The sequence below is a fragment of the Saccharopolyspora cebuensis genome (genome assembly GCF_039542665.1).
Classification (GTDB): Bacteria; Actinomycetota; Actinomycetes; order Mycobacteriales; family Pseudonocardiaceae; genus Saccharopolyspora; species Saccharopolyspora cebuensis.
On the sequence record NZ_BAABII010000010.1, the window covers coordinates 514,333 to 571,590 of the forward strand.

The window sequence follows — 57,258 nt, forward strand, 5'->3', positions numbered from 1 at the left end:
CTTGCTGCTGAGCTGTGCGAGCAGGTCGATCACCGAGACGGAAGCGGGGCTCCAGCGTGGCGCAGCAGAAGCAGGATCGCGACGAGGTGTTCGTCGAGTACACCAAGAGCATCTGCCCGGTGTGCAAGGTCGTCGTCGACGGCCAGGTCAACATCCGCGACAACAAGGTGTACCTGCGCAAACGCTGCGCCGAACACGGATGGTTCGAGGCCCTGGTCTACGGCGACGCGCAGGCGTACCTCGACTCGGCACGGTTCAACAAGCCGGGCACGGTTCCCCTGGCATTCCAGACCGACGTCAAAGATGGCTGCCCGTCGGACTGCGGGCTGTGCCCGGAGCACAAGCAGCACGCCTGCCTGGGCATCATCGAGGTCAACACGAACTGCAACCTGGACTGCCCGATCTGCTTCGCCGACTCCGGCCACCAGCCCGACGGCTACTCGATCTCCCCGCAGCAGTGCGAGCGGATGCTCGACGTGTTCGTCGAAGCCGAGGGCGAACCCGAGGTCGTGATGTTCTCCGGCGGCGAGCCCACCATCCACAAGCACATCCTCGACTTCATCGACCTCGCCCAGAAACGGCCGATCAAGGCCGTCAACCTCAACACCAACGGCATCCGCCTGGCCACCGACAAGCGCTTCGTGCGGGCACTCGGGGAACGCAACCGCCCCGGCAAGCGGGTCAACATCTACCTGCAGTTTGACGGCTTCGACCAGCGCACCCACCTGGAGATCCGCGGCAAGGACCTCCGGGACCGCAAGCGGAAGGCACTGGACAACTGCGCCGAAGCCGGACTGACCGTCACGCTGGTCGCCGCGCTCGAACGCGGCCTCAACGAGCACGAGGTCGGCGACATCGTCCGCTTCGGCATCGACCACCCCGCCGTGCGCTCGGTGGCGTTCCAGCCGGTCACGCACTCCGGACGGCACGTCGAGTTCGACCCGTTGAACCGGCTGACCAACTCCGATGTGATCGAACTGCTGGCAGGGCAGTGCTCGGAGTGGTTCCGCACCAGCGACTTCTTCCCGGTGCCCTGCTGCTTTCCCACCTGCCGCTCGATCACCTACCTGCTGGTCGACAAGACCGGCGAGCGCACCGATGTCGTGCCCATCCCGCGGTTGATCAACCTCGATGACCACCTGGATTATGTGACCAACCGCGTCACGCCCGACCCCGGGGTCCGCGAAGCGCTGGAGAAGCTCTGGAGCGCGTCGGCCTTCATGGGAACCGAAACCACCGCCACCAAGCTGGCGACCACCGCGGCCGAGCTTGAATGCGAAGCATGCGGAATCGACTTGCCGGAAGCCGCCAAAGATATCGGCGACAAGGCATTCATGATCGTCGTGCAGGACTTCCAGGACCCCTACACGCTCAACGTCAAGCAGCTCATGAAGTGCTGCGTGGAGGAAATCACCCCCGACGGCCGGATCATCCCGTTCTGCGCTTACAACTCCGTCGGCTACCGCGAGCAAGTCCGCGCCCAGATGTCCGGCGTCGGCGTTGCCGACGTCGTCCCGAACGCGACCGAACTGCAGCCCATCGTCACCGACTCGCCCTGCGGTTCGAAGATCGCGACGCACACCGGCAACCGCGTCGTGGGGCAGGACCGCACGAACGTGGGGCAGAAGGCGGTGGAATCGTGAGCACCCCACACAGCCCGGCCGACGCCGCGCAGATCAAGAACTGCTGCGCGGCCGCGTATGCCAACGACGCGGTGGCGCTCCTGCTCGGCGAGTCCTACCACCCAGGAGGGCAAGCCCTCACCGAGCGCTTGGCCGACGCCCTCGACCTTCGGCCCGGGCAACGCGTCGTCGACGTCGCCGCGGGTCCCGGCGCCACAGCTCGGTTCCTGGCGACCCAACGTGGCGTGCACGTCGACGGAATCGAGTTCAACCAGACCACGGTCGACAAGGCGCGGGCGACCATCGAGAACGCCGGGCTCACGCCCGCGGTGCGTTTCCACGCGGGTGACGCGGAGAGAATTCCCCTCCCCGACGCCGAGTTCGACGTCGTGGTCTGCGAATGCGCGTTCTGCACGTTTCCCGACAAACGCACTGCGGCGGTCGAATTCGCGCGCGTGTTGCGACCTGGCGGTCGAGTCGGCATCACCGACATCACCATGCACCCCGAGAGTCTCCCCGCTGAACTCACCGGCCTTGCCGGTTGGGTCGCGTGCATCGCCGACGCCCGCCCCATCGACGACTACATCGCCATCCTCGCCGCCGCCGGACTGCGCACCCTCCGCGCCCAACGCCACGACGAGGCACTGCGGTCGATGATCGACATGATCGAAGCGCGGCTGAAACTCCTCCGCATGACCGCCGCCGACCAGCTCGCCGCCGCCCGGATCAACGTAGACGCCGTACTGGACTACACCCGACTCGCTGGTGAAGCCGCCGCCAACGGCACCCTCGGCTACGCGCTGATCATAGCGGAAAAGCCACGCTGACCTCCGACGGTCCGGTACTCGGACGGATCACCTCAGTGCTAGCTGAGAGCGGCCGTCTCGTTCCCCGGCGCCCTCCAGGAAGCGCGTGACGGGCCCTGCGTGGGTGAGGTGGAGCTCGTGCATGGCCCTGGTGCACGCGATGTAGAGCATGCACCGGTCGATGTCGTTGGTGTAGTTCTCGGCATCCGCGTGGGGGATGATCACGGCGTCGAACTCGAGGCCCTTGGCGATGTGCGCCGAGGTGATGACGATGCCCTCGGCGAAGGCGGTGCTGTCGTAGTCGAGGCAGGTGAGCTCGACCCCGGCCTCGGCCAACGCGCGGTGCAGCGCCTTGGCCTGGGCGACGGTCTTGCAGACGATGCCCAGGGAGCGGTGGCTGCTGTCGTGGTGCTGCTCGATCAGTGCCAGGATCCGCGCTTCCTGGTCCGGTTGGTCGGCGCAGGCGACGACCCGGGGTGGTGGCCCGTGGCGCTCGACCGGGACGAGCTTGTCGTTGCGGGAGATGTGCTGGGCGAAATCGGTGATCTCGACCGTGGAGCGGTAGCTCTTGCGCAGTTCCAGGCAATCGGCTTCCGGGAAGATGTCGTGGATGGTCGGCAGGGACGAGGAGCTGAAGGGGTTCACCGACTGGTTGGAATCGCCGAGGATCGTCATGCCGCAGGAGAAGAGTTCGCGCAGCACGGCGTACTGGATCGGGGTGTAGTCCTGCATCTCGTCGACCACGAGGTGGCGGATGTGGCGGTAGCCGTCCTGCCTGCTCGTCCTGATCATGGTGTAGATCAGCGGGAACACGTCGGCGTGCTCGATCCACTTCCGCCCTCGTGGCTTGAACAGATGACGCCGGGCCGGGTCCCGGTAGAACGCCTTGTACAGGGCGAACGCGTCCTTGTGCGGGAACAGGGCGCGGACCTGCCTGCGGACGCCGGCGGTGTCGGCCGATCCCCACTTGCCGCCCTTGTCCAGGACCCGGTGCTTGAGCGAGCGGACGGCGCGGTGGGCCACGTGATCGAGCCGGGTGAACACCGGGAGCTCCCGCGCCTCGTCGAAGGCGTCGGCGATCCATTCCGCCGACAGGCGGTGGTACTTCTGCTTGATCTCGGCGGGTGCGAAGTCCTCGTCGGCGCGCGAGGTGATCCAGGCGTCGAGCTCGGAGACGAACCCGGGTGTCGCCTTGTAGCGCACCCGCTCGGCCACCGCGTCGTCGGCGTGGTCGATGAGACCAGCGACCTGTTCGCTGAACGTCTCGTGGTCCACGAGCTTCGCGAGGAACGTGCTCGCGATGCGGTCGAAGTCGATCTCGGCGATCTGCTCCTCGCCGAGTTCGGGGAGCACGTTGGCGATGTAGTCGCCGAAGACCTTGTTCGGGGAGAGGATCATGACGTTGTCGGACGAGAGCGTGTCCTTGAAGCGGTAGAGCAGGAAGGCCACTCGGTGCAGCGCGATCGACGTCTTCCCCGAACCCGCCACGCCCTGCAGGATCAGCACCTCGGCCGTCTCGTTGCGGATGACCGCGTTCTGCTCCCGCTGGATGGTCGCCACGATGTTCTTCATCCTGTCGTCGGCGGACCGGCTCAGTTCCCGCCGCAGGACGTCGTCGCCGATGTTCAGCGCGCTCTCGATCACGTACTCCAAGCGCCCGTCCTCGATCTTGTACTGGCGCTTGCCCGTGATCTCGCCTCGGGTGGTCCCCACGGGGGTGTCGAAGAAGGCGGCCCCGGACTCGAAGTCGTAGAACAGGCTCGACACCGGCGCCCGCCAATCGTGGATCAGGACGTCCTGGGTCTCGGGGTCCGAGAAGTTGTGCACTCCGATGTAGAAGGTGCCGGGGCCCGCCTCATCGTCCGCGCGGAAGTCGACGCGGCCGAAGTACGGGGACCCCAGGAGCCGCTCGATGCGCTTGCGGCTCCGGTCGGCGTGCTCGACCGACCGGACCGACATGTCCACCTCCTGGCGGTAGCCGGCCTTCTCGGCGAAGTCCATGTCGCGCCAGTTGATCCACATGTGCTCCTTCTGCTCTTCGATGGTCCTGGCGGAGCTGTCGATGGAACCGGTGAGGCGCTCCAGCTCCGTCGCCAGCCGACGCACCGTGTCCGCCAGGTGCCGGCGCTCCTGTTCCTCGTCCTGCGTCCGCACGTCGGTCAACGCCATCTCCAGTCAGACTTCCGACGACAACTCTACCTTTACGTCAGGATAGGGTAATGGTGCGTGCGTCGGCACCGGCCCTGCACGGCGCTGCCCCGCCGGGGTGGCGGGCGCTACTCGGTTGCGGTCTGGCGGCGCGGGGGCACTGGCGGTGGCCGCCGCACGACCGCCGCCATGAGGATCACGGCCGCGGGCAGCAGGCACAGCAGGAGCAGGACGGGGCGGTAGGAGTCCGACCACGAACGCCCGAGGGCGAGCAGGAGCGGTCCGAGCGCGGAAGCCGCGACGGTGCCGGAATGCACCACTCCGCGCAGGGAGCCCAGGTGGCCGACGCCGAAGCAGCGGGGGAAGGCCACCGCTTCGAGCGTGCGGACCCCGTTGGCGCACACCCCGAGGGCGACCCCGTAGGCCAGCGCGCTCCACCCGGGTTGGACCCAGCCGGCTCCGGCGGTCGCTCCGGCCAGCATGGCCATCATGGCGATGATCAGGGCCCGGTCGCTGAAGTGGTCGGCGAGCCAGCCGAGGACGACGCTGGCGGCCAGTCCCGCGAGGGTCTGCGGGAGGAAGGTGACCGCGGCTTCGGTGGCGCTGAGCCCGCGTTCGCCGAGCACGGCCACCAAGTGGAAGGTCAGCCCCGTGGTGATCAGGCTGCACGTGCCGACCCCTGCGGTGACCATCCAGAACATGCCGGTCCGGATCGCCTCCGCCAGGGTCCAGCTCACGGCGGGTCCACCGGAGGTTGCGGAGGTGCCCTCGTCCGCCACCGCAGGTGCCACGGCGGTTCTGGGCGCGCGTGGCAGGAGCAGCAGGGCGGCCGGCAGGACGAAGGCGGCCACGGCGATGCCTTCCCAGATCCAGACCCGCTGCCAGCCGAAGTCCGCGACCAGGCCTTCCAGCAGCAAGGGCGCCATGGAGATCCCCGCCGTACCCACGGCGGCGGTGAGGCCGGTGGCGAAGCCGCGCCGGCGGTGGCCGTAGACCGCGACGGTCGTGGTCGCCACCAGGTTGAGCGCGCCCTGCCCGGCGACCCGGAGACCGATGAACGCCGCGGTGAGCCCGAACAGCCCGGTGACGGCGCTGGAGGCCAGCAGGAACACCGCGAAGGCGGCGCCGATGGCAGCCATGATGAGCCGGGGGCCGAAACGATCGATCGCGCGTCCCAGCACGGGCAGGACGAACGCCCCCGACAGCGAACCGACGAAGTAGGCGGCGGAGACCTCGGTCCGGGACAACGCCAACGACTCGATCAGCGGGTCGATGAACACCGAGAGGGCTGCCGTCTGGCCGGGTGCGGTCAGCGCCAGGGCCACCGACGCGGCGAGGACGACCCTCGCCGTGTAGCCGCGCGGGTCCGCATCCGGTGGGGCCGCGGTCCTGGTCGTCGACTGCGCGGGCGTGTGGTGCACGCGGGATTCCTCCCTGGTCGCTCGATGTTCCCGGGCCGCGCGGACGGTCGTCGCCGACTGCGACAGGTCGGCGGGTCCCGTGCCGCGCTGATCGCGCCGGGCGCCGTCGAGTGGCCGCGGCGGCCCCGGGGGTGGCACGGGACGGCGCTCACCGCGGGCCTCCCTCGTTCCCGCGCGGGATCACCGAGGACGACGGTGTCCCCGGGTGCCCACCGAAGGTACCTTCACGTGAGAGGAGGGTGGGACGGTCGTCCCGCGCCCGCGGGCGTGCGCTCGTGTCCTGCCCGGGCGGCGCGGCCTGCGCTCACCGTGCGAGGGCGGCGTGGAGCAGGTAGTGGCGACCGCGGGTGGGGCGGACGCCGGGTGTTTCGGTGCTGATCCGGTAGAGCTCGTCGAGGTCGGCGGCGGCCACGGCGGCGTCGTGCGCGGCGAGGTCGGTCCACTCGGCGTAGTTGAGCACCCGGCTGCCGTCGAGGCTGTGGTGGAAGTGCGCCGACACCGCGCCCGGCAAGCCCCCCAACCGCGCCGAGCACTCCAGGAGCGCGTCGGTGATGTGCCGCTGCCGCCCCGGGCCGTCGACGTCGAACGTCGCCGTGATCAGGCACCCCGGCGATCCGCCACCGCTGGCCGTACTGCGGTCCAGCCGGTACCGCACGGCCGACCGCAGGTCGACGCCACCCGCTTCCGGACCGCTCGTCGCCGCGTACGCGCGGTGGGCCGCCTCGTCGGTCCACTGCGCGTACGCCAGGACGGTCTCGCCGTCGCCGCTGCGGAAGCAGCTCACCGCCAGCAGGCCGTCCGGAAGCGGACCGCGTTCCACGTCGGCCAGGGTGGCCTCGGCCAGGGTGCGCTGCCGTGCCGGCGTCCCGGCGTAGACGGAACCGACCACGACCACGCCGGCATCGGACCGATCCACCCGGGGCAGCACATTCGCTCGCACCCCGCGAGCCTGCCCGGTGCCGGAGTCGAAGTGCAACGGCTTTTTTCTCCTGGGCGGGACAGCGGGAAGGCGGGCGCGTTCGCCGCGGATCACCGGGGTGGTGTTGCGTTCCCGGAGCCGACCACGGGGCGGAGTTCGAGTTCCGGATACCTCCGCAGCAGCGATCGCAGCGCCATGTCATCGGCGAACAGCGCCAGGGGAGTGCCGTCAGGCCGGTGGAGGACCTCGCTGGTGCGCGTGTCGACCACGACCCGCTGGCCGGCGTCGGCGAGGATGCGGGCCACCCGGTAGGGCAGTTGTTCCAGCCGTACCGGCGCCCGGAACTCGTTCTCCATCCGGTGCACGGCCACGTCGAACTGCATGGGCCCCACCGCGGCGAGCACGGGGGCGGCTTCCCCGCGCTTGTCGGACCGCAGCACCTGCACGACGCCTTCCTGGGACAGCTGCTCGATCCCCCGGCGGAACTGCTTGGACCGTCCTGGATCGGTGGTGCGCACCACGGCGAAGTGCTCGGGGGCGAAGCTCGGGATGCCGGGGAATTCCACCGCGGGCTTGCCCGAGTACAGGGTGTCGCCGACACCGAGGGCACTGGCGTTGACCAAGCCGACCACGTCGCCGGGATAGGCGCGTTCGAGGGTGTCGCGCTGCTGGCCGAAGACCTGCTGGGCGTACTTGGTCGCGAACGGCTTGCCCGTCGCGGCGTGCGTGGCCACCATGCCGCGTTCGAAGGTCCCGGAGCACACCCGCGCGAAGGCGACGCGATCGCGGTGCGCCGGGTCCATCCCGGTCTGCACCTTGAACACGAACGCCGAGAACGGCGCGTCCAGCGCCCGCTGCTCGCCCCGCACGTCCGGTCGGGGCGCGGGACGCGGGGCCAGCGCCACGAGCTGCTGGAGCAGGTGCCCGATGCCGAAGTTGCGGACCGCTGACCCGAACAGCACCGGCGTGGCGGTCGCGTCGAAGAAGGGCGCGTGCTCGAAGTCGCCCCCGGCGGCCGAGAGCAGCTCGGACTCCTCGACCGCACGACGCCAGTCCGGCCCGAACTCGTCGTGCGCCTGCTGCGCCGCCAACCGGTATTCGGCTGCGACGGTGGCACCACCGGCCGTGCGTTCGTAACCGACGAACTCACCGGTGCTCCGGTCGAGCACGCCCCGGAACCGGCCGGACTCGCCCACCGGCCAGGTCAACGGCATGGGGCGCAGGCCGATGCGCTGCTCGATCTCGTCGCACAGCTCCAGCGCGTCGCGCCCGGGCCGGTCCCACTTGTTGATGAAGGTGAGCACGGGGATGCCGCGGTGGCGGCAGACGTCGAAGAGCTTCAAGGTCTGCTGCTCCAGGCCCTTGGCCGCATCGAGCAGCATGACCGCGGAGTCGACGGCGGACAGGACCCGGTAGGTGTCCTCCGAGAAGTCCGCGTGCCCCGGTGTGTCGAGCAGGTTGATCACGCAGTCGTCGTAGGCGAACTGCAGGGCCGCCGAGGTGATCGAAATCCCTCGTGCGCGCTCCATCTCCAGCCAGTCCGACACCACACCGCGGCGTCCGGCCTTGCCGTGCACCGCTCCCGCCTCGGCGATGACCTTCGCGTGCAGCGCCAACGCTTCGGTCAGCGTCGATTTGCCCGCGTCGGGATGGCTGATCACCGCGAACGTGCGACGCCGCCGGGCTTCCCGCAGGGCCGGTCCGCCGTGCTCCCGGGTCCGCGCCCCGGCGTTGGTCGTACCAGGAACGCCCGGCCGGGCCGCGGGGGAGACCTGTTCCGTCACGCCGCTTCCCTCCCACATGCAGACTCTACCCTCACGTTACAGAAAGGTGCGCCGGTCGGAGCGGGCGCCTGGCGAACCCCGGTCGCGTCGGCGGCCCGCGGAGTCCACCAGACTCAACGCTTACGTTAGTGTAGGTTTGTTCCCGGCTGGCGGAGACGTGGCCGGAGCGGATCACCCAGCGCCGGATGCGGAGCTCGATGCCACGAGCCGATCCGATCGCCCGCAGGTCCCTCCGGTCGGTGGCCGGAGGGTTTCCGACCGCGCCGCAGGTGCGGCCGTTCGAGAGGAGTTGACGGACGCTTGTTGGCGAGTGCCGACCACCCACGCACGAGCCGCGGCCCGGTGGCGCTCCAGCCGCCCGCCCCCGGCTGCACCGAGGAGGCGCCGCCCCGGTCCGAACGCGGGCGCACCCGCGTCGGCACACCGGCCCGGCCACCGCTCCGCCTCGCCGCCCCGGCATCCGAGGGCCTGTCGTGACCGTGCCGCGGCCCTCCGCCAACACCACCGCCCAAGCGCGCGGAACCCTGCTCGGCGCGGCGCTCGGCGACGCGCTCGGCGCACGATTCGAAGGCGAGGACGTCGTGGGCGGACCGAGCCTGGTAGCCCACGACCGGGCCGCGGAACCGCTGCGCTACACCGACGACACCGCCCAGACCATCGTGCTCGCCCGCCACCTGGTCCAGCGGCGGGACCGGGCCCCGGTGGACGAGGACGCGCTGGCCACCGATCTCGCCCGCGCGTGGCAGGCGGAACCCTGGCGCGGCTATGGAGCGGGCAGCCGCCAGGTCCTCGAACTGGTCGCCGCAGGAGTCCCGTGGCCGGAAGCCACCCGGGCCTGCTTCGGGGGACACGGCTCCTACGGCAACGGCGCCGCGATGCGCGTGGCCGCTCTGGCGCTGATCGCGACCAGCCTCACCCACGCGGCCCAGCTCGCCGACCGGACCGCGAAGGTCACCCACGCCCACCAGCACGGACGGGAGGGCGCCGAGCTGCAAGCGTGCGCGGTGTTCCTCGCGCTGCACAGCGATCCCGTGCGGCCCCTCGACCGCGACCACTACCTCGACGAACTCAGCCGGGCACTGCCGAGCACGAGCTGGCACGGCCGGATCGACCAGATCCGCGCGATGCCGCCGACCGCCTCGCCGAGCTACGCGGCCTCGCTCCTGGGCAACGACGCCACGGCGATCCGCTCGGTGCCCATGGCCCTCCACTCCTTCCTCCGATATCCCGACCATCCCGCCGAAGCCATCCGGTACGCGATCAGGGCAGGCGGTGACACCGACACCATCGCCTCGATGGCCGGGGCTCTCGCCGGGGCCCGCACCGGTATCCACGGCCTGCCCGTCACCTGGCTGGAACGCCTGGAGAACGCCGACCGCATCCGCGCCCTCGCCGACCGGCTCGCACCCCGCATCCCGCGCACGCGGTGACCGGTGCGTCGGCATGCCGCCTCGTCCCGCACCGGAAAGGGTCGCCATGCAGGCCGATACCCCGAAACCGCTGTCGGCCCCCACCCTCGGGCTCCGCCCCGAGCAGGACGCGCTGGTGCGGGCGGTCGGGACCCTGTTGCCGGGCACCGCCCAGCACGCGCCCGCGCCCCTGCGCCTCGGCGAAGGCAGCTCCGCCGTCCTCCTGCACGCCTACGACCGCGCGAGCCTCGCCGCCCGGGACGAACTGATCACGATGCTCGAGACCGAGCACGTCACCGTCGAGACGCTCGCGCCCGAACCCGCGCTGGGCACGCTCACCCGGCACGTGCAGCCGAGCGTGGTGATCGCGGCCAGCGGGAACCTGACCACCGCGGCCGAGCGCTGCGGAGCCCTGTGGTCGGCGCCGGTCGTCGTGGCCGACCTCGCCTGCGACCAAGCGGCGCCGCTGGACCTGGTGATGCGGCCCAGGCCGGTGGTGTGCGTGCGGTTCCCCGGCCTGGCCCCCGACATCGTGACCCGCCAGTTGCGCCTCGAAGGCCCGCTGAGCTGGTCGCGCCATCCCGGTACGGCGCAGCACCGGAGCACCGGAGTGGTGGTCGAGCCGACCGGGGCCGGACTGGCGCTGACGCACGACCCGCGATCCCCGGCCCAGGGCCACTACCGGACGCACAACCCGGTGGTCCTCGGGCTGCGGAGGATCACCGCCGGCGAGGTCGACGGACGTCCCCAGCTGTTCCGCCCCGGTGTCGTGCTGCTCCAGCTCGCGGCACGGCCCCTGTACCGGCTCCACGCCGCATCACCACCGAGGCGGCGCGAGCGGTGAGGCCGACCGAGTGGCGTCACCGGGGCGGTGCGCGATCAGGCGGGCAGGCGCGATCGCAGTGCCGCCACACCGTCCTCGGCCGCTGCCACCTCGCCCCGCAGCCGTCGGCACCGATCCTCGACCCGGTCGGCGAATTCCTGCAGCCGGCGTCTCCCGGCCGCGCCCAAGCAGCCTCCGCCGACGCGGTGGCCGGCCGCGGCGTCGAGGAGGTCGAGCAGTTCCCGCATCTCCTCCAGCGGCAGGTTCAGCGGCTTCATCCGCTGCACGGTGCCGAGCCGGTCGATGTCGGGTTCGGTGTAGAGGCGGAAGCCGCCCTGGCTGCGGGCGCTGGGCACGACGAGCCCGACCTCGTCGTAGTAGCGGATCGTGCGCAGGGACAGCCCCGTGCGTTCGGCCACCTCACCGATCTGCATCCGCCTGGCCACAGGCCGGGTCCTTTCGCCGACGACTCGGCTCCCGCGTCACCGAGGCCGCACCGGCAGCACCCGTTCGCTTCCGGCCGCTCTGCCGGGCACGGCGGGCCGCCCGCGCTTTCCCCGTGCTCATCCGGAAGCCAGCGACACCCCTACAACACTACACTGACGTTAATGTAGGGTAATGCTCGTGCAGGTCGACGAACGCGCGCAGCGCCCGGTGTCGCGGATGGAGATCCTCGACGCGATCGACAACGCCTTCGCCCCACCACCCACCACGACGCACCAGATCATCGCGGCCGCCGAGGACGCCCACGCCCGCTCCGAGCTCATCGCACTGCTGCGCCGGCTACCGCACCGCCAGTTCAGCGATGTCCGCGATCTCTGGGAATTCCTGCCCGACGTACCCGTCGACATCTGAAGCACCGCACGCCTTCCGGCGCTCCCGCCGGAATGAGTCCTGCTCCGGTCGGCACCACCGTGCGGCGCTCGCCACCTCCCCCGGGCGGCGCCCACCACGACTGGAACGGGCCTGGGCACGTCCCCGCCGCACGAGAACCGGTCCTCCGCGGAGACGTACCAGGAAAGCGGTCCGGCCGCGGGCGGTGTCCTCCGTACCCCCGCGGCCGGCCCACCCGCACGGGCCGACCGTCAGCCGGCCCGCGTCTCGCGCTTCACCGCCACAGCACGGGCATCGATCTGGCCGCGCATACCGCAGGAGCACGCGGAACCCGCGGCTGCCGCGCACCGGCGACGCCGTCTGCTTCCGGGTTGAACGCCACGACTCCCTCGCCCCGGACAAGCGGACCCGCCGGAACGGTGTCGCGCTCGCCGCGCACTTCGCGCGCGCGTCATGCTGCCGCTGGTGCGGACTGGGCGGCCCACAGGCGTGCGCGGGAGCCTCCGGCTGCGAGCAGACGTGCCTTGGTCGACGATGCGACCGTCCGCCATCACGAGGATGATGTCGGCGTCGCGGATGGTGGACAGCCGGTGCGCGATGACGAAGCTGGTGCGTCCACCGAACTGGTCGCCTCATCGAGGACGAGGAGGGGCGCTTCGACGAGGAAGGCGCGGGTGAAGGTGATCAGTTGCCGCTCACGGGGGCGACACCGCCGACCGGCCGGTGCGCGCCTGGAAGCAGGGCCACCCCGCACTGCGCGCGAAGGTAGTGTCGTACCCCTGGACGCATGAGATGGCCGCGTCTTGTGCGGCAGCGAGACGGAAGAGGATCGGCGTGGGCGAGCGGATGCAGATCGGTGAGGTGGCCGAACGCACGGGGCTGTCCCTGCGCACGATCCGCTACTACGACGAGGTCGGGCTCGTCGTGCCCAGCGCCCGCAGCCAGGGCGGCTTCCGCCTCTACACCGAACCCGACATCGACCGGCTGCAGCTGATCAAGCGCATGAAACCGCTGGGCTTCCAGCTCGAGGAGATGCGGGACCTGCTGGCCATCCTCGACCCCACGCCCGACAGCCCCGCGATCGAGGACCCCGAGGCGCGCCTGGCGGAGTTCAGCGCCACCGCCGAGAACGCCTGCGAAGACCTGCGCGCGAGGCTGCGCATCGCCGAGGAATTCGCCGCCACCCTCCGCAGCCACCTCGCCCCGAAGCGCACGCGGAAGCAGTCCGCGAGTGCGAAGCGGCCTCAACGCTGAGCATCCTGATCGACCGGCGCGATCGAGCTTTCGCCCCACCGCGGCGTGATCCCGCGCTCATCTGACCGGGACCATGCGACGGTGCGCCACGCCCTCGTCTCTCGTAAGGAGAGAGTTGCGGCCAGCGGAGGCGAGCACCCCGCGGCGCGGCCCCGACGCCCCCGACCTCGACCACGAGCCGAGGAGCGCGGGCCGAACGCCCAGTTCAAGAGCAGGGAGGACAGCAGCAGGCGCCGGTCGCCCGTAGCGGACCTTGGTCAGCACCGGGTGCATCATCACCAGCAGCCCGAGGGCGATCGGCAGGGAGGCCCCGGATCTGGACCACGCCCAGGGCCGTGCCGAGCCCGGGATCCAGCGCCCGGCCAGCAGTCCGACCAGCATCGCCACGCCGATCCACACCGGCAGGAACCGGTCGAGCGTGGACAGCCTCGCGACCACCGCCGGCTCGTGGGTCGTTCCGGTCATGCGGGGACGGCTTCCCCGCCGGCGGGGGCGAGGGTCTCCGACACCAACCGCAGGGTCTCGGGGCGCACGCGGTAGTAGATCCAGGTCCCGCGTCGCTCCCCCTCGATCACGCCGGCTTCCCGCAGCACCTTGAGGTGGTGCGAGATCGTCGGGCCGGACAGCTCGAACGCGCCGGTCAGGTCGCACACGCACGCCTCACCGCCCGCGTGCGAGGCGATCAGCGACAGCAGCCGCAGCCGTACCGGCTCGCCGATCGCCTTGAACACCCGCGCCAACTCGCTCGCCCGTTCGGCGGTCAGCGGTTCCCGCATCACGGGGGAGCAGCAGAGCCCATCATCCCGCCCTTGATTCGACATGCATCTATCTTGACATCCATCGAGACAAGGGACAAGCTGGCCACGCAGCCTGGTTAGATTCTCATCGAAACAAGGAGTTCCGATGTCTCGGATGCAACTGGCCCTCCGGGTCGGCGACCTGGAAGGCTCCATCGCGTTCTACTCGAAGCTGTTGGGGGCGGGACCGGCCAAGCTCAGGCCCGGCTACGCCAACTTCGCCATCGCAGAGCCCCCGCTGAAGTTGGTCCTGCTCGAAGGCGAGTCCGGTCAGGACACGGTCATGGATCACCTCGGCATCGAGGTCGAGAGCACCGAACACGTCAACGACGCCACCGAACGCCTGAGCTCGCTCGGGCTGTTCACCGATGTCGAGCAGGACTCGACCTGCTGCTACGCCAAGCAGGACAAGGTCTGGGTGCACGGCCCCGGGCGCGAGCCCTGGGAGGTCTACGTCGTCAAGGCCGACTCCGCCACGTTCAGCTCCGCACCCGTCGAAGCTGAGGCGCCGGAATGCTGCACCGACGAGACCGACCCCGCACGGGTCTGACCCGGGGCGGCGCGGCTGCCGCCCGCACGGCAGAGCCGCGCCGCCCGGCCACCGGGCGCCGCTCGACGGACCGAACACTGGTGTCGAGTTCGTTCACACCTGCTCCATAGCCGCAGCGGTGGACGAAGCGGCCGTGATCGCACCGAAGTCGTCGACACGGTCGGGCACCACGCGGCCGTCCTCCGCTACCTGAGCCTGCGGATCGATTCGTGGTGGCCGAGCACTTCGTGGTGGGTGAATCGCACCGGCTTGTGGCTGAAGTCGAAGAACAGGGGGAGCTGGTCCCGGTAGTGCCGGGTCGTCGAGCCGTCCGGTGCGACGAACCCGCTCTGGCCGGGTGCTGCGACCTCGACGGCGGTGACTCCCGCCGGTTCGAGGGCGATCATGTTGTTCTCGCTGCCGCGGTTGAGGAAGGTGCCACGCTCGATGGCCTCATCCGCACCGGACTGCGGTACTCCGACGAAGTTCCGGGAATCGAACAGGGTGGGTACGACCGGCGGGAGCCAAGCCGCCATGTCCGGTCCGAACGCGGCTTCGAGATCGTCCAAGGCGGCGCTGAGCGCTTCTCGGACGACGGTGAGCGGGTCGCGCCCGTGGAAGAAGTCGAAGTGCTGCGCGATGCCCGATTCCGGACCCAGCAGCGCGTTGTGCACCAACCGGGTTCCGGACCCCACGTTGACCGAAGCCACGTCAGCGGGGGAGTCGAGGTACCCCGAATCGGAAAAGCGCTGGTAGGTGGCGGGCGGGAGGTCGCCGGCGAGGGTCCTCTCGATCATCCGGCCCAGCCAGGCGCGCATGATCGCTGCGCCCGGGTGGTCGTGCCGCCCGTCACCGTCCGAGTCCACATGGGACCCGTTCCACTCCTCGAGCAGTCGCACCGCCCGTGCTTCTCTGGAGCCCTCCGGCATCGGGGCCACGGAATCCCGCAGGTGGTGCCGGAAGTAGCGCGCGTTGACGTCGACGGTCGATGTCTCCCGGATGATGTCCCAGGCTTGCTGCGGCGTCAGCTCGGCGCGGTCGCGCAGGAGGTCGTCGATCTCCCGCACGCGGTCGGCGGACGACCAGAGTTCCGATCCTTCGTAGCCCGGTGCCGGCTTGTTGTTCCAGTTCGCGAGGTAGCCCTGCGCGGGGTTGAAGACCTTCGGGTTCCAGGAGAACGGGTGCAGGCCACGCCACTCCCACTCGCCGGTCCCCGGAACGGGCAGGCGAGGGTCCGCCGCGGGATGGCGCCGCGGGTACTTGCCGGTGTGCACGTAGCCGATGTTCCCGCGGTCGGCGTAGTACCAGTTGATGGTGGTCGCGTTGCGCGCGGCCTGCGCGAGCCACGCGGGCCAGGACCTGGCGCGGGTGGAGTCGATCCAGCCCAGCAGCGAATCCAGTTCGTACCCGGCCCAGGAGCGCTTCTTGCTGTAGGCCACGCCCGCGTCCGGATCGCTGGCGATCACCGGACCGTGCACCGTGGAGCGCACGGTGATCTCCACAGGCTCCTGGCCGCGCACGGCGATGATTTCGGTGCGCTCCGCCATCCGCCGGTACGCACCGTCGAACGAGTACTCCCGCGAGTCGTCCGGGTTGAGCCGCTCGGCGTAGAGGTCGACCGTCGCCCCCAGACCGGCGGTGGATCCCCACGCGATGTCGCCGTTGTGCCCGAACAGGACGGCTGGATAGCCGAACGGGGTGTTGCCCACGAGGTCGAACCCGGCGCCGTGCAAGCCGATCGAATACGTGTAGGCCGGTTGGAAGAACCCGAACTGGGGGCCGTTGACGAGGATCGACCCGCCGGAGGCGGACTTGGCTCCGCCGATCAGCCAGGCGTTGCTGAACCGCGCGGGGCCCTGCTGGCCCGTTCCCGCGGCCGCGAATCCCGCGAGCATCGCTTCCGCCGGGTTCATGCTCGGCCCCGTGGCGGACCGCGGATTCGGCGCCACCGCTACGACCGGTAGTTCCGACTGGCGCGGATCGATGCCGAGGGGGAAGTGGGCGGGACCCGCTTCTTCGGGCTGAGACGGGGGGATCGTGGTCGGGGCCTTCGGGTCGTCGCGCCAGACGATCTGCTCGAAGAGCGCCTTCCCGGTCCGTTCGCCGTGCCGGGCGACGAGGTCACGCAAGGTCGCGAGGTTGTCGAGCTGCTGGGTGCCGTCGGAGTAGCGGTGCGCCATCGTGCCCACGAAGATCATGACGACGTCCATGCCGCTCCAGCCGGAGGGGTCGAAGCCGCTGTCGTGGTACTGCTTGGGCAGGCGCGATTCCCGGTCGGCCAGGACCTCGTCGATGTGCGCGTTGACGCCGTCCGCGTAGCCCTCGAAGATGTCCCGCTCCTGGTGGGGGAGCGCGTCGTACTGGGAGCGGATCGACCCCTGGTCCGCGCTGGAGCGCACCGATCGGTCGTGCTCGATCCAGTCGGGCCCCAGCACCTCGGCGACCCGGCCGGTGAAGGAGCGCCGTGCCATGTCGAGCTGGAACAACCTGTCCTCGGCGATGCTGTAGCCGTACCCGAAGAACAACTCGCGCCGGGTGTCGGCGTAGACGTGCGGGGTGCCCCAGTCGTCCCGGATGACCGTGATGCCGGGCGCCGGGGAACGCTCTTGCCCGGCGCGCGTCTGCCCGAAGGCCGGAGCGTGCGGGGCCGCACCGAGAGCGGCGGCGGCCATCAGCGCGGTACGGCGGCTCACCTTGCGGGGATGGGTCATCGCTCTCCTCGGCTCGGGCGGTGGCGGTCGGGCAGCGGGTTCGGCGTCCGCGGCCGGGTGCGCGTCACCGGGCCACGCCGTCGCAGCGATCGGGGCGACGACCGCCGATTCGTCGGAGGCGCGCGTGCTTTCAGGCTCGTCGTGGCTGCGCCATCCGGGCGCCTACCGCGACCGACTTATTTACTGACCGATCGGTTGGTAAGTGTACGGACAAGTCAAGCACAAGCGGTTTCCGCTGTCAACGGTCACCGCCGACCGCATTCGTGATCCGGGCGCGGCGAATTCTTTCCGCGAATTTCCAGAATTCGGCAGGACGATCTTTGTTGATCCGGAACCAGGTGTGCGGTGCGGGTTTTTCAAGCCGTGTCCCCGGGCGGTCGGGAACTCCACCACGTTCGACCAAAGTCGCAGGTCCGTGCGGCGCGGCCACGCGCGTCGGTGTCCGAACGCAACCAGCGCACCGAGCGCAGCCGGAATTCTGCTCTGGTGGCCCCGTCGACTATGGCCGTCGTCCGCGACGGCGCCGGGCGATGCGTGGTCAGTAAGGCGGAATCCGAAAGTCCGACACCAAGATCCGGCGTGAACGAGGCGCGAGATCTTCTCCCGGGGAGCAGGAACTCAGCAGCTCTGCTGGCGCATGGCGGTGACATCGGGCGTTCGTCCGGTGGCAGCGAGGTCCGCGATCAGAGTGTCCAGCAGACGTTCCTCGTGCACGGGGACAGGAGTTTGGCCGTATACGTTCCGCAGCCCGATCACAGCCGACGCGAGGTCCTCGGCAGGATCGTACTGCTGGCTCAAGCCTCGTTCACGTGCGTAGGTTCGCGTATCGAACCGCCAGGACCGTGCGTGGGGCGCGACCGACAGCACTTGGTCTGCGATCGTGAAGCCGGCGGTGTCGAAGTCCGCCCGTGCATGGATCGTGCAACCCATTTCGGCGAATCCTGCGAGGAGGTCGAGCGCAGCGCCGGAGGCGACCCCGTCAGTGCACACCAGCGGTGGGCACCTCACGCCGAGCGCGTCTGCCGCTGCCTCAGCGAGGGTGGGGTTTTCGCAGAGGAAGATGTCGCAGGCGGGAGCGGTCCAAGCCCCGGTGAGGGCCCGGAGGGTCAGCCAGATCGGCTCCCCGGGTGCTGCGGTGCACAGCCGTGCTGCGGCGGAATCTCCGCTGATCGGAAGGTTCAACGCCAGCACGCGGGAGGAGACACCGTCGCAAAGAACGCCTGCACTCGCCCACGCGGCGCGCCACGCTCGTCCGGCGCGCTGGGGCCGTGGGAGCCCGCTTGTGATGGCGAGAAGGCGGGCTGTTGCGCGTCCCAGGAGTTTGTCCGCGTCGAGGGTGTGGGCATCGTGTGAGAGGTCCGCGGCGAGTTGCCCGAGTCGGATTCCGCCGTTCGCGTGGTGAAGTCGAGAGAGGACGGCCGTGATCTGTTCGACCAGGGTTGTCAGCTCACCGGTTCCAGGCTTCGGCAGACCGCCACCTGCCGACCACTGCTCCACGTCGGACCGTGCCGCTCCCGCAACGATCAGGGCCCGGAGGGCGTCTTCCCGCTCAGCCTCCGCCGCATCCCGCTCCCGGTCCCGGCGGGCCCGGTCCGGTTCGATCTCCTCGCCCCAGAGCGATTCGACCAAGCCCCGCACGGTCAGCTGATGTTCGGCGAGTCTGGCAGCGAGATCCTGGAGCCGGACGGGTTTGCCCGACAGTTCCCATCCGGTGCCCAGGACCAGTGCGACTTGCTTGCGCTGCTCGGCGCTCAGCGCCAGCGCCGCCAGCGTTCCTGCTTCGGTGCGGTGTCCGCGCCGGGCCCGGGTGTGCACGATCTCGAGCACAGCGGCAGGCCCCGGCAAGCGTGCCCACTCCAGGATACCTTGGGGAATTCCGGTCATAGGTCGGCGTCCTGCTCGGCGAACAGGCCTTCGGAGGGCAGCGCCGCGTCTACGGTCGTTCGATCGGCGGCCGAAGCGTCGACGACGGTCCACTCACCGCCGCACCATAGGTAGGGGACCGCATCGACCCCTGGCAAGCCCTTGTGCCGGGCCAAGTCGTACACGGCGACCGCCGGCACCGTCGGGTACTTGCACCACTCGTCGTGCGCGGTCAGCATCACGTCCAGGTCGAAGCCCACTGTCAGGCCCATGAAGGAGGCCTTGATCTCTTCGTCTACACCGGTCATCGCTTCGTCGAGCCAGACGCAGCGAGGTGCCCGCTCTCCCGCGGCGTTGTAGGCGACCACGGCTGCGGCGAACAGCGGTTGGGACAGCAGTACGACCTTCTCCCCGCCGGATTTGGCCCCGTGCCTGGCGGCGTCGAAGGGGACCCACCGGCTGGTCGCGCCGGGGCGGTACTCCAGCGAGATCTTCAGCCAGCCGCGGTAGTCGAGGGCGGTCGAAAGCTGTTCTCGCCAGTCGCCGGATCCGGTGGCGGAGGCGTCCGACCTGGCCTCGTCGATCTTGCGGGCGAGGAACGAGCGCACCGTCTCCTGCCGGGCGCGGGAAAGCTGCTGGTAGCCTTGGGCGAGCGCATCGATCACGGTACCCGCGTCCGGATCGGTGGGGTCGGGATTCCACCTCAGCTGGACGGCGTTGCCGTGCCGGGTCGGGTGGCTGGTCAGCTGGGCGTTGATGTCGGTGAAGGTTCGCGCGGTGTAATCCAGCCGATCCTTGAGATGTTCGATGAAAGTCGAGCCGAGCAGCGTTGTCAGCACCCGTTGCTGCTCGTTGTCGAACGCGCCCTCCTGCTCCCGCACCTGGTCGGCGAGCTGGTCCGCGGCCGCCGCAGGCGCTTGCCAACCGGATGTGCTGTCGGCCAGGAGGACCACGCGCGGCACCCCGCCGTCGCGCTCGGGCTCCACCACGCGCGCGTCCCGGTCCGGTAGCAGGCCCTGGCGCAGCGTCTCGAATTTGCTGTAGCAAAGCCGCCAGAGGCGGTCCTCGTCCTTCGCGTTCGCAAGTTCGCGGCGCGCGGCTCGCGTCGATTCGCGGGCGGATTCAACAGTCCGCCTATCCGGTTCCGTCAATCCGACAGGCTGTGAGAGTCCGGAATCGTAGACCTCCCACCACGCCGCCAACGCCACATCGCGATCCTGCTCGGCTCCCTGGCGCCGACCTTCGTGCTTGGCGAGCGTTTCGTCTGCCCTCGCTGACGTGAGCCGTGCATCCGTGAGTTCCTCTCGCAGGTCCTCCAGCCCGCGATCCGCCTCCTTCAACGAGGTGTCCAGCTCGTGACGACGATCCAGTTTCGCCTGAGCGTCGCTGGTCAGCGCCTTCTCGGCGGTGGCCAGCTGAATCCCGGCTTGATTGCGTTGCTCGCGCAGATCTTCCCGCTCGGCTTCGATGTCGTTGAGCCGCCCCTGCGCTGCGGCGTGCTCGTTGTCCGCCAACTCACCGGCTTTCGTGCGCAGTTCGAGCAACTCGACCTGGTGAGCCAAGTGGTCCACGGCGCGCCGGTAGGTTTGCAACGCCACGTCGTGCTTCGCGAGATCGTGCACGGGAAAGGCGTGCTCTCCGGCATATTCGGAGAAGGCCGCCCACGTGGTATCCCGTACCGCCTCGTTACCGCGGTGCACTTCCTCGGCACTGCTCACTTTCCGCTGGCACTCGTCGACACGGCGTTCCCGTTCCCGCAAGGTGCTGACGGCATCGGTGACGATGCGTTCTCCGGGTGCTCGCACGGCTTCGTCCGAAAGTCGGCTCAGGTCGCGGTCGATTCCCTTAATCCGTTCCTCGAGCTCGTTGATCGACAAGCCCAGCTCCGCCAGCCGTTGGTGCAACTGCTCGATCTCGCGTTGCCTGGCTGCCTCGCGGGCAGTGGCGCCCAGGTAGGAAGCGGGTTGGATCGACTCGGCCCGACCGGTCAACGCGGCGCACCGCCACGTGCCGTCCGCTGCCAGCCAGACGCCCGATCGATCGTCTTCCGGCCGGGATTCGTACCAACCGATCGCCGCCAGCACGGCACGGATCGTGGGAGCCGCCACCCCGCCCGCCGGGGTCGGTTCCAGGACCGAGGTCAGGTTGCCCGTGGTCCGGACTTCTCCGGCCAGGATCGAGGTATCGACGGGTGTTCCGTCGACGGCTGTTGACAGCCCCCCGTCGGGGTTGACCCAAGCGTCCAGCAAGCCAGCAGCGGCCAGGACCGCTTCCAGCAGGTCCACTTCCGTGGCGGACGGCTCGCCAGCGGGCTGGACGCATCGCCAGAACGGCGCGCCCAGCTTGTCGGCGAGCGTCGGCCGGTCTCGTCGGTACCACGAGTGGGGAGGCTCCGGGGGCCTTTCCGTCCTGGCGAGGACCTCCTCCAGCTTCGACGAGAGCTTGCTCTGTTCCGCGGAGACAGCGGACCGCTCGTGCTCAAGGTCCACACGTCGCGCTCGAAGGTCCTCCCGGATTTCACCGACGTGGCGGGCGATCTCCGCGGCGGGTGAGACGCGCTGACCCTCGGCCGGGTCCGCCGCGGTGAGCTCGGCGACCAGATCGCACCAGTCCTCCACCGTGCGCTCATCTGCTCTGGCCAGAAGGGTGCCCGCGTTCCATTCGCGGATCTGACCACGTACGGTGTCAACTGCGGACGACAGTTCGTCGCACGCCGATTCGCGTTGTTCTGCCGCGGCGGTCAGATCGGCCGTTCGATCGTCCAGGGTCTCGGCCGACTTGGCTGCCTCCCGATCGGCCTTGTCATAACTCCGGCGCAGTTCGCGCAACCGTGTGAAGCGCTCGTGCCTCTTCGAGAGATCGACGCGCAGCGCGGCGAGGTCGTGCGAGGGGAGGTACCGGCTAGCTGAGCTGTGCAGACCAGCCGGTTGTGCGGTCTCCTGGACGAGGGAGGATGCCTGTGACGCTGTGGCTCCTGCGTCCTCGATGTCCTTGGCGGCTCCACGTGCTGTCAAGGCAGCGGTGGACAGGTCCTTCTCCGCAGCCGCATAGCGGTGCTGGGCCGCGGCGTGCCGTTTCTCCAAGTCATCGAGCTGCTTGCGGAGGGCGCCGACGCGGTTCACCGCCCCGGCCGCATCCTGGAACGCCTGGCTCTCCAGCAGTTCGCGGAGTTCGATCTCGAGGTCGTTCCGCGAGGACCCGGCGGCCGCGACGCGTCGCTCCAGGTCGATGACCTGCTCGTTAGCCGTGTTGAGATCGCGCTCGGCGAGCCGGCGGTCCTTCGTCGTGTCGTCCAGTGCGGTCGTCGCCGAACTCAGCGCGTCAGCGCGCCGCCGCACCACGGTCTGCGCCCACGGCATCCAGCCGGAGCGGACGAAGCCGGCCACTTGTGAGGCTGCGGTCCGCGTCTCCTCCACCGCCGCCCGAAGCTTCTCCAAATTTTCCCACCCGTCGGCGAGCTGGTTGATCTCCGAGCTCGCGAGTGGTGGTAGCGCTGCGCGGAGGGTGTCGGCGAGGCTTGCCGGGTTGAGCCGTTCACCGAGCTTGGGTCTGCGCAGCTGCTTGAGCAATTCGGTCAGGTTGTCGTAGGCGTCCGGGCCGAGTCCGAACAGTGCCCCCGCCACCTGCGTGCGGTAACGGGTCGCGTTCTCGGGAACCGTTACGCCGGAGATCTTCTTGAGCTCCCTCTGATCGAGCGGTCTGCCCGCTGTGGCCAAGTGGAGATCACGGCCCGGTCGCATCCGGGTGATCAAGTGCCACGTGGTGACCGCCGATGTGCCGCTGCCACGCCTGGCGCTCACTCCGAGGCCGCACACGAAGAATTGCGGCTCACCGTTCTCGTCGATCCGGCCGAACTCCACCCAGGCGTAGCCCAAGCCAGCATCCGCGGATGGACGCGGATCGTCATCGTCGCCCGTCGGCAGAAGGTTGAAGCGCATGGTGCGGTGCTGGGAGCCGAACGGGTCCAGCACGGTCGGGCCGATCTCGCCACGCAGGAGCATCAAGGTGGTCAGCTCGAGCACCTTCGTCTTGCCCGCGCCGTTGCCGCCGCGCAGCACCAGGCGGCCGTCGGCGAACCAGAACTCCGCCTGGTCGTACTCCCACAGGTTCAGGATGCCCACCCGGAGCGGTTGCCACCGCCGTAATCGGGGTTCGGGCAACTCACCTGAGAGCGCGGCCGACAACCACCGCTCGCCGACCGGTTCCGGCCCTGTCACGCCTGTGCCTCCTCGTCCAGCCTCGCGTTGACGGCGACCACCCGCGGATTTCGGTAGCGCGCGGCCACCGTGGTCAGCAGCCACTTCTCCGGGGAATCGGTCGGCCGCAGCAGGTCCAGCGCGATGAGCAGGTGCCGCGCCTCGGACTCGACAGCGGTGCCAACGCGCAGGTCGTTAGTCATCGCCTTCGGATAGCGGTCCCTGACCTCGGCGGCCGCTGCACCCAGGTGCTCGCTGGTGATGACGACGCCCGTGCCGTGCCTGCGGATCAGCTCGTCGAGCACCATCAACGTGGCGAAGTCGGTGGCGCGCAGCTTCGGGAAGGGCAGGTCCGTCTCGCCCTCATCGGCCGCGATGAGCGCCATTCCCTCGGCGCGTTGCTCGATCGTCCACCCGGTCATCTCCGCGCACCACGCCAGCACGCGGTGTCGCTGGCTGGCGAGGTAGGTCCGTTCGGCGTCGGTAAGATCGTCGTAGAACAGCACCGGCAACTCGATCAGTCTGCGCATCAAGCTGAACCGGGCAGCGGACTCGTGAGGTGGGACATCGGAATGCCCACCCGGAAGAGCGGAGCGCAACGCCGTCGGGTCGACCATGCGCAACAACAGCTCACGATGCACCTCGTAGGCGCCGCCGATGGGGTCACGATGATGCGCCCATCCTTCGCGCTGTTGCTCGTAGTCCCGGCCGGTCGGACGCAGGGCGCCCACGGACACCAGGATTTGGACCGCCTTGACGAACAGCGTCCGTTCGGCGAATCGATCGGGATCGTAGGGCGCGAGTGTGACGTCTTCGTGCGTGGACAGCGCCCGAACCCGATCGGACAGGTCTTGCGTGGTAGTGATGTCCTCGGCGTCTTCCGCCGCCGCTGCACCGAGTATGGCCAGCACCAAGACCCGGCGGGTGGGTGGCCGGAACCGGCGGGGTGCGAGCACAGCTCCCTCGACTGGCAGCCGAAACAGGCGGGCTGCAGAGTCGGTGATAACCAGCCTGTAGCCGAGCCGGTGCGAGAACCACTCCCCGAGTGCGGCTCGATGTACCCGCACCAAGGACCACAGTTCGGGGTGGGCGCGACGATCGAGTACCGGCGAGCGAAGCAAGGCTGTGAATGCACGCTGCCGCTCGGCTGCGTCCCGGTTCACGCGGGCTCCATTCGGAAGTGCCAGTTCAGCGTCACGAGTTTGCCGCTCTCAGCGCGCAGCGTGGTGGTGTCCCGCACCGACGGCGGCTTGCGCAAGGTGATCCTCCACCGGCCGTCGCCGGTCACCGAGCTTTTGGAGGGTGCGCGCATGACCATGCCGACCAGTTCCAACAGCAGGTCCAGTTCGGGGTCGCTGATCTCGCCCCATTCGGATAGGTGGGTGCCCGAACGCTGCCGTAACGCTGCTTCTGCACCGCTGCGGGCCGCCTGGGCTGCCAGCCGAGCCCTCCGGGCAGCGTTCTTGCCGGTGGAGTAGTCAGGAATCTTGCTGCGTCTGCCGACCGCGGCCCGCGTGCCCTGCTCTCGGAACCTGGCGGTGATCGGTGCAGGCGGCGCTTGCGCCCAGCGCAAATCGCTATCGTCAGTGGAATCCGATGCCAGGAGCAAGTGCCTGGTGGAGAACACGCCCACTGCGCTGTCCCAGATTCGCCACGCCGCTTCATCGTCGTGGGCGCGCTCGATGGCCACCGCCAAGGACAACAGTTCCGTGCGCCGGGTAACCGCGCCGCCGGTGTCGAGCAGGATCTTCATGTTGCGCGCCCACGGAGCGACCAGATCGCGAAGCTGCCGCCGCAGTTTCCGGGCTTGGCCCGTGGTGCCGCCGAACCATGAGCCGAGCGCTTCCCAGGTGTGCATCCATCGCCGCGTCTGGGCGTCTAAGGATTCGACGTCGAGCTCGGTGTCCACCGAGGCGCGGACGCAGGCCTGCCACACCTCGGGGGTCAGCAACGGATCCAACTCGTCCATGAGCTCCGCGATGCGAGGGCTGTGCACGTCGACTTGCTCGCCCCACATCCCGATGTAGGAGCGCAGGGTCTGCCACAGCTCCTCCTGCTTGCCGGCGTCAGGGCCACCGGACAAGGCGTGCGCCAAGGTGCGTTGCCAACCGCGTGCCGTGGTGGCCATGGCCTGGTGCATGGTGCCGATCTGCTGGAACTCGGTGGCCGCACTGGTGTAAACGGTTTCCCGGATCGACTCGGCGAAGGTGACCAGCCTTTCATGGATCGCGCGCGGCGCTAGGGTGAGATCGCCTGCACCTTCCTCCGCATCGTCGATCGATGACCAGAAGGAGTGCAGGCTCGCCGCCCGCGGAGTGAGCTGATACCGGTCACGTCGACGCAGGAAGTCCTCGCCGGTGCGAGCGGGCTCTTGCCAGCGCGTCACCACCCGCCAGCGCACCAGGCTCTGCATCCGCGTGTCGAGGTGAAGTACCTCAGGTGCCATCAAGCGGTCGACGACGTCCACGGGAACCCGTTCCGCGAGCCGTGCACGCACCCCGGCCACCACTTCGTCGAAGGCCAGTCCGGTCAGGCTCGTGTCCTGCTCGGCGAGCAGGACTTCGACGATCATTCGGTACTGCGACGCGAACCGCGAGGTCAGGTACGCGGGGACCAGGTCCTGTCCCGGAAGTAGAGCTGACCACGGATCGGCCGGTGCCTCCGACTCCGGCGTCTCGTCGTGATCGTTCACGACCCCAGGTTACGGAGATGAGTTGCCAACCTGCAGGCAACAGCGGAACGTCACCTATTTGGACTAGCCGTTCTCGCGGAGTGTGTCGCACTGGGCCGGTATCGGGCTGATGTCGAAACCTGATAGGTGATAGTGAGAGTGGGCACTGGCTGGTAGTTGCGGATGGTCGGGGCGCAGCGAGGGGCAGTCAGTGCTTGAGCCTGCGACCTTCCAGTGGAGCGTCCCGCCGCGGCGTTGGGCTGCTCAGCACCGTCGAGGGTGTTGTGGTTCCGCGGCCGTGGGGGATGTCAGGCGGCGGTGGCGATCACCGCGGCGAGCCGGCGGGCGCGGTCGTGGGCGTCGGACAGGGATGCCTCGTGCTTCGGGAGGAGCTCGGCCAGGGACGGTGAGTGGGGTGCCAGGGTCAGCTCGGGAACCACGGTGGTCACATCGAGGCCAGTTGCCCCTCATGTCCGAGCACGGTCTCGGTCGTGGGCACCACGTAGTCGAGGCCGTGGTTGGGCGCGCCGGGAGCGTAGCTGCCGCCGCGCGCGGAGATCAGCACCGCCGGTCGGCCGGCGGCCGGGGATGGCCTGAAGGTGCGACCGAAGACCATGATCTGGTCGAGCCATGCCTTGAACACCGACGGCATCGACAAGTTGTACATCGGCACCGCGAACAAGTACGCCCTGGCGCCGAGGAACTCCTCGATGAGCTCGTCCTGCAGCGCGGCTGCGGAAGCCTGCTCGTCGGTGTGCTGCGCCGGGTCGGTGACGCGTGCGGTGATCCCGGCCTCGCTGATGTGGGGCACGGGCGCTGCGGCGAGGTCGCGGTGCACGACCTCGCCGTCCCAGCCTTCGAGGAAGGACTGGGCGACCTGGCGCGAGACCGAAGCTTCGCCGAGCGCTGAGGAGTCGATGTGCAGCAGGTACGACATGATGGGCTGTTTCCTTTCCGCAGTGGTGTGGGAGCGGGCTCCAGCGATCGACGGGCGTCGACTGGGTGCTACATATTGGTGGTGCGGTTGCGAACCGGACGAGAGACGAGTGGGATGGCGTCAGCGCGACAGATCAGTGGTCCGTGCCAGGCGTGGCCGGACGACAGCGCCTTCATCCGCGAGGTGCTCGATCGCATCGGTGACAAGTGGACGGTGCTGGTCATCAGCACGCTGAGCACCGGCTCGCTGCGCTACTCGGACTTGCAGGCGAGCATCCCGGGGATCTCCCAGCGGATGCTGACCCAGACCCTCAAGCACCTCGAGCGGGATGGGCTGATCACGCGGACCGCATACCCCGAGGTTCCGCCGCGAGTGGAGTACGAGCTGACTGACCTGGGCCGGTCCCTGTTGGATGCGGTGACGGCGATGGCTGATTGGGCCGCCGCCCACCACGGTCGGATCGCCAGCAACCGGGCCGCCAGTGAACGGACCGGAGTCGGCCGGGGCAAGACATCGGTCAGCGCGTCGACAGGCTGAGCCGCCGGTGATGCTCATCGCTGCGCAGTGCCGGGCGCATCGCCCGCGGCGTTCTGGTCGTCGGCCTCCGCTCCATCGGCAGGTCCGATGTGGCACACCCCCGTCACGGGATCGCACCCGCTGGCGGGGATCGCCACGATCTCGAGCCCGTCCTTCGCCCGGTTCACGACACGCGCTCACTCGGCACGGGACCGGCCACCTGCTCCAGCAGCTGGCCGTAGACGGGGACCTGCTGGGCGCCCGACGCTAGCACCACGGGCAGCCCACGTCGGCCCACACCTCGATGAGGACCTTCGACCCCTCGGAACGAGTTGACCGCTCAACCATCCGTCTCACCTCACCAGTAGTGCGTAACGCCATCATGAGTGAGTGGGCGACGGTGTACAAAAGGCACTGTGAAGTGCGTCAGCAATCACGGAGCTGTCGGTGAAGCCCCGCTCGGCTTCCACCTCGGCGACGTAGTTCTGGGGAGTGGCCAGCGACGAGCCTCTTCAGACTGGCGGTTGTTGGTCGAGCAGGCCGACGGGGTCGGTGCTGTAGGCGACCATCCAGCTGGGGTCGATGCGATACCACACGTTCTCGTCCCAGAACGGGTTGTCGCTGTCGTCGTCGTAGTGGTGGACGAGGTAGTCGCGGACGGTCGGCCAAGTCGGGTCGCTGCTGGTCCCTTCGGGGTTCAGCGGAACGGCGCGTCCATGCGTGAAAATGCCGAGCTGCTCGCCGCGCATGAAGGTCGCGCTGATGCCGGGCCGCGCCGCGAGATGGCGGGCTTTGGCGGCCTGGCGGTGGGTGCCGACGATCCAACGGCCGTGCAGGAGGTGCCCGTCGGCTCCGCTGATGCGTGGCTCACCGCGCCGGGTGACTGTGGCGATGGCCAGGGTGCACATGCCTTGGCAGACTTGGACGACCTGCTCGGCGTCCAGGGTGCTTTCACCTGGTCGGATGATCGATTTGAGGTGGTTGCTGGAGCCGGCCCAGGACGTGTCGAGCAGGACTTGGAGGCTGTGGAGCTCGTCGGGAGTTTCGAACATCCGGTCAGGTAATCAGGTCCCACCGACAGTGTCGGCTCAGTGCGCAGTCGCCGACCGGGCGAAGGTGAGTCGGTCGATGATCGCGGCGCGGAGCCGTGGGTCGGTGAAGGTGCGGGCCCAAACCGTGCGCCGGTGCACCCCATGGCGGCGGGCGAGCTCGCGCACCCCAGCATCCCCGCGCCGGGCGTCGCGCCGGATCTCCTCGAACAGCTCCACCCCCGATAACCCCATTCCGGCCCACGTCATGCCCAGCGATCTTCGCCAGGTGGGGCCTGTTCGAACCGTCACCACCTCCCGGCGAGCCAACCCCGGTGGAGGCAGAGCAGGCTGGCATCCTCACGTGCGTGGTGGAGCCTCGGGCGGCCCCGCCCCGGCGTCGCGGCTCCTCCGCGCGGGGACCCCTCGGTGGTGCGAACGGCGTGCGCGGTCGAGCGGCGCCGCTCCCGGTCGGCGCGGGGCCGTACCGGCGCTCGCCGGTCGCGCGACCGCCGAGCACCGCAACCGGTGCTTCAGCTCCAGGGGAATCGTGTGACCCGAAATGCTTGACATTGCCGGATATCGGTAACCGCAACCGCCGTTCCGGTGGCATCGGAATTGCGCGGATGTTGCACGGAGAAGGCGATTAAGATCCTTGACTTCATTGCTCCGTGATCGATACATTCGGTGTCGAGATCCCTGTGCGAGGGGGGAGTTCGGGGGCCTTGCCATTCCGTTTCGCCAGGGAAGGTTCGTGAATTGATCCCGATCGTTCACCAATTGTCTCTGAACGAGAATCACTGGCCGATGCTGCCGGGGGTGCACGAGGCCGCGTCGACGTCGCTCGCCTCGATCAACCTGACCGGTGACGCGCTCGCCGCGCGGCTGGAATCCCGGCTGGCGGCCGAACTCGGGACGATCCCCGGGCGCGTCGTGGCGGGTGCCGGCTCCGGGGCGTTGCTGCAGCAGTTCCTGGCCGCGCACGGCGGGCCCGGCAGCACCGTGCTGCACACCTGGCCGTCGTTCGACCTCTACCCGCTGCTGATCCGCAACGCCGGCGCCGAGCCGGTCGCCGTGCCCGACGACGCCCGAGGCCGCCAGGACCTCGCCGCCGTGGCCGCGGCGGTCTCCGACCGGACCCGGGTCGTGCTGGTGTGCAACCCGAACAACCCCACCGGCGAGGTGCTCGGCCCGGATCGGTTCGCCGCGCTGCTCGACGCCCTGCCGCCGGACGTGCTGGTGCTCGTCGACGAGGCCTACCGCGAGTTCGCCGACCCGGACGCGATCGCCGACGCGGCGGAGCTGGCGGAGGTCGACCGGCGGGTGGCGGTGGTGCGCACGTTCTCCAAGTCGCACGGCCTGATCGGCCTGCGCGTCGGCTACCTCACCGGGGCCGAGGAGGTGGTGGCGCCGCTGCGCCGGACGACGCCGTTCCACCGCGTGCCCACCGTCGCGCAGGCGGCGGCGCTGGCCGCGCTCGACGCCGGTGAGCGGATGCGCCGCCAGTGCCGCGAGGTGGCCGCCGAGCGGGACCGGGTCCGCCGCGGCCTGCGCGGGCTCGGCTTCGACGTCCCGCCGAGCGGGGGCAACTACCTGTGGGTCCGCCTGGGATCGCGCAACCAGGAGTTCGTCGATCACCTGGCCGCGCACGGGGTGGCCGTGCGGGAGATCGCCGGAGCCGGGGTGCGCGTGAGCACCGGGCTCCCGGTTGCCAACGACGCCGTGCTCGCGGCCGCCCGCGGCTTCGCCGGGCAGGGCGACCGCTCCGACGGGTTCGCGGGGGAGGCCGTCCGATGACCGAAACGATGAGCACGGTCCCGCTCCGCCCGGGCGCGGAGGACGACGACCTCGCCGGGATCCGCGACGCGCTCGGGCGCAGGCGTCCCGAGTCCGGCGACCGGTTCGACGAGATGACCCGCTACGCGATGCTGGCGCCGGGCAAGCTGCTGCGCCCGATGATGCTCGTCGCGTCGGCCGAGGCGGTCGGCGGTCGCGATGCCGCCGCGCTCCCCGCCGCCGTGGCGATCGAGCACCTGCACGTGGCGTCGCTGGTGCACGACGACATCATCGACGGCGACGACCTGCGCCGCGGCCAACCCTCGGTGCACGCCCGCTACGGCGTCGCCGACGCCATCGTGACCGGTGACGCGCTGCTGTTCGAGCTGTTCGACGCGGTCTCCGAATGCGACGCGCCGCCGCGGACGGTGGTGGCGGTCATCTCCGAGCTCGCCCGCGCGGGCGGTGAGCTGTGCCGGGGGCAGGTGCGGGAGGCGGCGCTGGAGCCGCCGGGCGCCGGGCGGATGGGCAGCGCCTTGGCGGACTACCTCGAGGTGGCCGCGCTCAAGACGGGGGCCCTGTTCCGCGCTGCGTGCCGGGCCGGTGCGCTGCTCGGCGGCGGCACGCCCGAGCACGTCGACCTGCTCGGCGACTACGGCCACCACACCGGGATCGCCTTCCAGCTGCACGACGACCTGCTGCCGTACCTCGTCGACTCCCGGGCGTCCGGCAAACCCACCACCAGCGACGCGAGCAACCTCCGGCCGACCTGGCCGGTGCTGCTCGCCCACCGCGACGGCGGACCCGAGCACCGGGAAGCCGTCGAGACCGCGTTGTCGGGCGCGCTCCCCGCGGGCGAGACGCTCGAGGTGCTCCGGTCCGCCGTGACCGGCAGCGGTGCGCTGGCCACCGCCCGCCGTGGCGCCCGGGAGCGATCCGACCGCGCCGTCGCCAGGCTGGACGAGCTGCCCCGGCCCGCTGCCGCGCGCAGGCTCGCCCGCATCGCCGCGATCGCCGCCGATCGTGACCGCTGAGATGCACGGCCGCCCCGCCGCGCTCCCGGCGCGCGGCGGGTGGGTGGCGGCGCACTGGCAGACCTGGCGGCCCTACACGACGTGCTACCCGGCGCTGCTCGGGCTGGCCGGAGCCCTGGTCGCGGGCGGGCGGGACGCGGCCGGGCTCGTCGTCGCCGCGCTGGTGCCCGCCCTGGGCTGGCTCGCGGGGCACTACCTCGGCGACTACTTCGACCGGGACCTGGACGCGATCGCCAAGCCGCAGCGACCGATCCCCTCCGGCCGGCTGGCGCCGACCACGGCGGTGGCCTGCGGCGTCGGCTGCGCGGTGGTGTCGTTGGTGGCGGCGCTCGCGGTGAACTGGCGGATCCTGCCGGTGTTCGCGCTGGCGATGGGCGGGATCGTCGCCTACAGCACCGTGTTCAAGCGGAGGGGGTTGGCCGGGAACCTCAGCCGGGGGGCGTTGTCGGCGCTCGCCCTGGTCGTCGGTGCGATGACCGCGGCTCCGTGGCCGCCCTGGGCGATCGTCCCCGCGGCGGTGGTGTTCCTGCTGCACGACACGGCGTCCAACCTGATCGGCACGATGCGCGACGTCGACGGGGACCGGGCCGGCGGGTACCGGTCGGTGCCGGTGCGGCACGGGCTGGTGGTGGCGATGCGGCTGGCCGCCGCGCTGTGGGCGGCCGGGACGGTGGTCGTCGGCCTCGGCGCCGTCCACGCGGCGCGACCCGGTGCGCAGCTCGGACTGCTCGCGGTCGCGGCGGTCGTCGGCGGGTGCGCCCTGGCGGCGGTCCGCCCCGGGGCCGCGACGGCGCGGCGCGCGCTGCGGTCGCACGAGCTGCTGGTCGCCGAGCGGCTCGTGCTCGCCGGTGCGGTGGTGGCGGGCGCGGTCGGCCTCGGGCCCGCCGTGGCGCTGCTGGTGCCCGCGCTCGCCTTCTCGATCGTCATGCAGGCCCGGATGCGGGCCCGGCACGAGTTCCCGGCCACCGCCGGGGACGGAGAGGACACGCCATGAGATCGGTCCGCACCGGTACCGGCCGGATCCCGGACGAACTCCCGACCGCCATCGCGGGCGGCGCCGAGGCGCTGCTGCGGGCGCAGCGGCCGGACGGGGTCTTCGACTTCGGCGCGGACGGCTTGCGGTCCACGCTGGCGACGGCGGGTGCGGTCACCGCGCTGCACTTCGCGGACCCGGGTGGCGCCGCCGACCTGATCGCCGCGGGTGCCGAGCGGCTGCGCCGCACCCAGGACGACGACGGCGGGTGGGCGATGGTGCCCGGTCTGGCCAGCGAGCAGGGCCCGACGGCGGTGTCGGCGGCGGCGCTGCACCTGGTGGATCCGGTCGGCAGTGCCGAGCAGGTCGCGGCGGGCCGGCGATGGATGGACGACCGCGGCGGGTTGGCGGCGATCCCGCACCCGGAAGTCGTGCTGTGGTGCCGGCAGTTCTACGGGTTCGCCGGCTGGCTCGCCCCGCAGGACATGCGCCGCTTCCCGCTGGAGCTGGCAATGCTCCCGGCGCTGTACCGGCGGGTGTTCGACCTGCGGCTGCCGATGGCCTCGGCGCTCGGGCTCGCGCAGACCCGGCACCGCCCGCTGACCCGGGTGCAGCGGCTGCTGGCCCGCCGGGCCGAGCCGCACGCGCTGCGCGTGATCCGGCAGGCCTACGAGCACGAGGGCGCCGTCGGGTCCTGGTCCGAGGACGCCTGGGTGACCGGCTTGGTCTGCACCGGGCTGGCGCGGGCCGGTCTGGGGCAGGACATGGTGGACGCGGCGGTCGGGTGGCTGCGGCGCGGGATGCACGCCGACGGCTCGTGGGCCACGACGCCGCTGGACTCGGCCTGGACGATGTACGCGGTGCGGGGCCTGATCGAGGCCGGTTACCGGGACGATCCGCGGCTCGCGGCCTCGGGGGAGCTGTTCGTCCGCAACCAGCAGCACGAGCCCTTCCTGGCGTTCGGGTGCCCGCCGGGGTTCTGGGGCTGGACCGGGGCCCGGGGGTGGCCGGCGGTGCTGGAGACCGGTGAGATCGTCTCCGCGCTGTCCCGGCTGCCCGGCACGGGGCAGACCGACGCCGTCCGGCGGGGCGTCGAGTGGCTCAGCGACCGGCAGGACGACCGCGGTTCCTGGGGGCTCTGCGTCCGCAACACCCGGGTCGCCAACAGCGGCCCGTGCCCGATGACCACCGCGCAGGCCGTGGACGCCCTGCTCGACGCGGGCGTCGCCGCAGGCGACCGGCGGATCCGGCGGGCGCTGCGCTGGCTGGGCCGGGCGCAGCTCCGCGACGGAGCCTTCGAGTCGGTCTGGTACCGCGAGCACGCGATGGGTACCGCGGCGGTGCTGGAGACCTTCGCCCGGTGCGGGCAGGCGGGGGCCGAGCCGGCGGTGCGGGCCCGGGAATGGCTGGTCCGCGCCCGCAACGCCGACGGTTCCTGGGGTGATGGCCACGGGGCTCCCGGAACGGTCGAGGAGACCGGGTGGGTGGTGTCGTCGCTGCTGGCGGCGGGGGCCGACCCGGCCTCGGTGGAGACCGCGATCCGGTGGCTGCTGGACGCCCGCCTGCCCGGGGGCGGGTGGCGGCCGGAGCCCGTGCACGAGTACGTCCGCCGGGTCAGCAGGTACGCCAACCCCGGGTTCACCCACGGCATGGCGCTCCGGGCGCTGGGCCGGTACCGGGAGGCGATCCGATGAGCGCCCGGCACGACGTCGTCGTCTGCGGTGCCGGGGTGGCCGGCCTCGCCGCCGCGTGCGCGCTGGGCCGGCTCGGACACCGGGTCCTCGTGCTGGAGAAGCGCCCCGCGCCCCAGCCCGTGGCCAAGGGTGAGGTGCTGCAACCGGGTTCGCTGGCCGTGCTGCGGGAGTGGGGCGTGGCCGACCGCCTGGAGCGGGCGGGCGCGTTGCGGCTGTCGAAACTGGTCGCCCGGGCCGCGGATGGCCGGCCGCGGATGGTCCTCGACTACGGCAGGCTCCCGACCGAGCAGCCCTGGCTGCTGGCCCACGACTACCCGGCGATCCTGGCGGCGCTGGCCGACGCGCTGCCGCCCGGGGTCGAGGTGCGGCGCGGGGTGGTGGTCCGCGAGCCGCTGCGCACCGGGGACCGGGTGACCGGGGTGCGGTGCGACGACGGCGACGTGCCCGCGTCGCTGGTCGTGGCCGCCGACGGGATCTCCTCGCGGGTCCGGCGCGCGGTCGGGCTGACCGCGCCGCGCCAGGACTACCCGCACCGGTTGGCGGCCTTCGAGCTCGACGGCGTGGCGGAGGTGGAACCGGACTTCTCCGCCTACGTCACCGAGAACGGGCTGCGGCTGCGCTACCCGCTGCCCGGCGGTCGCGCCCGGCTCTACGTCCAGGTCGGGCCGGACGAGCTGCGCGGGCTCGATGCCACCGGGCTGCGCCGGTGGACCGATCGGGTCCTGGACGGCTGCCCGGCGCTGGCCCCGCTGGCCGAGGCGTTCCGCGCCGGGGCGCGGGACCGGCAGGTGCTGCCGGTGTCGCGCTCCCTGGCGGCCGCGCTGACCGCCCCCGGACTCGCCCTGGTCGGGGAGAGCGGCCATTCGGTGCACCCGATGGCTGCCCAGGGCATGAACAGCGCGATCGCCGACGCCCACCAGCTCGCCGCGGTGCTGCGCCAGGGCGGCTCGCTCGCCGCCGACGTCGTCGACCACGCCTTGGGCCGCTACGACGCCGCACGCCGTCGGGACCTCCGGCACATCGGCCGGACCAGCCACAACGCGGCGCGGATGATCACCAGCCGGTCCTGGGTCGGCCGTCGCGCCCTCACCGGGACGGGCGGCAACGACCGCATCCGCCACGAGGTCATGCACACCATGTCCGGGCTGGGGGTGCGGCGGCTGACCCCGCTCGACCGGCTGCACCAGCTCGGGGTGCTGCCCGACCCGCGCTCCGGTCTGCTGCCCGCCTGGGTGCCCGCCGCCCCGGACCCGGCCGGATCCGGGGCGGCGAACCGGTGAGCTCAGCCGCGGGCGTACTCCAGGACCACCAGACCGCCGGCGCCGTCCCGCCGCCCGCGCGGCACCAGCCCGGCATCGGCGGCGAGGGCGTCGAAGTCCTCCGGCCGGCGTTCGCGGCCGCCGAGCAGGGTCAGCGACTGGAGGTCGAACGACGCGTTGTTCTTGGCGTGCTCGGCACCGGCGAGGACCTCCACCACCACGACCCGGCCGCCACCGCTGACCGCGTCCGCGCAGCGGCGCAGGATCCGGGTGGCGTCGTCGTCGGGCCAATCGGTGAGCACCCGCGAGACGAGCAGCACGTCGAAGCCTGGTGGCAGCGGCTCGAGGAAGCTGCCGCCGACGAACGCCGCGCGGTCGGCGAGCCCGGCTCCGGTGAGGTACTGCTCGGCCTCCGGCCGGACCTCGGGCAGGTCCAGCACGGCTCCGGTCAGGTGCGGGTGCGCGGTCAGCACGGCGCCCAGCAGCGCCCCGGTGCCGCCACCCACGTCGAGCACGCTCGACACGGGCCCCCAGTCGTACCCGGCGGCGACCTCCGGGCCGGTCTGCCAGGAGAACCCGGCCATCGTGGCGCCGAAGAACAACCGCAGGCGTTCGTCGGCGCGGTAGTCCGACCAGAAGTCGGTGCCGTGCACCGCGCCGTAGGCCGACCGGCCGGTGCGGACGGCGTGCAGCATCCCGCCGTAGGCCAGGTCCATCTTCAGACCGGGCCCATCGGCGTCGAGCCAGGCGCGCAGCAGCGCGTTGCGGTCGTCCAGCAGCGCCCGCGACACCGCGGTGAGCGCGTGCTCGCCGGGCGCGGGCTCGGCGAACAACCCGACCGCCACCAGGTGGCGCAGCAGGCGGGCGAGCGCGTCCGGATCGGCCCCGGATGCCCGCGCCAGCCCGGCCGTCGTGGTGTGCCCGTCGCGGACCAGTTCGGGCAGGTGCAGGGCGACCGCGGTCCGCACCGCGAAGGGCGTGGCGAGGTCGACGAGCGCGGCGAGAGCGGTGGTGCCGGACGCGGAATCGGTGGTCCCACTGGCCACGGCAATCCTTTCCTGGATGGTCACCTTCGAATTCGGGATTCCCCGTGACGATCGCACCGCGCTGGGATGCGGGCAAGCCCCTTCGGCATCCGGTTCCATTCCGTTCCGCGCGCCGCGGAACGGATTCGAAGAATACGCGAGAAAGGGAGATGAACATGATTCCTCTCGACGTCCGACCCATTTCCGGGGCGCTGGGAGCCGAAGTCCGGGGCATCGCGCTGGCCGACGTCGACGACGGCTCGTTCGCCCAGATCAACAAATTGCTGCTCGACCACCTGGTGCTGTTCTTCCCGGACGCGGCCGGGCTCGACCCCGCCGCCCACGAGGCGTTCGGCCGCCGCTTCGGCCCGCTCGAGGTCCACCAGTTCCTGCCGAAGCTGCCCGGGCACGACGAGATCGTCGTCCTCGATTCCGACCAGGGCGCGAAGGCCGACGTCTGGCACACCGACGTCACGTTCTCCCCGTCCCCGCCCATCGCCTCGGTCCTCCAGATCGTGCAGTGCCCGGAGGTCGGCGGGGACACCATGTGGAGCAACCAGTACCTGGCCTACGAGGCGCTGTCCGCCCCGATCCGGGAGCTGGTCGACGGTCTCACCGCGATCCACCTCTTCGAGCACCCCGCCGGCTCCTACCGCAGCGAGGCGGAACACCCGGTCGTCCGGGTGCACCCCGAGACCGGTCGCCGATCGCTCTACGTCAACCGCATGTTCACCCGGCGCATCCCGCAGCTCACCGCCGAGGAGAGCGCGGCGCTGCTGAACCACCTGTTCGCCGTGTCGGAGAGCCCGCAGCGGGTGTGCCGGTACCGGTGGGTCGAAGGCGCGGTCGCGGTGTGGGACAACCGCGCGACCCAGCACTACGCCGTCAACGACTACTCCGGGCACCGGGTCGGCCGCCGGGTCACGGTGCTCGGCGACACCCCCGCGGGCGATCCGCCGCGCTGGCCGAACCACCAGCTCAGCGGGATGAGCGCGACCGCGGTCAAGGACTGAGGGAACGGAGGCACCGATGAGCGAGCCCACCCCCGGAGCCGTCACCGAGGCGGCCTTCCTCGAGTCCTACTGGCGCGACCCGCACGCCACCCTGGCCCACGCCCGCGAGCACGCCCCGGTCCGCGAGGTGACCTTCGAGACCGGACCGACCTGGCTGGTCACCCGCTACGCCGACGTCCGCGCCGGGCTGGCCGATCCCCGGCTGGCCAAGGACTGGCGCGCCACCCTGCCCGCCGAGGAGCGCGCGTCGGCCCCGCCCGGCCTGCCCGCACCGATGTCCCACATGCTGACCTCGCTCGATCCGCCCGAGCACACCCGGCTGCGCCGATTGGTCACCCAGGCGTTCACCGCGCGCCGGCTGGCCGCGCTGCGCCCGCGGATCGAGACCCTCGCCGACGACCTGCTCGCGGGGCTCCCCGGGGACGAGCCGGTCGACCTCGTCGCCCGCTACGCGATCCCGCTGCCGATGGAGGTCATCTGCGAGCTGATCGGCGTGCCCGAGCTGGACCGGGAGGACTTCGCGCACTGGTCGACCGTCCTGATCGACGAGTGCCCCGAACCCGAACTCGCCCGGGCCTCGGCGCAGCTGGCCGACTACCTCGGCGGACTCGTCGCCCTCCGCCGCGACGACCCGGACGACGCGCTGCTCTCCGGCCTCATCGCGGCCTCGGAGGACGGGGAACGGCTCTCCGACATCGAGATCGTCGCGATGGCGATGCTGCTGCTGATGGCCGGCCACGAGACCACGGCGGTGTTCATCACCAACAGCGTGCGGGCCCTGCTGGCCGACCCGGCGGCCCGGGCCGGGGTGACCTCTCCGGATACCGTCCCCGGCCTGGTCGAGGAACTGCTCCGGTGGGTCTCGCCCGCGCTCAACGCCTCGCTGCGGTTCGCCACCGAGGACCTGGAGATCGGCGGGACCGCGATCCCGCGCGGTGCCTCGGTCACGCTCTCGACCGGAGCAGCCAACCGCGATCCCGACCGGTTCTCCGATCCGGCCCGGCTCGACCCGGGCCGCGATCCGGCCGGCCACGTCGCCTTCGGCCACGGCATCCACCGCTGCCTCGGCGCGGCGCTCGTGCGCTTGGAGGCGGAGATCGCCCTGACCGCCCTGTTCCGGCGTTTCCCGGATCTCCGGGCCGCCGGACCCGACGAGGCGCTGACCTTCCGCCGCAGCGTGCACGTCCACGCCCCCCGGACGTTCCCGGTGCTGCTCGGGGTGTGATGCCGGACGGGCGGACTCCCCGGTCCGCCCGTCCGGACCCGGTCCCGCTCCATCGGTCGGGACCGCTGCCGACGAGCCACGCCGGTGGGTCCTGGCGGTGCTCGGCGACGCCATGACCCGGGTTCGCGATCACCTGCGTGCCCGGCCACCCCGCTCGGCCGCTCCCCGCAATCGACGCACCTGAACGGCACGTCCACCACGCGCCCTTCTCGGTGTATGCCGATACACGGCATCAGGGTCGTCGCGAGAAGGCCGCTGAGAACCCGCGGCGGTGCCGGTTGACGGCCGCACCGCATGCGGCTCCGCCGCATCCCGAAAGGACCCCTCAGGGAGCTGAACCGCACAGGCCCGGCGGATGGTTGTCCGCCGAGACGGGCGGAACCCGGCAGCGGTACATCGGCACCTTCGAAGCCCACCACGGCCACGTGACGAGGATCGATCGCTGAGGACGCGTTGAGGTCGTTCCGCGTGCTCGGTTGCACTGGATGCGACGGCTGCAGAGCGCTGAGCGTCAGGTCGTGATGAGGAGGTCGAGGACCACGGCTGCCGTCCAGCTGAAGTGGTGCGCGCCTCGGCCCTCGGCGGTTCGGGGGTCGACGTACTCGCGGAAGCCCGAGCGGGAGGCCGCCTCCAGCATTCCGCCGCGCAGGGCGCGGGCGAGTTCGTTGGCACCGTGGTCGGTGAGACCGCGCTGGAGCAGCCAGGTGATGTTGAACCAGGCCGGTCCGCGCCAGTAGCGGGACGGGTCGAACAGCGGATCGGTGAGGTCGTAGCTGGGGGCCAGACCGAGCTCGTCGACGCGGAACCGGGGTCCGGTGGCCGTGTCGACGAGCTCCTGGGCCTGCGGCAAACCGGGCACCACCAGCGGGACCAGTCCTGCGACGCTGCCGCCCCGGATCAGCGAGCCGCCGTGCACGTCGAAGGAGTGGAACAGCCCGTCGGCGTGCAGCAGCGACAGGGCGTCGCGCAGTCGCGCCACCTCCTCCTCGTGCGGCTGCGGGGATTCGCCGAGTTCCCGGGCGATGCGGGCGAGCGCGTCCTCGGAGGCCGCGAGCAGCGCGTTGGTCAGCGGGTCCTCGGCGGCGAACTCGTGCACGTCGAGGCGGTCGGCGTAGCCGTGGTCGCGGTAGGTCGCGGCCAGCCGGACGTAACGCCCGTAGTCGACGTCGGTGGGCCGCTCGGACGCGTCGGCGTGCTCGAGGTCCCGACGCCGGAACTCACCGGCCGGAACGGGTTCCACCCGCTGCAGCGGAACGTCCCAGGACGGGCTGTTGTCCATCCCCGACTCCCACGGGTGCACGATCGACACCAGGCCGCGACCGCCGAGGTCCCGCGACCGGCGCAGATACCCGTGCCAGGAAACCAGCCTCGGGTAGAGCCGCTCCAGGAAACCGCGCCGCCGCGCCGTTTCCGGGTCCGCGGTGAAGACCTCCCACGCCGCCAAGGCGTGCACCGGGGGCTGCACGATCCCCGAGGTGTCGGCGTGCATCGGACCGTTGACCTGCTCGGACCGCCAGAAGTCCGGACCGGGGAAGTAGCCCTCCCGGGGCGCCGACGGGTCGAAGACGATGTGCGGCACCCGCCCGTCGGCCCACTGCGCGCCGAACAGCGACTCCAGCTCCCGCTGCGCGCGCAGCGGCGAGAGGTGCCGGAGCCCGATGGCGATGAACGCCGAGTCCCAGCTCCACTGGTGCGGGTACAGCCCCGGTGCCGGAATCGTGTTGTGGCCGCGCCAGTTGCCCAGCAGCACCTTCGCGGCCTCGTCGTGCAGGTTCACCCGTGCCTCCGCAGGAACTTCGGCACCGACGCGACGGCCTCCGCGGGCTCGCCGCGCAACCGGCATTCCACCGCCAGGTACCCGTCGTAGCCGCCGGCGGCCAGGGCGCCCAGCAGCGCTGACCAGTCGAGGTGACCGGTGCCCGGCTGGAACCGGTTCGACTCGCTGACCTGCACGTGACCCAGGTGCGGCACCGCGTTCAGCAGCGCGGTCACGGGGTCGTCCTCCTCGATGTTCATGTGGTAGGTGTCGGCGACCACCCGGACCGGGTTCAGCCCGACCTCGTCGACCAGGTCGATCGCCTGGTCCAGCCGGTTGACCATGTGGTCCTCGTAGCGGTTGAGCGGTTCGAGGTAGATCTCCACGCCCTCGGCGCGGGCGTGCTCGCCGAGCTCGGCCAGGCCTTCGAGCAGCACCTCGCGGTCCTGTTCCGGGGAGCGCGGCGGTTCGAAGGGCGGCAGTCGTCGGGAGAACATGCCCCACGAGGCCGGGGTCATCGCGCCGCGGCCGCCGATCTCGGCCATCACCGACAGCTGCGACTTGAGCTGCTCGGTCGCGTCCCGCCGCAGGTCGGCGTCGAAAGCCGCGAAGAAGTGCGGCATCTCGACGCACACGGTGGGCATCACGACGCCGTTGTCACGGGCGCGGCGCAGTTCCGGCAGCCGCTCGCGGAACTGGAAGTCGCCGCGGCCGCGCAGCTCGATCGCCTCGAACCCGTTCTCGCGCGCGAAGTCCCACTTGACTTCCAGCGAGTCACCGGGCAGGAGTTGTTCCTGGCAGGCGAGTTTCACGTTGGCTCCTGTCCGAAGTCGAGGACGATCTGCAGCACGTCGGGCGCGCCGTCGTCGAGCAGCCGGTAGGCGTGCTCGACCTCCGAGGGCGCGAGCAGGTGGGTGACCAGGGCGGTCGGGTCGACCGCGCCGTCGGCGCACTGGCGCAGGAACGTCGCGTTGAGCCGGTCCTGGTCCCAGCGCCCGGACAGCTTCGGCGGCACCCCGCCGATCTGCGAGCTGACCAGTTCGATCCGGTTGTGGTGGAACTCCTCGCCGAGCCGCAGCCCGACGCCCTCGTCCTGGTAGAAGCCCGCGGCCACCACGCGCCCGCCGACCACCACCGTCCGGATCGCCTCGTGCAGCGCGCGGTAGGAGCCGCTGAGGTCGATCGCCACGTCCGCACCGCCGAGCTCGCGCACCCGCTCGGCCGCTCCGTCGCCCTCCAGGGCGTGCGCGGCGCCGAACTCGACGGCCTTGTCCCTGCGCTGCGCGACGGTGTCGACGGCGACGACCTCGGCACCGCTGCAGCGCAGCAGCCGCGTCGCCAGCAGCCCGATCACCCCTTGGCCGAATACCGCCACCCGCTCGCCGAGGTGCACCTCGGCCAAGAGCACGGCGTTGAGCGCCACCGCCCCGACCCGCGCGAACGCGGCCGCCAGCGGATCGAGTCCGGCCGGCACCGGGCGCACCTTCTCCGCCGGGAGGACGGCTTCGCTGCGGTGGCCCCAGATGCCCCACACCTGCTCGCCCACCCGGGTCGCGTCCTCGGCCTCGACGATCTCGCCGACCTCCGAATACCCCCATCCCACGAGGGGGTACGGCTGCGACGGCGCGTCGGCGGCGGTGGTGAACAGGCGCTGTTCGGGGTCCCAGGTCCGGGTGAGGTACGGGTTCGTGCCGCGGTAGGCGGTGAGTTCGGTGCCGGCGGAGATGCCGGAGTACCGGGTGCGGACCCGAACCTGGCCCGCCGCAAGGGGTTCGCTGGGGACTTCGGTGACGTCGACCTGCCGGGGACCGGTGAACTGCACGACCCGTGGCACTGAGCCTCCTCGCTCCGAGATTTGTCGGGCAGTTTACAGACTTATGTCTTGTCGGCAAGCATAAGTAGGTGGTGTGATGTCCGCCGCGACGAACGCGCGAAGGAGCGTGATGGGTGATGCGGGCCAAGTCCGGGCTGAAGACCGTCCTCGCGGCGGTGATGAGCTGCACCGCGCTGCTGTCCGGCTGCGCGCCCCCTGCCGAGGACGACGCGCTGGTGGTGTGGAGCCTGGAGAGCCAGACCGACCGGGTGCGCGCGACCGAGGCCATCGCGCAGCGCTTCACCGCCGAGACCGGGATCCCGGTGCGCGTGGTCGCCGTCGACGAGAACCAGTTCAGCCAGATGGTGATGTCCTCGGCCGCGGCCGGGACGATGCCCGACGTCATCGGCGCCCTGCCGCTGAGCGCGACCTGGCAGATGGCCGGCAACGAACTCATCGACACCCACGCCAACCAGGAGATCCTCGACGCGCTCGGCCCTGCCACCTTCTCCGGCCGCGCGCTGGAGCTCACCGCCGACGGTGACCGCCGGCTGGCCGTGCCCTCCGATGCGTGGGCGCAGGTGCTGGCCTACCGCAAGGACCTCTTCGCGCAGGCCGGACTGCCGGTGCCCGACACCTACGAGAAGATCGAGCACGCCGCGCGGGTCCTCAACCGCGACGGCACCTCCGGCATCTCGATGGCCACCCACGCCAACGACACCGCCACCGGCCAGGCCTTCGAATCCTTCGCCCTCGCCAACGACTGCCACCTCGTCGGCGCCACCGGCCGGGTCGAGCTCGACAGCCCGCAGTGCCGCGAGTCCTTCCGGTTCGTGCACGACCTCATCACCCGGTACTCGCCGCCCGGAGCCCAGGACATCGACTCCACCCGCGCCACCTACTTCGCCGGGCGCTCGGCGATGCTGTCCTGGTCGACGTTCCTGCTCGACGAGCTCGGCGGCCTGCGCGCCGACGCGATGCCGGCCTGCCCGCAGTGCCAGGTCGACCCGTCGTTCCTGGCCCGCAACACCGGGATCGTCAGCGCCATCAAGGGCCCGGACGCCGCCGAACCCGCCCAGTACGGCGAACTGACGTCGTGGACGGTGCCGGTGGGCGCGCAGCGCGAGCGGGCCAAGCGCTTCATCGAGCACATGCTCGACCAGGGCTACCCGGACTGGCTGGCCATGGCGCCGGAAGGCAAGCTGCCCGCCCGCAAGGGAACCGCGCAGGACCCCGAGCGCTTCACCCGCGCCTGGCAGCAGGCACCGGCCGGGGTGGACCTCAAGCGCCCGCTCACCGAGATCTACCCGCGGGAGACGATCGCCGACCTGCGCACCGGCATCGACCGGTTCCGCCGCTGGGGGTTCGAGCAGCGCCAAGGCGTGCTGGTCGGCGCCACCCTCGGCGAGATGCCCGTCCCGCACGCGGTGAACTCGATGCTCAACGGCGGCGATCCGGCCGAGGCCGCCGCCGAGGCGGCTGACGAGATCCGCGCCATCCAGACCTCCCTGAACTAGAGGGCGTGATCATGACTTCGACGACTCGGGTGCGCACGCTTCGGCAGCGCGAGAACCGGGACGGCCTGCTGCTGATCTCACCCACGCTGCTGGTGGTGCTGGCGGTCGTGGTGCTGCCGATCCTGTGGACGGTGGTGCTGGCCTTCCAGCGCATCCGCCTCATCGACATCCAGCGCGCAGGCCTGTTCGACGCCTACACGCTGCGCAACTTCACCACCGTGCTCGGCTCGCCGGGCTTCTGGAGCTCGCTGGGCACCACCGTGGTCTACGCGGTCGGCGGCACGCTGCTCTCGCTCGGGCTCGGCCTGGTCGCGGCCCTGGCGCTGCGGCGCCCGTTCCGGGGACGCGCCCTGCTGCGCGGCGCGATGTTGCTGCCCTACGTGGCCCCGGTGGTGGCGGTGGCGTTCGTGTGGGAGGTGATGCTCAGCCCGCAGTACGGCATCGTCAACGACTGGGGGATGCGGCTGCTGGGCTGGGACGAGCCGATCGCGTTCCTCACCGACCGCGAGACCACGTTCTCGCTGCTGGGGCTGCAGATCCCGGTCCCGGTCGCGCTGCTGACGGTGATCGTCTTCGAGGGTTGGCGGTACTTCCCGTTCGCGTTCCTGTTCCTGCTGGCCCGGACGCAGGCGATCCCGCGCGAGCTCGAGGAGGCCGCGGTGGTCGACGGTGCCGCGCCGACGCAGCGGTTCCGGCACATCGTCTGGCCGCAGCTGGCGCCCGTCCTGGCGCTGCTGGCGATGCTGCGGTTCGTCATGAACTTCAACAAGTTCGACGACGTCTACCTGCTCACCGGCGGTGGATCGGGCACGGATGTGGCCAGCGTGCGGGTCTACGACTTCCTCACCGCGCGCTTCGACGTCGGCGCCGCCTCCGCCCAGGCGCTGGTGCTGGCGGTGGTGCTGCTGGCGTTCCTGGCGGTCTACCTGAAGTTCTTCGCCCCCGCGGCCGACGGCAAGGAGTCGTGATGACCCGGATCGGTTTCGAGAACAGGCTCTTCGGCGCGCTGCGCTGGGTGGTGCTCGCGGGGCTCGCGGTGGCGACGCTGTTCCCGTTCTACTACATGCTGCTGCTGTCGGTGCGTCCGGTCGAGCAGCTGCTGCAGGACCCGGGAGCGCTCTGGGTGGGCTTCTCGGAGTGGACCACCGAGACCTACGCCGAGGTGCTGCGGCCCGAGGACGCCGGGGGCCAGGGCATGCTCGCGCTGCTGACCAACTCCGCGCTGGTGTCGCTGGCAACGGTCGTGCTGACCCTGGTGGTGACCATCCCGGGCGCGTACGCGGTCAGCAGGTTGCGGTTCGTCGGGCGCGGGCAGGTGCACTTGCTGTTCCTGGCGGTCTACATGTTCCCGGCGATCCTGCTGGCGGTGCCGCTGTTCGTGGCCTTCACCCGCCTCGGGCTGCGCGGTTCGCTGCTGGGCCTGGCCATCGTCTACATCGCCCAGACCGTGCCGGTGTCGATCTACATGCTGCGCAACTACCTGTCGACCATCCCGGACGCCATCGAGGAGGCCGCCGCCATCGACGGCTGCTCGCGCTGGCAGACGATGTGGCGGGTGACGATGCCGCTGGCCGCACCAGCGCTGCTGGCCAACGGCCTGTACGTGTTCATGATCGCCTGGAACGAGTTCCTGTTCGCCCTGCTGTTCCTGGTCGAGGACCGCGACGGCTGGACGGTGTCGCTGGGCCTGGCGCAGCTCTCCAGCGGCATCGAGGTGCCCAAGACGGTGCTCATGGCAGGATCGGTGGTGCTGACGATTCCGATCGTCGTGCTGTTCTACGCGGCGGAACGAATGCTGACCGAAGGGCTTACCAGCGGTGCCGACAAGGGCTGAGGACCTGACCAGCGCCGGCCACCTGCTGTGGCTGGTGCGAACCGGACGCGCCCGCACGCGCGCGGAGCTGCAGCAGGTCACCGGCCTGTCCCGGTCCACCATCGGGCAACGCCTCGACGCGCTGCTCTCGCGCGGGTTCCTGCGCCCGACCGGCGTCGACTCCTCCACCGGAGGCCGGCCGCCGGTGCGGCTGGACTTCAACCACGAGCACGGCGTGGTGCTGGCCGCCGACTTCGGCGCCACCCACGCCCGCACCGCCGTGTTCGACCTCGCCGGTCGCGCCCTGGCCGAAGAGGCCGAGGCGATCGACATCGCCGACGGGCCGGAGGACGTCCTGGACTGGGTCGACCGGCGCTTCCGCGACCTGCTGGACCAGGCGGGACGTTCGCCGGAGGAGGTGCGCGGCGTCGGGCTCGGCGTTCCCGGGCCGGTCGAGTTCGACGCGGGCGTGGTGCGCCAGCCGCCGATCATGCCCGGCTGGGACGACTACCCGATCGCGGAGGACCTGCGCGCGCGCTGGGACGTGCCGGTTCTGGTGGACAACGACGCCAACGTGATGGCCATCGGCGAGCGCACGGCGCGCTTCCCGGACAGCACCTCGTTGGTGCTGGTCAAGGTCGCCACCGGGATCGGTGCGGGCATGGTCCTCGGTGGCGAGGTCTACCGCGGCGTCGACGGGGGAGCGGGCGACCTCGGCCACGTCCGGGTGGGCAACGCCTCGCAGGCGCAGTGCATGTGCGGCTCGACCGGCTGCCTCGCCGCGCTGGCCACCGGCTCCGCGCTCGCCCGCAGGCTCGACGCCGCCGGTGTGCCGACGGCCTCCAGCCGCGAATTCGCCGCCCGAGTCCGCGAAGGGCGACCGGAGGCCGTGCGGCTGGCCCGCGAAGCCGGGCAGCTCATCGGCGAAGTCCTCAGCACCGTGGTCTGCCTGGTCAACCCGCAGGTCCTGGTGCTGGCCGGGGACCTCGCCGAAGCCCAGTTCGTCAGCAGCCTCCGCGAAGTCCTCTACCAGCGAGCCCTGCCCAGAGCCACCCGCAAGCTCCTGGTCACCACCACCGAACTCGGTGACCGAGCCGGAATCCTCGGCGTCCACACCATGATCATCGACTCGGTCTACTCACCGTCCTCGGTGGACGTCCTGCTCGCCGCCGACTGACCTTCCTGCCCTGCCGTCCCGGGCGTGCGGGGAAGGCGAAAGCCCGTCGCGCACCACACGTGCGGGTGCGTTGTGCGTCGTTCCGTTGGAAACGCGGCCGCGCGCGGGTCCAGGCCGATGACCAGGTACGCGGTCTCGGGCGTCACCGCGCCCGTGTCCTGGTCCCTCCGTCGAATGCCATCGACGTGGTTGACCGAGGCGACGTTCTCGTGGCGCCCGTGCGCTTCGCGCGCCCCGGAACAGACCTCATCAGCGAACCCGCCTTTCGGACAAGGTTCCCTATTCAGTGATCGAAAGCGCCTCGGTGGGGCAGGCCGCCACTGCGCGGTGGACGTTCTGCTCGTCGTCCCCGTCGACCTCCCACTGCAGCACGTCAAGCGTGCCGTTGTCCTGGACCTCGAAGTACTTGTCGGTCTCGAACTCGCAGAGGCCGTTGCCGGCGCACCGATCCCAGTTCACCTCGATACGCATCCGTCTCCTTCCCCGCGGTTCGCTCCTCGGTGGGGGCCGCCGCGATTTCCTCGGCAATTCTTCGACCACCGCGTCAGGAGCACGAGCTCACGGGTCCTGTGGCCGGGCATGCGCGTGTGCCGTTCGGCTGACATTCAGCCCAGGTGGACGGGCAGCTGCTGGTATCGGGTCCACAGCGGCATCGGCTCGAAAGCCAGCTCGTCACGCGGGACGGCCAGGGTGATCGCCGGGTGCCGGGCGAGCAGCACCTGCACCGCGACTCGGGCCTCCATGCGGGCGAGGCTGGCCCCGAGGCAGAAGTGCTGGCCGTGACCGAACCCGAGGTGGTGATTGGGCGTTCGCGTGATGTCGAACCGGTCCGGCTCGTCGAAGACCGCCGGGTCCCGGTTGGCCGAGCCCAGCAGCGGAATCACCACGGACCCGGCGGGGACGGTCTGCCCGTACCAGGTGATGTCCTCGACGGCGGTGGCCGGCTTGGTGCCCCCGACCGGTCCGGCGAAGCGCACGATCTCCTCGATGGCCGAGCGCCACAGCGCCGTGTCCTCGGGTGCCTCGCGGAGGCGGGCGAGGTCCTCGGGGTGGTCGAGCAGGGTGACCACCGCGTTGGTGATCAGGTTGAACGTGGTCTCGTAGCCGGCGACGATCAGGGTGAACACCATGGCCACGAGCTCGTCCTCGGAGAGGCGGTCGCCGTCCTCCTCGGCTTGGATCAGGCCGGTGAGGATGTCCTCGGCGGGCTCGGCGCGCTTGCGGGCCACCAGTTCGCGCACGAAGTCGACCAGGTCGCGGATCTTGGCGTCCCAGTCCTCCCGGGTGCCCTCGTAGTCGCTGAGCATGGCGGCCACTCCGAGCTGGAACCGTGCGCGATCGGCCTCGTCCACCCCGACCACCTCGGCGATGACTGTGAAGGGGATCGGCAGGGCGTACTCCTGCCGCAGGTCGAGGACGTCCTGTCCGACCAGTGCGTCGAGCCTTTCGGTGGCCAGCGCGCGGACCCGCTCGCCGAGTCGTTCGATCATCTTCGGGGTGAAGGGTTTGGCCACGAGTGCGCGCAGGCGCTTGTGTTCGGCTCCGTCCTTCATGATGAGCGACTCTTGGCTCACCATCCGGATGTGCTCGGGCAGCCCGGTTGCCATCGCCGAGCCGTCACCGGGCGAGCGGGGCAGGCGAGGGTCGGTGAGCATCGCCCGGCAATCCTGGTAGCGCGCGAGCACCCAGACGGGCTGGGAAACCGGTCCGTAATCAATCCGAGTCTGCGCAACGGGGGCGTGCTCGCGCAGCCACGCGTAGTGCCGCTGCGGGTCGGCAGCGAACTCGGGACTGCCGAGGGGCGGCAGCCCCTCGGTCATCGGCGTTGTCGAGCTGGTCATCTCGGACCTCCATGCGGCGCTGCTCGTGGTGGGTGAACGGTCGGGTTGCTGCCGCGGTAGCGGGCGGGAACGGGACCTCAGCGGTCGAGATCGAGCTGGGGCCGGTACTCGCGCCAGCGCGCCATCACCCCGTCCAACTCGGCACGCAGGAACGCGAAGAACTCCTGGCTCTCCCGCATCCGCCGGCCGCCGCGGGTATCCGGCCCCAGCGTCTCGACGCCCTCGGCGGCGGCCTTCTCGTAGTGGCTGAGCAGGTCCGAGCGCTGCAGGAAGATGTGTGACCAGATGTCCCGGTCGTCGATCCGGTACAGGTCGCTGCGCATGCCCGGCTCGCGTTCCTTGGTCACCAGCCCGACCTGCACCAGGTAGCGGACCGCCCCGGAGATCGCCGCCGGACTGACCCGCAACCCGGCGGCGAGCTCGCTGGCGGTGTAGCGGTCGCGGTCTTCGGCCAGGACGTAGGCGAAGACCCGAGCCGGCATCCGCGGGACGCCGGACTCCTCGAGCACCTGGGCGAAGCGCTCGACGTAACGCAGCAGCCGGGCGCTGGACTCTTCGCCTGCTTCAGCAGTCATATACCCATCATAAACACCACGTGTTTCACAAATCAATGAAATCTCTCCGGCTCCACTGCGGGCGGGACGTCGTGGCCTGGCGCACCGGCTGCCGCCGCGATCGGCGGCGTGGCGGTACCAGCTCGGTGGCGATCTCGGTGATCTTCCTGTTCCTGTTCTCCGGTTCCGGGCGGTCAACGCGCTGCTGGAGTCGGCCCCGACCGTAGGTATGGCAGAACCACCGCTGCCGCGGGGTGTTCGCGTCCGGACGTAGCCACGGCGAGACGTCCACGGCCAACGCGATGCGATCGTCCGCTGCGCTCGGTAGACGTTGCGCGAGGTCTCCAACGCCCCGAACGCCACCTCGCGATCGGGATCGTGCACACTGACCATCGCAGCCCTGGAACGATATTCTTCCTGCCGCAAGAGCGAGTGATCACCAAAGGCGGCTCAGGATGACGCCAGGGACTGGCCGGACTACCGTTGGTTCATGGGAGGACCTCGGCAGTTCTCGGCAGACCGGCTTTGTCAGCTGATCTTGGACCAGGCTGCTGGGCCGCTGGCGATCCTGGACCTGCAAGGGCGCTACATCCACGTCAATCCTGCTGGATGTCGCCTGATCGGCTACGCCCTTGAGGAGCTTCTCGGGCACGTGCCCCGCGAGTTCACCTTTCCGGATGATGATGCACTGGACCGCGAGGCGATCGACCGCGTGATCCAGGGCCGCGACGATAGCTACGAGGTGGAGAAACGATTCCTGGGCTCGGACGGCCACGTCGTTTGGGCACTGGTGACCAATTCACTCATCCGGGACGACGACGGTCGTCCCCTCTTCTTCTTGTCGCAGGTGCAAGACATCACTGTCCGACGCGAATTCGAGAGGCGCTGGCAGCAGACGGTGTCCAATGCTCCCGTCGGGATGGCCCTGATCGACCTAGAAGGGTGCTTCACCGAGGTGAACGACCGGTTGTGCGCCGAGTTGGGCTACAGCAGGGACGAACTGTTGGGAACGAATTTTCTCGCCCTGACCTATGGCGCCGATCTGCCGGCGGCACAGGAGGCCTTCGCTGACGCGGTAGAAGGCCGCCAGGACAAGGTGAGCGTCGAGCGCCGCTACCGGCACAAGGATGGTCACCCGCTGTGGGTGTTCGTCCGCGCCGGCGTGGTCTCGGACGCCGACGACCGGCCCGCTTACCTGGTCGTTCAGTTCGACCCGGTCGGCGAACACCTGGGGGACAGGCGGCTGGCGTACCTGGCCCTGCACGACACGCTGACCGGATTGGCCAATCGCACCCTGCTCCTCGACAGGCTCGAACAGGAACTCACCGAGCTGCCCTCCGGCGAGGATGAAGTACTGGCGGTTCTCCTGGTCGACCTGGACAACCTGAAAACGATCAACGACCAGTACGGGCACGCCGCTGGCGATCAGTTGTTGACCACGACCGCCGATAGCCTCCTGAAGGCCGTGCGTGCTGGCGACACGGTCGCTCGCCTCGGCGGCGACGAATTCGTCATTCTCGCCCGGTTGGCGAGCTCGAGCGCCGCCGAAGCATTTCGCCTTCGGATCGCACGGCTCCTGGGCAGCGAAGGCGTCACCTCCGGTGAGCTGCTCCGGCCGCGCGCCAGCGTCGGGATCACCACCACCCGAGCGCCAAATGTCCCGCCGGAAGAGCTTATCGCTGAGGCGGATCAAGACATGTATGCCCGCAAGAAGGAACGAAAAGCGTCCGACAGCCTTTGAACTCAGAGCGAGCCCCGCTGCCGCGTGATCACCGCGGGCTGCGGGTGTGATGACGAAAGTGCCTTGCCCGTTGGGAAAACTGGGCTTGTTGGTTCACCTCAAGTGTCGTGGTTGCGGCCACCCCTTGCTCGAAATGAGGTTGATCGCTTCGTCGGTGAGTCGCTCTCTTGATCACGATCTATCCGCGTAGGCGGGCCCGGATGTCGCGGGACCTAGGGGGATTTCTGGTCCGGACTGCCGGACGGCTTTCGTCACGAAGAGCGGTCGGCGCGCCGAGGGATGCGGAGGCTCCGGAGGCCGGGCCCGCCCGGCCGGCCCTCACTTGCGAGCCCGCTCGGGCGGACCGCAGCGGCCGTTTTGCGCATCCACACCTGCAGCAACGCTCGAGTTCCTGCCCGAGCGGGAGCACCGGGCGTAGCCGAAGCGGATGTCCGCGCTCGCCCGCGTCCGACCGGTCGGCCTTCCACGCTACGACGCACACCGCGGGGCGTGCGGGGTCGAGCTTGTACCCCCCACAAACCGGACCTGCCACGCCTGGCGCAGGAGCGGTTTCCTGGAATCGCGTATCGGTCACGACACCGCCGACCGTCGCGCATTTCCTGCCGATCGAACACGAGGTGCACTCCATGGAACGTCGCAAAGCACTCGGGCTGTTCGCCGCTGCCGCCTCTGTCACGGCTCTGCCTGCCTGGGGTGCGGGGACCGGCCGCGCCGCAGGCGTCGCAGGAAAGGACGGGGCCAGCGACTACACCTTCGCACTGGACGAGAACGTCCAGCGGACCTCGGTGCGGTTCAAGAACCGCTTCGGCATCGAGGTCGCCGGGGACCTCTACGTGCCGAAGAACGCCAAGGGCAAGCTGCGCGCGTTGGCGCTCAGCGGACCGTTCGGCGCGGTCAAGGAACAGTCCTCGGGGCTCTACGCCAACGAGTTCGCTCGCCGCGGCTACGTCGCCCTCGCCTTCGACCCCTCCTTCACCGGCGAGAGCGGCGGCGCGGTGCGCGACGTGGCCTCGCCCGACATCTACACCGAGGACTTCAGCGCCGCCGTGGACTTCCTCGGCCTGCAAGAGATCGTCGACCGGGAGCGGATCGGCGTGCAGGCCGTCTGCGGCTTGAGCGGTATGGCGCTCACGGCGGCGGCCGCGGACAGCCGCATCAAGGCGGTCGCCACGGCCTCGATGTACGACATGTCGCGCAGCATGTCCCGCGGCCACGAGGACTCCTACACGCGTGAGCAGCGCCAGAAGGTCGTGGACTACCTCAGCCGTCAGCGCTGGATCGACGCCGAGAACGGCACCTACGCCCGCGGCTCCCACGAGGTGCCCTTCGACGAGAACGGCAACGTCGCCCCTGCGAACCGCGTCCTGCCCGAGACCCTCCCCCCGGACGCCGATCCGATCACCGCGAGCTTCTTCGACTACTACCGCACCGAGCGCGGCTACCACCCGCGCTCGATCAACTCCACCACCGCATGGACCGCGACCACACCGATGTCGTTCTTCGGCTTCCAGCAGATGACGAACATCGACATGCTGGCGCCCCGCAAGGCCCTCCTGGTGGCGGGAGCCGACGCGCACTCGCGCTACTACTCCGAGGACGTCCAGGCCAAGGCCCCCGACACCGTCGACCTCGTGATCGTCCCGGGCGCGGATCACGTCGGCCTGTACGACCGCAAGGAGCTCATCCCCTTCGACAGGCTCGACGAGTTCTTCACCAACAACCTCGCCTAACCGGAATGCGAATGCGGCTCCTCCTGCTGAGGCGGAGCCGCTTCGTCTGCTGGTGTCGCGGTGGTGATGGGTGCTTCGAGGTAGGGCGAGAGCTGGCGGAGTCCGTCGCGGTTTTCGATGATGCGGCGCTAGTACCGGTTTCTCCGATCCGCCGTGCCCGGAGCGCTTCGCGAAGGGGTGAGGCGTGGTGTTCCCGAGCGTTTCGTAGTTGAGCGTCATGGGGTCGAACACGGCCTCGATCAGCCGGCCCGCCGACCCTCGGTTTTTGTGCTGTGTTCGTGTCGCCCCGTCCGACCGTGGTTCAGCGTGGGGTGGCGACGGCGGCGTAGAAGTTGCTGTTGCGCGGGTCGTGGCCGGGTGGGGGTGCGGAGTCCGGGCGCCATTGGGAGGGGTGGACGACTCCGGGTGCGAGGAGGTCGAAGCCGGCGAGGAGGTCGGTGATCTCGCTGCGGCTGCGCAGGACCATGGCGTCGCGGTCGCTGGCGTCGGCGTTGAAGATCGCCACCGCCTGGTCCATCTCGTCGGGGAAGTCGTCGCCGGTCATGTGGGAGAACACCACAGGCCCCTCTGTGGGTCTTGCTCACATCGCTCGGCGCCCGTACCAGGGGGCTGACCTCCTGACTGCAGCACTACTTGATCACCTCGGAAGGTGCGCAGTGAGACGTATAGGTTCCCGCAATGCCCTCCTTCCTCATTTTCTCGTTCTTGCTGGCCTCGGATTGATGGCAGTTTACACTCTGGGGTCTTTCAAAGAGGGTTCTATCTTTCATTGGCTGGCCTATGTCGGCTTGGCGGTAGGTTTGATCGGCCTGGCAAGCTTGTGGAAACACTTCCGAAATGACTTCAAGTGATTTCCCCGAGGCCTCATCGGGTTGTGCGGGCGTTATGTCACTCTTGCCGCTGCTCCGCGATCGGCACCCGGCAGTGCATCGGCGAGGCGCTCGGCATCATCATGGAACGCCACAAGATCCCCGAAAACGAGGCCTTCGCCGTGCTCCACCGCGCTTCCCAGCACGGCAACACCAAAGTTCGCGACCTCGCTCACCGCGTCGTGACCACCGGCGAGTCGCACGACAATGTTCGGCGGTGCGACGGGAACGGACGGCCCGGCCCCTCACCAAAGCTGTCCTCAGTTCAGCTGGGCCAGTTCGTCGCGGGCACTGGCGAGGTCGTCGACCAGTCGGTGCGCGTCGGTGGACAGGCTCTGGAAGGTCGGCCAGCGGTCCGGTGAGTCGAGTCCTTCCCGCTCCAGCCGGTTGCCGAGTTCCTGGCAGCACCGCTGCGCCTGGTCGAGGCGCTCGGCGAGCTCGCCGTCCTCGCCGAGGTCGGCGGCGGAATGCACCTCGCCCAGCAGGCGGCACACCTCGGCCACCGAGGACAGCAGCTCGCCGTAGGAAGCCAGCCACCGCTGCTGCGAGGCCGCGTCGGCCTCGTCGTCGGTGTCCAGCGCGCGGGCGACCGACTGCAGGTCGTTGACCACCCGGGCCAGCGCGTTGACCGTGAAGTAGTGCCCCGAGAACGACGGTGCCCGGGCCAGCAGCCTGCGCGGGTTGTACTGCTGCGACTCGGCGGCGTCGTCCACGCTCAGCCGCGCCTGCGTCGCGAGGCGGGACAGCTCCTGGGTGCGCTCCCACAGGTTCTGCGCCCGGTCCCGGGGCGGCAGGCCCTCGTTCACGGCGTCGGCGAACTCGGCGAGGCAGTCGGTCACCGACCGGCTCAGCGACCGGACGTTGTCCTCGGCCGGCTGGTACCGCAACGGCGGCACGAGCACGAGGTTGGTGACCACCCCGATGACCGCACCGAGCACCACCAGCCCGCACAGCACACCGAGCTGGACCCAGCTCGCGCGCCAGTCGGTGGCCTGGGCGAAGTACTGGTAGGCGAACATCACCGCCACCGCCACCTGCCAGCCGTGGCTGCCCAGCCGTCGCCACTGCCCGATGACCAGGGCGACCAGCACGATCAGCGGGAAGGTCACCAGGCCCTCGCCCAGCAGCGTGGTGAGCGCTCCGGCCAGCAGGATGCCCCCGACCATCGCGACCACGTACCGCACCGAGTGGTGCACCGATCTCGACACCGTCATGTACACCATCAGCAGCGCCGAGAACGGGGCGAACGACGCCGCTTGCGCCTGCAGCAGCTCCGCGGCGATCCACCACGACACGGTGGCCGCCACCGCGCTCTTGACCACCAGCAGCCCGGTATCGGCGTAGCCGTGAAAACGCCCGAAAACGGTCATAACACCACTGAGGATGCCGCCTACTCGGCCCGCGCCCACGTCGCCCTGCGATCCCCGGCCTTGACCACCCACAGCCATTCCACACCCCTCGCGAGAAGGCACCACCAAGACCACGACGCCAACCTGCACTACCCGAACAGACACAGGTTCACGCGCGGTGACCGCGCCGGGACACCGGCCTGAGGCCACGCCCGGCGGTGCGGGCAGTGCTGCGGGACCCGCTGCGATCCGGGACCAGGTCCGCCTGCTGAGAGGCTCGACATGGCGACTTGCTCGCTCAGCTCGGTTGCCGTGCTGCCATACCGGGCAGCTGTGGGGGCGCCCGAGCGGCGTCATGCCTCGGGCCCTCGGGCAGGACCGGGCGGCCCCCCACCTGTGTGGACGGGTGGCGCTGCCCGACCGCACCGCTCGCGACGACGAAGGGATAGGGCAGCGATGTCCCGCAGGCCGAACAGCGGATCGAACTTGCGCAGGTGGGGCGCGGTTTACGTGCTCGTGGTGCTGTTCGTGGGATCGTGGATCGGCCAGTTCTTCACCTCCATGGCCGAATTCGCCGACACCCAAGCGCAGCACGGCCAGCCGTTCGAGTGGGGTGCCTTCTTGTACCAGTTCTTCTCCGCCACCTTCGAGAACTGGCAATCGGAATGGCTGCAGGTCGTGTTCCAGGCCATGTTGCTGATGGGCGCCAAGCACTGGCTGTTCCAGGTGGATTCCGAAGACCTCGAACGCATCGAGGACAAACTGGACGATCTTCTCCATCAGCGCCGGACATTCGAGTGAGCGGCGCGTGGAACACCGGCGCGTCGGTAAATTCGCGGGGCAGCCCGGAGTGGCCGGGGTGCTCGAACGCGTTCGAACATCCACCAATCGTCGCGCACGGCACCTGCTCGCGTTCGCCGAGTCGGTCGGAGGTACGCCCATGCAATCGGGTTCGCCGCATCCCCCGGGCGCCGCACCGCGCTACCACGTTCCTGACCGGCGTGTCCATATCTGCCTGGTCCATGTGATCGCGGTTTGGCGATAGCCGTCCTGCGGGCAGTCTTGGGGGTGCGGTTCCCAGCCCGGGAACCGATCGGTATTGCAGGAGGTTGGTCATGGCGCAGGCGACCACGCACCAGGGTGATCTCATCGACGTCCTGGTCAAGGATCATCGTGCGGTCGAGGATGCGTTCGGAACTTACGAGCGTGGGGGGCTGTCCGATGAGCACCGTCGCGCGCTCGTCGATCACATCATCACCGAATTGGTCCGGCACTCCGTGGCTGAGGAGCAGTACCTCTACCCGATGGCGCGGAAGAGCCTGCCGGACGGCGACGCGGTGGCCGATCACGAGATCGAGGAGCACACCGAAGCCGAAGAGGTCTTGAAAGAACTGGAGCGCTTGAGCCCGAGCGAAGCCGAGTTCGACCAGAAGGTCCGGAAGCTGATCAGCGACATCCGGCACCACGTCGAGGACGAGGAGCGCGACCTGTTCCCACGGCTGCAGCATGCCTGCAGCCAGGAAGAGCTGCAGGAGCTCGGCGCCAAGATCGTCCGGGCGAAGGAGGTCGCCCCCACCCGGCCGCACCCGTCGGCACCGAAAACACCGCCCGCGAACATGATCCTCGATCCGGGCGCAGGCTTGATCGACCGGATGCGCGACGCGCTGTCGCAGCGCGGTCGGTGAGCTGGGGGCCCATCATGAGCGAACAAGTGCGCGTGCTCAAGCTGGGGATCGGGGAGTTCGCGGCCGAGGTGCACGAGGGCGAGCAGATCACTGAACACCGCGTGGTGATCTCGGACCGGTTCCGCGACAAGTTGCTCCTCGCGGAAGTGGACGAGCAGCGATTGATCAGCGAATCCCTGAAGTGCCTGTTGCAGCAGATCCCGGTCACGTCGCTGCCGCACGACATCGATCTGGACCAGATGGACGAGAACTACCCCGAGTTCCTGCCCGAACTGCGCGCCCGCCTGGGCGAGCAGGCGCCGTAGCGCACCGGGCGCTGGACCCGTCACGATGGCTGGCACACGCTTCACCGGGCACTGCGCCGCTGCGCAGCACCGCGCCCTGAGGTGCTGAACCGGACAGTTGGCCTTTTCACCATCGAAACGGTGGGCCCACGACCGTCACCTGGTGTTGTCGAGCCTGTAGGTGGCGTGGCGATCCACACGAGGCGCATCGGCCCGATTCGCGCGCCACTCATGCGGGCACGCCAGTGCGATGAAGCCGGTAGCCATGCCCGTGGCCGCCTGAGGCGTCGGAGCAGGGTTCTGGGAGGAAATGGGGAGGAACCACCTGCGCTGAACGGCGTCGAACTGGCTCGACAGGTACCAACTGCACCGCCCGGACCTGCGCAAAGCCGTTCAGCGCAGGTCAGGCGATGCCGAACGCTACCGTGACACGGTAGAGGTCACGAAGCCCTGGCTGCAGGCTTGCTCAGTTCGCGGCCCGGGCCGTTCTGGGAAGGCATGGCGAGGTGCCTTCGGCGATGTTCTTCGTCGACATCTGCCTACCCCGAGGGGTGGGGGCAGACGGTGGGCGTGGCGGATACCGAGCTGCAGGTGAGAACGTCTCCATCAGCTGGCCGTGACAACGTCGGGGCGAATGCGTCGCGAAGCGGCGTGGTATCGCGGCTGCGAGAGGTGCTGTGGCGCATTACTGTTCGGGGACCCGTAACGGTCGCCTGAGGAGCAGCGCCGCCAGCAAGATCCACGGCATGATCCTCAGCGCAACATCAAGAAGCCCGCTGACCTGCGCTTTCGCGTCAGGTCAGCGGGCTTCCGTGACCGTCGGGACGGCGGGATTCGAACCCACGACCCCTTGACCCCCAGT

General features: G+C 70.2%; 50 protein-coding genes, 1 tRNA gene and 2 pseudogenes (1 of these 53 only partly in view). 25 read left to right on the forward strand and 28 right to left on the reverse strand.

Features of this window, described 5'->3' with window-relative positions; genetic code table 11:
* Window positions 1-56 precede the first annotated feature (56 nt).
* The gene (locus tag ABD976_RS16760) at window positions 57-1,643 is read left to right on the forward strand and encodes a radical SAM protein (RefSeq protein WP_345364121.1); all 1,587 of its coding nucleotides are present in this window, start codon (window positions 57-59) and stop codon (window positions 1,641-1,643) included.
* A complete protein-coding gene (locus tag ABD976_RS16765) occupies window positions 1,640-2,449 on the forward strand; it encodes a class I SAM-dependent methyltransferase (protein WP_345364123.1) in 810 nt (269 codons plus the stop codon). Before ABD976_RS16760 ends, ABD976_RS16765 begins: the two co-directional genes overlap by 4 nt.
* A gap of 27 nt (window positions 2,450-2,476) precedes the next feature.
* Here the strand turns inward: ABD976_RS16765 and ABD976_RS16770 are convergent, their stop codons facing one another.
* From ABD976_RS16770 to ABD976_RS16785, 4 genes are all read right to left on the reverse strand, one after another.
* Complete coding sequence (locus tag ABD976_RS16770) at window positions 2,477-4,597, reverse strand: HelD family protein (RefSeq protein WP_345364125.1); 2,121 nt, start codon at window positions 4,595-4,597, stop codon at window positions 2,477-2,479.
* 107 nt (window positions 4,598-4,704) lie between these two features.
* Entirely contained in the window at window positions 4,705-5,997 is a 1,293-nt protein-coding gene (locus tag ABD976_RS16775; protein WP_345364127.1) for an MFS transporter, read from the reverse strand.
* A 304-nt stretch (window positions 5,998-6,301) separates the two neighbouring features.
* Window positions 6,302-6,937 carry a hypothetical protein gene (locus ABD976_RS16780; protein ID WP_345364129.1) on the reverse strand — a complete coding sequence of 212 codons (636 nt, stop codon included), beginning with the start codon at window positions 6,935-6,937 and terminating at the stop codon, window positions 6,302-6,304.
* Between the two features lie 89 nt (window positions 6,938-7,026).
* A complete protein-coding gene (locus tag ABD976_RS16785) occupies window positions 7,027-8,610 on the reverse strand; it encodes a peptide chain release factor 3 (protein WP_345364291.1) in 1,584 nt (527 codons plus the stop codon).
* Between the two features lie 563 nt (window positions 8,611-9,173).
* On the opposite strand from ABD976_RS16785, the gene ABD976_RS16790 reads away from it, so the two are divergent.
* Window positions 9,174-10,130, forward strand: coding sequence for an ADP-ribosylglycohydrolase family protein (locus ABD976_RS16790; protein WP_345364131.1), 957 nt, complete (start codon window positions 9,174-9,176; stop codon window positions 10,128-10,130).
* Between the two features lie 46 nt (window positions 10,131-10,176).
* Complete coding sequence (locus ABD976_RS16795) at window positions 10,177-10,953, forward strand: hypothetical protein (RefSeq protein WP_345364133.1); 777 nt, start codon at window positions 10,177-10,179, stop codon at window positions 10,951-10,953.
* Window positions 10,954-10,988: 35 nt separating this feature from the next.
* Here ABD976_RS16795 and ABD976_RS16800 read toward each other — a convergent pair whose 3' ends face one another.
* Window positions 10,989-11,378 (reverse strand): MerR family transcriptional regulator, encoded by a 390-nt coding sequence (locus ABD976_RS16800; RefSeq protein ID WP_345364135.1) that lies wholly within the window; start codon window positions 11,376-11,378, stop codon window positions 10,989-10,991.
* Between the two features lie 172 nt (window positions 11,379-11,550).
* On the opposite strand from ABD976_RS16800, the gene ABD976_RS16805 reads away from it, so the two are divergent.
* Window positions 11,551-11,787, forward strand: a complete 237-nt coding sequence (locus ABD976_RS16805; RefSeq protein ID WP_345364137.1) for a DUF2795 domain-containing protein — start codon at window positions 11,551-11,553, stop codon at window positions 11,785-11,787.
* Window positions 11,788-12,217: 430 nt separating this feature from the next.
* On the opposite strand, the pseudogene ABD976_RS16810 reads toward ABD976_RS16805, so the two are convergent.
* Window positions 12,218-12,463: pseudogene (locus ABD976_RS16810) on the reverse strand (ABC transporter ATP-binding protein); the annotation flags it as partial.
* 137 nt (window positions 12,464-12,600) lie between these two features.
* Here ABD976_RS16810 and ABD976_RS16815 point away from each other — a divergent pair.
* Complete coding sequence (locus tag ABD976_RS16815) at window positions 12,601-13,020, forward strand: MerR family transcriptional regulator (RefSeq protein ID WP_345364140.1); 420 nt, start codon at window positions 12,601-12,603, stop codon at window positions 13,018-13,020.
* 188 nt (window positions 13,021-13,208) lie between these two features.
* Here ABD976_RS16815 and ABD976_RS16820 read toward each other — a convergent pair.
* Together ABD976_RS16820 and ABD976_RS16825 are read right to left on the reverse strand one after the other, a co-directional pair.
* Window positions 13,209-13,485, reverse strand: a pseudogene (locus ABD976_RS16820) (ACR3 family arsenite efflux transporter); the annotation flags it as partial.
* Entirely contained in the window at window positions 13,482-13,841 is a 360-nt protein-coding gene (locus tag ABD976_RS16825) for an ArsR/SmtB family transcription factor (protein WP_345364142.1), read from the reverse strand. The gene ABD976_RS16825 and the pseudogene ABD976_RS16820, both read right to left, overlap by 4 nt.
* Window positions 13,842-13,923: 82 nt before the next feature.
* On the opposite strand from ABD976_RS16825, the gene ABD976_RS16830 reads away from it, so the two are divergent.
* The gene (locus tag ABD976_RS16830) at window positions 13,924-14,367 is read left to right on the forward strand and encodes an ArsI/CadI family heavy metal resistance metalloenzyme (RefSeq protein WP_345364144.1); all 444 of its coding nucleotides are present in this window, start codon (window positions 13,924-13,926) and stop codon (window positions 14,365-14,367) included.
* Between the two features lie 185 nt (window positions 14,368-14,552).
* Here ABD976_RS16830 and ABD976_RS16835 read toward each other — a convergent pair whose 3' ends face one another.
* From ABD976_RS16835 to ABD976_RS16865, 7 genes are all read right to left on the reverse strand, one after another.
* Window positions 14,553-17,057: a penicillin acylase family protein gene (locus tag ABD976_RS16835; RefSeq protein WP_345364147.1), complete on the reverse strand. Its 2,505-nt coding sequence runs from the start codon at window positions 17,055-17,057 to the stop codon at window positions 14,553-14,555.
* A gap of 618 nt (window positions 17,058-17,675) precedes the next feature.
* Window positions 17,676-18,884 (reverse strand): DUF2399 domain-containing protein, encoded by a 1,209-nt coding sequence (locus ABD976_RS16840; protein ID WP_345364149.1) that lies wholly within the window; start codon window positions 18,882-18,884, stop codon window positions 17,676-17,678.
* Between the two features lie 53 nt (window positions 18,885-18,937).
* Window positions 18,938-23,137: a TIGR02680 family protein gene (locus ABD976_RS16845; protein WP_345364151.1), complete on the reverse strand. Its 4,200-nt coding sequence runs from the start codon at window positions 23,135-23,137 to the stop codon at window positions 18,938-18,940.
* Window positions 23,134-24,279, reverse strand: coding sequence for a DUF2398 family protein (locus ABD976_RS16850; RefSeq protein ID WP_345364153.1), 1,146 nt, complete (start codon window positions 24,277-24,279; stop codon window positions 23,134-23,136). The genes ABD976_RS16845 and ABD976_RS16850 overlap by 4 nt, the downstream gene beginning before the upstream one ends.
* Window positions 24,276-25,808 carry a DUF2397 domain-containing protein gene (locus ABD976_RS16855; protein WP_345364155.1) on the reverse strand — a complete coding sequence of 511 codons (1,533 nt, stop codon included), beginning with the start codon at window positions 25,806-25,808 and terminating at the stop codon, window positions 24,276-24,278. Before ABD976_RS16855 ends, ABD976_RS16850 begins: the two co-directional genes overlap by 4 nt.
* 287 nt (window positions 25,809-26,095) lie before the next feature.
* Complete coding sequence (locus ABD976_RS16860) at window positions 26,096-26,227, reverse strand: hypothetical protein (protein WP_345364157.1); 132 nt, start codon at window positions 26,225-26,227, stop codon at window positions 26,096-26,098.
* Between the two features lie 5 nt (window positions 26,228-26,232).
* Window positions 26,233-26,724 (reverse strand): FMN-dependent NADH-azoreductase, encoded by a 492-nt coding sequence (locus tag ABD976_RS16865; protein WP_345364159.1) that lies wholly within the window; start codon window positions 26,722-26,724, stop codon window positions 26,233-26,235.
* Between the two features lie 114 nt (window positions 26,725-26,838).
* Between ABD976_RS16865 and ABD976_RS16870 the strand changes: the two genes are divergently transcribed.
* Window positions 26,839-27,261, forward strand: a complete 423-nt coding sequence (locus tag ABD976_RS16870) for a winged helix-turn-helix transcriptional regulator (protein WP_345364161.1) — start codon at window positions 26,839-26,841, stop codon at window positions 27,259-27,261.
* 491 nt (window positions 27,262-27,752) lie between these two features.
* On the opposite strand, the gene ABD976_RS16875 is transcribed toward ABD976_RS16870, so the two are convergent.
* Together ABD976_RS16875 and ABD976_RS16880 are read right to left on the reverse strand one after the other, a co-directional pair.
* A complete protein-coding gene (locus tag ABD976_RS16875) occupies window positions 27,753-28,292 on the reverse strand; it encodes a pyridoxamine 5'-phosphate oxidase family protein (protein WP_345364163.1) in 540 nt (179 codons plus the stop codon).
* Window positions 28,293-28,328: 36 nt separating this feature from the next.
* On the reverse strand, window positions 28,329-28,508 hold the full coding sequence (locus ABD976_RS16880; RefSeq protein WP_345364165.1) for a hypothetical protein: 180 nt from the start codon (window positions 28,506-28,508) through the stop codon (window positions 28,329-28,331).
* 540 nt (window positions 28,509-29,048) lie between these two features.
* Here ABD976_RS16880 and ABD976_RS16885 point away from each other — a divergent pair.
* The 5 genes from ABD976_RS16885 to ABD976_RS16905 are packed head-to-tail and all read left to right on the forward strand — an operon-like array spanning window position 29,049 to window position 35,025.
* Complete coding sequence (locus ABD976_RS16885) at window positions 29,049-30,065, forward strand: aminotransferase class I/II-fold pyridoxal phosphate-dependent enzyme (protein ID WP_345364167.1); 1,017 nt, start codon at window positions 29,049-29,051, stop codon at window positions 30,063-30,065.
* A complete protein-coding gene (locus ABD976_RS16890; protein ID WP_345364169.1) occupies window positions 30,062-31,078 on the forward strand; it encodes a polyprenyl synthetase family protein in 1,017 nt (338 codons plus the stop codon). Before ABD976_RS16885 ends, ABD976_RS16890 begins: the two co-directional genes overlap by 4 nt.
* Complete coding sequence (locus ABD976_RS16895) at window positions 31,068-32,072, forward strand: UbiA family prenyltransferase (protein ID WP_345364171.1); 1,005 nt, start codon at window positions 31,068-31,070, stop codon at window positions 32,070-32,072. The genes ABD976_RS16890 and ABD976_RS16895 overlap by 11 nt, the downstream gene beginning before the upstream one ends.
* On the forward strand, window positions 32,069-33,745 hold the full coding sequence (locus tag ABD976_RS16900) for a prenyltransferase/squalene oxidase repeat-containing protein (RefSeq protein WP_345364173.1): 1,677 nt from the start codon (window positions 32,069-32,071) through the stop codon (window positions 33,743-33,745). The genes ABD976_RS16895 and ABD976_RS16900 overlap by 4 nt, the downstream gene beginning before the upstream one ends.
* The gene (locus tag ABD976_RS16905) at window positions 33,742-35,025 is read left to right on the forward strand and encodes an FAD-dependent oxidoreductase (protein WP_345364175.1); all 1,284 of its coding nucleotides are present in this window, start codon (window positions 33,742-33,744) and stop codon (window positions 35,023-35,025) included. Before ABD976_RS16900 ends, ABD976_RS16905 begins: the two co-directional genes overlap by 4 nt.
* 2 nt (window positions 35,026-35,027) lie before the next feature.
* Here the strand turns inward: ABD976_RS16905 and ABD976_RS16910 are convergent, their stop codons facing one another.
* On the reverse strand, window positions 35,028-36,050 hold the full coding sequence (locus ABD976_RS16910) for a methyltransferase (protein ID WP_345364177.1): 1,023 nt from the start codon (window positions 36,048-36,050) through the stop codon (window positions 35,028-35,030).
* Between the two features lie 149 nt (window positions 36,051-36,199).
* On the opposite strand from ABD976_RS16910, the gene ABD976_RS16915 reads away from it, so the two are divergent.
* Both ABD976_RS16915 and ABD976_RS16920 read left to right on the forward strand, forming a co-directional pair.
* The gene (locus ABD976_RS16915) at window positions 36,200-37,042 is read left to right on the forward strand and encodes a TauD/TfdA dioxygenase family protein (protein ID WP_345364179.1); all 843 of its coding nucleotides are present in this window, start codon (window positions 36,200-36,202) and stop codon (window positions 37,040-37,042) included.
* A 16-nt stretch (window positions 37,043-37,058) separates the two neighbouring features.
* Entirely contained in the window at window positions 37,059-38,267 is a 1,209-nt protein-coding gene (locus ABD976_RS16920) for a cytochrome P450 family protein (RefSeq protein WP_345364181.1), read from the forward strand.
* Between the two features lie 511 nt (window positions 38,268-38,778).
* Here the strand turns inward: ABD976_RS16920 and ABD976_RS16925 are convergent.
* Genes ABD976_RS16925 through ABD976_RS16935 form a run of 3 tightly spaced genes read right to left on the reverse strand, consistent with a single transcriptional unit; the run spans window position 38,779 to window position 41,857 of the window.
* Window positions 38,779-40,044 (reverse strand): MGH1-like glycoside hydrolase domain-containing protein, encoded by a 1,266-nt coding sequence (locus tag ABD976_RS16925; RefSeq protein WP_345364183.1) that lies wholly within the window; start codon window positions 40,042-40,044, stop codon window positions 38,779-38,781.
* Entirely contained in the window at window positions 40,041-40,835 is a 795-nt protein-coding gene (locus ABD976_RS16930) for a sugar phosphate isomerase/epimerase family protein (RefSeq protein WP_345364185.1), read from the reverse strand. The genes ABD976_RS16925 and ABD976_RS16930 overlap by 4 nt, the downstream gene beginning before the upstream one ends.
* Window positions 40,832-41,857, reverse strand: coding sequence for a zinc-binding dehydrogenase (locus ABD976_RS16935; RefSeq protein WP_345364187.1), 1,026 nt, complete (start codon window positions 41,855-41,857; stop codon window positions 40,832-40,834). The genes ABD976_RS16930 and ABD976_RS16935 overlap by 4 nt, the downstream gene beginning before the upstream one ends.
* Window positions 41,858-41,973: 116 nt before the next feature.
* On the opposite strand from ABD976_RS16935, the gene ABD976_RS16940 reads away from it, so the two are divergent.
* The 4 genes from ABD976_RS16940 to ABD976_RS16955 are packed head-to-tail and all read left to right on the forward strand — an operon-like array spanning window position 41,974 to window position 46,343.
* A complete protein-coding gene (locus ABD976_RS16940; protein WP_345364188.1) occupies window positions 41,974-43,353 on the forward strand; it encodes an ABC transporter substrate-binding protein in 1,380 nt (459 codons plus the stop codon).
* Between the two features lie 11 nt (window positions 43,354-43,364).
* Window positions 43,365-44,321 carry a carbohydrate ABC transporter permease gene (locus ABD976_RS16945; RefSeq protein ID WP_345364189.1) on the forward strand — a complete coding sequence of 319 codons (957 nt, stop codon included), beginning with the start codon at window positions 43,365-43,367 and terminating at the stop codon, window positions 44,319-44,321.
* Window positions 44,321-45,187 carry a carbohydrate ABC transporter permease gene (locus ABD976_RS16950; RefSeq protein WP_345364191.1) on the forward strand — a complete coding sequence of 289 codons (867 nt, stop codon included), beginning with the start codon at window positions 44,321-44,323 and terminating at the stop codon, window positions 45,185-45,187. Before ABD976_RS16945 ends, ABD976_RS16950 begins: the two co-directional genes overlap by 1 nt.
* On the forward strand, window positions 45,171-46,343 hold the full coding sequence (locus ABD976_RS16955; RefSeq protein ID WP_345364193.1) for an ROK family transcriptional regulator: 1,173 nt from the start codon (window positions 45,171-45,173) through the stop codon (window positions 46,341-46,343). Before ABD976_RS16950 ends, ABD976_RS16955 begins: the two co-directional genes overlap by 17 nt.
* A 279-nt stretch (window positions 46,344-46,622) precedes the next feature.
* On the opposite strand, the gene ABD976_RS16960 is transcribed toward ABD976_RS16955, so the two are convergent.
* From ABD976_RS16960 to ABD976_RS16970, 3 genes are all read right to left on the reverse strand, one after another.
* Window positions 46,623-46,814, reverse strand: a complete 192-nt coding sequence (locus ABD976_RS16960) for a ferredoxin (protein WP_345364195.1) — start codon at window positions 46,812-46,814, stop codon at window positions 46,623-46,625.
* A 134-nt stretch (window positions 46,815-46,948) separates the two neighbouring features.
* A complete protein-coding gene (locus ABD976_RS16965; protein WP_345364197.1) occupies window positions 46,949-48,184 on the reverse strand; it encodes a cytochrome P450 family protein in 1,236 nt (411 codons plus the stop codon).
* A gap of 77 nt (window positions 48,185-48,261) precedes the next feature.
* On the reverse strand, window positions 48,262-48,759 hold the full coding sequence (locus ABD976_RS16970) for a GbsR/MarR family transcriptional regulator (RefSeq protein WP_345364199.1): 498 nt from the start codon (window positions 48,757-48,759) through the stop codon (window positions 48,262-48,264).
* A gap of 469 nt (window positions 48,760-49,228) precedes the next feature.
* Here ABD976_RS16970 and ABD976_RS16975 point away from each other — a divergent pair, with 469 nt between their 5' ends.
* Both ABD976_RS16975 and ABD976_RS16980 read left to right on the forward strand, forming a co-directional pair.
* Complete coding sequence (locus tag ABD976_RS16975; RefSeq protein WP_345364201.1) at window positions 49,229-50,479, forward strand: PAS domain S-box protein; 1,251 nt, start codon at window positions 49,229-49,231, stop codon at window positions 50,477-50,479.
* 626 nt (window positions 50,480-51,105) lie between these two features.
* On the forward strand, window positions 51,106-52,209 hold the full coding sequence (locus ABD976_RS16980; protein WP_345364203.1) for an alpha/beta hydrolase: 1,104 nt from the start codon (window positions 51,106-51,108) through the stop codon (window positions 52,207-52,209).
* Between the two features lie 301 nt (window positions 52,210-52,510).
* Here the strand turns inward: ABD976_RS16980 and ABD976_RS16985 are convergent, their stop codons facing one another.
* The gene (locus ABD976_RS16985) at window positions 52,511-52,765 is read right to left on the reverse strand and encodes an SAM-dependent methyltransferase (protein ID WP_345364205.1); all 255 of its coding nucleotides are present in this window, start codon (window positions 52,763-52,765) and stop codon (window positions 52,511-52,513) included.
* Window positions 52,766-53,092: 327 nt separating this feature from the next.
* Window positions 53,093-53,254 carry a hypothetical protein gene (locus ABD976_RS16990; protein WP_345364297.1) on the reverse strand — a complete coding sequence of 54 codons (162 nt, stop codon included), beginning with the start codon at window positions 53,252-53,254 and terminating at the stop codon, window positions 53,093-53,095.
* Here ABD976_RS16990 and ABD976_RS16995 point away from each other — a divergent pair.
* A complete protein-coding gene (locus tag ABD976_RS16995; protein ID WP_345364293.1) occupies window positions 53,177-53,440 on the forward strand; it encodes an ANTAR domain-containing protein in 264 nt (87 codons plus the stop codon). The two genes, ABD976_RS16990 and ABD976_RS16995, sit on opposite strands and share 78 nt — an antisense overlap.
* Here the strand turns inward: ABD976_RS16995 and ABD976_RS17000 are convergent.
* Window positions 53,339-54,448 carry an FUSC family protein gene (locus tag ABD976_RS17000; RefSeq protein ID WP_345364207.1) on the reverse strand — a complete coding sequence of 370 codons (1,110 nt, stop codon included), beginning with the start codon at window positions 54,446-54,448 and terminating at the stop codon, window positions 53,339-53,341. The genes ABD976_RS16995 and ABD976_RS17000 overlap by 102 nt on opposite strands.
* Window positions 54,449-54,883: 435 nt before the next feature.
* Between ABD976_RS17000 and ABD976_RS17005 the strand changes: the two genes are divergently transcribed.
* The 3 genes from ABD976_RS17005 to ABD976_RS17015 all read left to right on the forward strand — a co-directional run bounded on the left by ABD976_RS17005 (window position 54,884) and on the right by ABD976_RS17015 (window position 56,417).
* On the forward strand, window positions 54,884-55,228 hold the full coding sequence (locus ABD976_RS17005) for a DUF6766 family protein (RefSeq protein ID WP_345364209.1): 345 nt from the start codon (window positions 54,884-54,886) through the stop codon (window positions 55,226-55,228).
* A gap of 314 nt (window positions 55,229-55,542) precedes the next feature.
* On the forward strand, window positions 55,543-56,112 hold the full coding sequence (locus ABD976_RS17010; RefSeq protein ID WP_345364211.1) for a hemerythrin domain-containing protein: 570 nt from the start codon (window positions 55,543-55,545) through the stop codon (window positions 56,110-56,112).
* Between the two features lie 14 nt (window positions 56,113-56,126).
* On the forward strand, window positions 56,127-56,417 hold the full coding sequence (locus ABD976_RS17015; RefSeq protein ID WP_345364213.1) for a hypothetical protein: 291 nt from the start codon (window positions 56,127-56,129) through the stop codon (window positions 56,415-56,417).
* 798 nt (window positions 56,418-57,215) lie between these two features.
* Here ABD976_RS17015 and ABD976_RS17020 read toward each other — a convergent pair.
* Window positions 57,216-57,258 (reverse strand) — tRNA-Pro (locus tag ABD976_RS17020); it runs 31 nt beyond the window's last position.

Bases quoted from the DNA above. Each gene is read 5' to 3' on its own strand.
- ABD976_RS16900 (WP_345364173.1), top strand. From the start codon at position 32,069: ATGAGATCGGTCCGCACCGGTACCGGCCGGATCCCGGACGAACTCCCG.
- ABD976_RS17000 (WP_345364207.1), bottom strand. From the start codon at position 54,448: ATGACCGTTTTCGGGCGTTTTCACGGCTACGCCGATACCGGGCTGCTG.
- ABD976_RS17010 (WP_345364211.1), top strand. From the start codon at position 55,543: ATGGCGCAGGCGACCACGCACCAGGGTGATCTCATCGACGTCCTGGTC.
- ABD976_RS16805 (WP_345364137.1), top strand. From the start codon at position 11,551: ATGCTCGTGCAGGTCGACGAACGCGCGCAGCGCCCGGTGTCGCGGATG.
- ABD976_RS16965 (WP_345364197.1), bottom strand. From the start codon at position 48,184: ATGACCAGCTCGACAACGCCGATGACCGAGGGGCTGCCGCCCCTCGGC.
- ABD976_RS16920 (WP_345364181.1), top strand. From the start codon at position 37,059: ATGAGCGAGCCCACCCCCGGAGCCGTCACCGAGGCGGCCTTCCTCGAG.
- ABD976_RS16870 (WP_345364161.1), top strand. From the start codon at position 26,839: ATGGCGTCAGCGCGACAGATCAGTGGTCCGTGCCAGGCGTGGCCGGAC.
- ABD976_RS17015 (WP_345364213.1), top strand. From the start codon at position 56,127: ATGAGCGAACAAGTGCGCGTGCTCAAGCTGGGGATCGGGGAGTTCGCG.
- ABD976_RS16890 (WP_345364169.1), top strand. From the start codon at position 30,062: ATGACCGAAACGATGAGCACGGTCCCGCTCCGCCCGGGCGCGGAGGAC.
- ABD976_RS16795 (WP_345364133.1), top strand. From the start codon at position 10,177: ATGCAGGCCGATACCCCGAAACCGCTGTCGGCCCCCACCCTCGGGCTC.
- ABD976_RS16865 (WP_345364159.1), bottom strand. From the start codon at position 26,724: ATGTCGTACCTGCTGCACATCGACTCCTCAGCGCTCGGCGAAGCTTCG.
- ABD976_RS16940 (WP_345364188.1), top strand. From the start codon at position 41,974: ATGCGGGCCAAGTCCGGGCTGAAGACCGTCCTCGCGGCGGTGATGAGC.
- ABD976_RS16770 (WP_345364125.1), bottom strand. From the start codon at position 4,597: ATGGCGTTGACCGACGTGCGGACGCAGGACGAGGAACAGGAGCGCCGG.
- ABD976_RS16960 (WP_345364195.1), bottom strand. From the start codon at position 46,814: ATGCGTATCGAGGTGAACTGGGATCGGTGCGCCGGCAACGGCCTCTGC.
- ABD976_RS16950 (WP_345364191.1), top strand. From the start codon at position 44,321: ATGACCCGGATCGGTTTCGAGAACAGGCTCTTCGGCGCGCTGCGCTGG.
- ABD976_RS16915 (WP_345364179.1), top strand. From the start codon at position 36,200: ATGAACATGATTCCTCTCGACGTCCGACCCATTTCCGGGGCGCTGGGA.
- ABD976_RS17005 (WP_345364209.1), top strand. From the start codon at position 54,884: ATGTCCCGCAGGCCGAACAGCGGATCGAACTTGCGCAGGTGGGGCGCG.
- ABD976_RS16980 (WP_345364203.1), top strand. From the start codon at position 51,106: ATGGAACGTCGCAAAGCACTCGGGCTGTTCGCCGCTGCCGCCTCTGTC.
- ABD976_RS16875 (WP_345364163.1), bottom strand. From the start codon at position 28,292: ATGTTCGAAACTCCCGACGAGCTCCACAGCCTCCAAGTCCTGCTCGAC.
- ABD976_RS16835 (WP_345364147.1), bottom strand. From the start codon at position 17,057: ATGACCCATCCCCGCAAGGTGAGCCGCCGTACCGCGCTGATGGCCGCC.
- ABD976_RS16825 (WP_345364142.1), bottom strand. From the start codon at position 13,841: ATGTCGAATCAAGGGCGGGATGATGGGCTCTGCTGCTCCCCCGTGATG.
- ABD976_RS16905 (WP_345364175.1), top strand. From the start codon at position 33,742: ATGAGCGCCCGGCACGACGTCGTCGTCTGCGGTGCCGGGGTGGCCGGC.
- ABD976_RS16975 (WP_345364201.1), top strand. From the start codon at position 49,229: ATGGGAGGACCTCGGCAGTTCTCGGCAGACCGGCTTTGTCAGCTGATC.
- ABD976_RS16945 (WP_345364189.1), top strand. From the start codon at position 43,365: ATGACTTCGACGACTCGGGTGCGCACGCTTCGGCAGCGCGAGAACCGG.
- ABD976_RS16830 (WP_345364144.1), top strand. From the start codon at position 13,924: ATGTCTCGGATGCAACTGGCCCTCCGGGTCGGCGACCTGGAAGGCTCC.
- ABD976_RS16970 (WP_345364199.1), bottom strand. From the start codon at position 48,759: ATGACTGCTGAAGCAGGCGAAGAGTCCAGCGCCCGGCTGCTGCGTTAC.